A 56055-nucleotide genomic window follows, 5' to 3' on the forward strand; every position below is an offset into this window, starting at 1 on the left:
TATAAGGTCTACAGATATGACGGTATGGCTGGTGGTGTCAATCCTTGCGCTGATGCTCAGCCCGCTGGCCTGGCTGCGCCAGTCGCGCAAGCAGGGTGAGCAGATGAGCCTGCGCCTTGAAGGCCGGCGCATGGGCCTGGCCATGCAGCTGGCGCCGCAGCAGTGGCCGCACTGGCTGGAAAAGGAGCCGCCCAGCCCTTGTCCGCAATACCACCGGGCGCGGCGCAAGGGCCGCGAAGACTGCTGGTGCTACTGGCAGATCACCCCTGGCGTGTGGTGGAACCAGTGGCGCGAGCCCTGCGAGGACCCGCGCCTGGCCGAGGTCTTTGCCCGCCTGCCGGAAACCGTCTACAAGGTCGAGGCCGACCGGCGCATGATCGCCCTGTACTGGAGCGAGCGGGGCGATAAATCTGTTTTGCAGGATATTGCCCAGGCCCTCGATACCCTCGCCTGAACCTGGCCAACGCAAAACGGCGCGCAGGAGCAACCATGCTCTTGCGCGCCGTTTTGCGTTCTGCAGCGCAGAAAAAGGCCAGGCAGGCCGGAAACACTTTCATGCAGCCCCAGTGTAGCCATCGTTGGCGGATGCGTTTAGAAAAAACGCCGTCCGCGGTCGGTGATGGTCTATCGCTGACATGAATGGTCGGCGATCACTGTCATCAGTTTTCGTACCCGGCGGGTAGAAGATGACTGGAAAGTCGCGTTTTCACGGTGTTCGCGAGCATTTGACAACGCCGTTCATTTCGGAGAATGTGTGCACACCCAAGTCAAACGGGCGTATGAATTGAGCGTTTGTATGTCAGACGGCTCTTACAGAATCCCGATTAGCGCGTCGACGGGTGTGCCTGGGGCGAGGGACCGGTAGACCGGCTCTTGCACCAGCGTTCGACGTGTACTGTTCAGCTTCCATATCGTGGAGATCAGTTGATGATTTACGAAGGTAAAGCCATCACGGTTAAGGCTCTTGAAAGCGGCATCGTCGAACTGAAGTTCGACCTCAAGGGTGAGTCCGTCAACAAGTTCAACCGTCTCACTCTGAACGAGCTGCGTCAGGCCGTGGACGTGATCAAGGGCGATGCCTCGATCAAGGGCGTGATCGTCAGCAGTGGCAAGGACGTGTTCATCGTCGGCGCCGACATCACCGAATTCGTCGACAACTTCAAGCTGCCCGAGGCCGAACTGGTCGCCGGCAACCTGGAAGCCAACCGCATTTTCAATGACTTCGAAGACCTGCAGGTGCCGACCGTTGTCGCCATCAACGGCATCGCCCTGGGTGGCGGCCTGGAGATGTGCCTGGCCGCCGACTACCGGGTCATGTCCAGCAGCGCCAAGATCGGCCTGCCGGAAGTCAAGCTGGGCATCTACCCAGGCTTCGGCGGCACCGTGCGCCTGCCGCGCCTGATCGGCTCGGACAACGCCATCGAATGGATCGCCTCGGGCAAGGAAAACCGTGCCGAGGACGCCCTGAAGGTCGGCGCCGTCGACGCCGTGGTCGCCCCCGAGCTGTTGCAGGCCGGTGCCCTGGACCTGATCAAGCGCGCCATCAGCGGCGAGCTGGACCACAAGGCCAAGCGCCAGCCCAAGCTGGAAAAGCTCAAGCTCAATGCCATCGAACAGATGATGGCGTTCGAGACCGCCAAGGGCTTCGTCGCCGGCCAGGCCGGCCCGAACTACCCAGCGCCGGTCGAGGCCATCAAGACCATCCAGAAGGCTGCCAACTTCGGCCGTGACAAGGCCCTGGAAGTCGAAGCCGCAGGCTTCGCCAAGCTGGCCAAGACCTCGGTCGCCGAGAGCCTGATCGGCCTGTTCCTGAACGACCAGGAGCTCAAGCGCAAGGCCAAGGCCCACGACGAGATCGCCCACGACGTGAAGCAGGCCGCCGTGCTCGGCGCCGGCATCATGGGTGGCGGCATCGCCTACCAGTCGGCGGTCAAGGGCACGCCGATCCTGATGAAGGACATCCGCGAGGAAGCCATCCAGCTGGGCCTGAACGAGGCCTCCAAGCTGCTCGGCAAGCGCGTCGAGAAGGGTCGCCTGACCCCGGCGAAGATGGCCGAGGCACTGAATGCCATTCGCCCGACCCTGTCCTACGGCGATTTCGCCAACGTCGACATCGTCGTCGAGGCCGTGGTCGAGAACCCGAAGGTCAAGCAAGCGGTACTGGCTGAAGTGGAAGGCCAGGTGAAGGAAGATGCCATCCTGGCCTCCAACACCTCGACCATCTCCATCAACTTGCTGGCCAAGGCACTCAAGCGTCCGGAAAACTTCGTCGGCATGCACTTCTTCAATCCGGTGCACATGATGCCGCTGGTCGAAGTCATCCGCGGCGAGAAGTCCAGTGAAGTGGCTGTCGCCACCACCGTGGCCTACGCCAAGAAGATGGGCAAGAACCCGATCGTGGTCAACGACTGCCCGGGCTTCCTGGTCAACCGCGTGCTGTTCCCGTACTTCGGCGGCTTCGCCAAGCTGGTCAGCGCCGGCGTCGACTTCGTGCGCATCGACAAGGTCATGGAAAAGTTCGGCTGGCCAATGGGCCCGGCCTACCTGATGGACGTGGTCGGCATCGACACCGGCCACCACGGCCGCGACGTGATGGCCGAAGGCTTCCCGGACCGCATGAAGGACGACCGTCGCTCCGCCGTCGACGCCCTCTACGAGGCCAACCGCCTGGGCCAGAAGAACGGCAAGGGCTTCTATGCCTACGAGACCGACAAGCGCGGCAAGCCGAAGAAGGTCGCCGACGCCAGCGTGCTCGACGTGCTCAAGCCGGTCATCTTCGAACAGCGTGAAGTCAGCGACGAGGACATCATCAACTGGATGATGGTGCCACTGTGCCTGGAGACCGTGCGTTGCCTGGAAGACGGCATCGTCGAGACTGCCGCCGAAGCCGACATGGGCCTGGTCTACGGCATCGGTTTCCCTCCCTTCCGTGGTGGCGCGCTGCGCTACATCGATTCGATCGGGGTCGCCGAGTTCGTCGCACTGGCCGACAAGTACGCCGACCTGGGGCCGCTGTACCACCCCACTGCGAAGCTGCGCGAAATGGCCAAGAACGGCCAGCGCTTCTTCAACTGAGCGCCCAACGAGCTAGAGCGAGAATATTGATATGAGCCTGAATCCAAGAGACGTGGTGATTGTCGACTTCGGTCGCACGCCGATGGGCCGTTCCAAGGGTGGCATGCACCGCAACACCCGTGCCGAGGACATGTCCGCGCACCTGATCAGCAAGCTGCTGGAGCGCAACGACAAGGTCGATCCGAAGGAAGTCGAGGACGTGATCTGGGGCTGCGTCAACCAGACCCTGGAGCAGGGCTGGAACATCGCCCGCATGGCCTCGCTGATGACCCAGATCCCGCACACCTCCGCCGCCCAGACCGTCAGCCGCCTGTGCGGTTCGTCCATGAGCGCGCTGCACACCGCCGCCCAGGCGATCATGACCGGCAACGGTGATGTGTTCGTCATCGGCGGTGTCGAGCACATGGGCCACGTCAGCATGATGCACGGTGTCGACCCGAACCCGCATATGTCGCTTCATGCGGCAAAAGCCTCGGGCATGATGGGCCTGACTGCCGAGATGCTGGGCAAGATGCACGGGATCACCCGTGAGCAGCAGGATGCCTTCGGCATGCGCTCGCATCAGCTCGCCCACAAGGCGACGCTCGAAGGCAAGTTCAAGGACGAAATCATCCCGATGCAGGGCTATGACGAAAACGGCTTCCTCAAAGTCTTCGACTACGATGAAACCATTCGCCCGGACACTACGCTGGAAAGCCTGGCGGCCCTCAAGCCAGCTTTCAATCCGAAAGGTGGTACGGTAACGGCGGGCACTTCGTCGCAGATCACCGATGGCGCATCGTGCATGATCGTCATGTCCGGGCAGCGTGCCATGGACCTGGGGATCCAGCCATTGGCGGTGATTCGCTCCATGGCGGTTGCTGGCGTAGACCCTGCAATCATGGGCTACGGCCCGGTCCCGTCGACGCAGAAAGCCCTCAAGCGCGCTGGTCTGACCATCGCCGACATCGACTTCTTCGAGCTCAACGAAGCTTTCGCCGCACAGGCCCTGCCGGTGCTGAAAGATCTGAAAGTGCTCGACAAGATGAATGAGAAGGTTAACCTGCACGGCGGCGCCATCGCCCTGGGCCACCCGTTCGGTTGCTCGGGGGCGCGGATTTCCGGCACCCTGCTCAACGTCATGAAGCAGAATGGCGGTACCCTGGGCGTCGCCACCATGTGTGTCGGCCTGGGCCAAGGCATCACCACTGTCTTCGAACGCGTCTGATCGCGTTGCAGGACAGCAGCCGGGGCCATGTGCCCCGGCTTTTGTTTTTTACAGGATTTGTTCAAGAGGGCGAGTGACATGCAGATACAACCTGGTGTGTACCGGCATTACAAAGGCCCTGAATACCGCGTGTTCAGCGCGGCGCGGCATTCCGAAAGCGAAGAGTGGATGGTCTTCTACCAGTGCCTGTATGGTGACTACAGCTTCTGGGTCAGGCCACTTTCGATGTTCCAGGAGTCCGTCGAGGTTGACGGCGAGCAGGTGCCACGCTTTGCTTTGGTCAAGGCCGAAGAGGGGCTGGGCGAGCGGCTTGGCAAGGCGCACGAGTGATCGACCACGCTTGACCTCGCTCTTTTGCCACTATATATAGCGGTGCCGCGTCCGGCACCTGACGCGTTTTTCATCTTCAGATTCAGGAATACTCCGATCCATGGGCAAATCGCTGGTCATTGTGGAATCCCCGGCCAAGGCCAAGACCATCAACAAGTACCTGGGCAGCCAGTACGTGGTGAAGTCGAGTATCGGCCACATCCGTGACCTTCCCACCAGCGGTTCCGCCAGTGCGAGCAAGGAACCGGCGGCCAAGCGCGGCAAGGCCGCGGCCGAGGCTCCGGCCTTGTCGCCGAAGGAAAAGGCACGCCGCACCCTGGTCGCGCGCATGGGCGTCGACCCGGAGGCAGGCTGGAAGGCCAAGTACGAGATCCTTCCCGGCAAGGAGAAGGTGATCGAGGAGCTGCGCCGCCTGGCCAAGGATGCCGACACCATCTACCTCGCAACCGACTTGGATCGCGAGGGGGAAGCCATTGCCTGGCACCTGCGCGAAGCCATCGGTGGTGACGACAGCCGCTACAAGCGCGTGGTGTTCAACGAGATCACCAAAAAGGCTATCCAGGAAGCCTTCTCCCAGCCGGGCGAGCTCGATATCGACCGGGTCAACGCCCAGCAGGCGCGGCGCTTCCTCGACCGCGTGGTCGGCTACATGGTCTCGCCGCTGTTGTGGGCCAAGATCGCCCGCGGCCTGTCTGCCGGCCGTGTGCAGTCGGTGGCGGTGAAGCTGGTGGTCGAGCGTGAGCGCGAGATCCGCGCGTTCAACCCGGAAGAGTACTGGGAAGTCCACGCCGACCTGGGCACCGCCAAGAACGCCAAGGTGCGTTTCGAAGTGGCCCGCGAGAAGGGCGAGGCCTTCAAGCCGCTCAACGAAGCCCAGGCCATGGCTGCTCTGGAGAAGCTCAAGGCCTCCAGCTACAGCGTGAGCAAGCGCGAGGACCGGCCGACCAGCAGCAAGCCTTCGGCCCCGTTCATCACTTCCACCCTGCAGCAGGCCGCGAGCAACCGCCTGGGCTACGGGGTGAAGAAGACCATGATGATGGCCCAGCGTCTGTACGAAGCCGGCTACATCACCTACATGCGTACCGACTCGACCAACCTGTCGACCGACGCCGTCGAGATGGCACGCAGCTACATCGAGAAAGAATTCGGCAAGCAGTACCTGCCCGCCGCGCCGATCGTCTACGGCAGCAAGGAAGGCGCCCAGGAGGCGCACGAGGCGATTCGCCCGTCGGACGTGAACACCCATCCGACCAAGCTCAGCGGCATGGAGCGTGACGCCGAGCGCCTGTACGAGTTGATCTGGCGCCAGTTCCTGGCCTGCCAGATGCCGCCGGCGCAATACCTGTCCACCAGCGTCACCGTGGTGGCCGGCGAGTTCGAGCTGCGTGCCAAGGGCCGCATCCTCAAGTTCGACGGTTACACCCGTGTCCTGCCGCAGCAGAGCAAGCCGGGCGAAGACGACGTGCTGCCGGAAATGGCCCAGGGCGAGGCGCTCAAGCTTATCCAGCTCGACCCCAGCCAGCACTTCACCAAGCCGCCGGCGCGCTTCACCGAAGCCAGCCTGGTCAAGGAAATGGAAAAGCGCGGCATCGGCCGTCCGTCGACCTACGCGGCGATCATCTCGACCATCCAGGATCGCGGTTATGTGACGCTGCACAACCGCCGGTTCTACTCCGAGAAGATGGGCGACATCGTCACCGAGCGCCTGTCCGAGAGCTTCGCCAACCTGATGGACTACGGCTTCACCGCCGGCATGGAAGAGAACCTCGACGATGTGGCCCAGGGCGAGCGTGACTGGAAGAACGTCCTCGACGAGTTCTATGGCGACTTCAGCAAGAAGCTGCAGACCGCCGAGTCTAGCGAGCACGGCATGCGCGCCAACCAGCCGACCCTGACCAACATCGCCTGCAAGGAATGCGGCCGGCCGATGATGATCCGTACCGCCTCCACCGGCGTGTTCCTCGGCTGCTCGGGTTACAGCCTGCCGCCGAAGGAGCGCTGCAAGGCCACGGTCAACCTGGTGCCGGGCGACGAGATCGCCGCCGACGACGAGGGCGAATCCGAGTCGCTGGTGCTGCGCGGCAAGCACCGCTGCCCGATCTGCTCGACGGCGATGGACGCCTACCTGCTCGACGAGAAGCGCAAGCTGCACATCTGTGGCAACAACCCGGACTGCGCCGGCTACGAGATCGAGGAAGGCAGCTACCGGATCAAGGGCTACGAAGGCCCGAGCCTGGAGTGCGACAAGTGCGGCAGCGAGATGCAGCTCAAGACCGGCCGTTTCGGCAAGTTCTTCGGTTGCACCAACGCCACCTGCAAGAACACCCGCAAGCTGCTCAAGAGCGGCGAGGCGGCGCCGCCGAAGATGGACAAGGTGGACATGCCGGAGCTCAAGTGCGAGAAGGTCGACGACACCTACGTGCTGCGCGACGGTGCCTCGGGCCTGTTCCTGGCTGCCAGCCAGTTCCCGAAAAACCGCGAAACCCGCGCGCCGCTGGTGCTGGAGATCGTGCCGCACAAGCACGAGATCGATCCGAAGTACCACTTCCTCTGCGAAGCGCCGCAGAAGGACCCGGACGGTCGCCCGACGGTGATTCGCTACAGCCGCAAGACCAAGGAGCAGTACGTGCAATCCGAAGTCGACGGCAAGCCGACCGGCTGGAAGGCGTTCTACGACGGCAAGGCGTGGAAGGTCGAAGACAAGCGCTGATCTGAGTCTCAGGCTCATCGCGGGGCAAGCCCGCTCCCACAGGTGTTCTGCAACCTCGTGGGAGCGGGCTTGCCCCGCGATCGTTTGTGCTTGCGGTAAAGTCGGCCAATCCCGGAAACTGGGGTATCGCCTTGCAGCCTTCAGGAGTCAGTCGAAATGGCCCAGGAACTCTACACCCGCACCAACCAGAAACTGTTCTTCGCCGGCCTTGCCCTGGAATCCATGGCCAAGGCCGCCGACAGCCAGGCCATGAACGCCCAGGGCCTGCTCCAGGCCGAGCGCGAATCGGCGCTGTTCCACCTGTATGGCGCGCTGCTGGGGCTGTGTCACGAGATCGCCGGCTTCTACCGTCTGCCCCAAGCCTCGACGTCACGGGCCGAACTGCTGTTCAGTGACGAGGTGCTGCAGAGCGTGGCGATCCCGGAAATGGCCGAGCTACTTGAGCTGGCTCGCCAGCCGGAAACCTGGCTGGCGCGCCTGCTGGCCGCTTATGCTGATTTGTTCCGACCGCCGGTCGCGAAGAAAGCCGTGAAGGGCGACGTCACCCAGCCGCTGATCCAGGCCGTCAATCTGGACGAGCCCGAGCCGGCCGAGCTATCCCGGGAGGAGCTTGAAGCCTGGCGACAGAACCTGAAAAGCCTGGTGAGACGATTCCGCGAAGCGCTGAGTGAGTGCTGACCGCCGCCATGGCTGGTACACTGATGGTCTTTCGTGAAAAGCAGGCCCTTTATGTCAACGTCCTTTCTAGAAATTGTCGAGTTGCCTGATGGCCGGATCGAGCTGCGCCGTGCCGAGGATGAAGGCTCCCTGGTGACCTTGGATTTCTCCGAGGATGCCAAGGCATTCCTGCAAGGACAGCATGTGGAAGTGGCCAAGGCCATGCTCAGTGTCGGCGTGCAGATGGCCGGCCGCCTCGTCGAGGGTGAGCTTGAGCGTGAAGAAGGGCCGCGCGTCCTTCACTGAGGCAGGTTACAGGCTCAGGGTTTCAAGTGTTTGACAGGCAAAGCCTGAACATCAGCCGAGGCGGATGTTCAGGCTTTGTGCGTTTCCGCTGGCGGCGGCGCGCTGAAGCTGTTGCCGGGCGCTGCCGTTGAGGGTGCCCAGCCAGCTGACCACGGTGTGGCTGTGGCCCAGGCGCAAGGCTTCGCAGGCCAGTTGCAGGGCGGTCTGGTTGCCGCCAGGTTGCAGCAGCAGGATGCGTTCACGGTTCAGGCCGGCATCGCGCAGCCAGGCCTGGGTGAGGCTGCCGGGCGGGGCGATGAGCGTCAGCCAGCGGCTGTCGTCTTCTTCGCTGAGTTCGCGCAGGATCGGCGCCAGCAGGCTCTGGCAATGCCCGGGCGCGCCGCGCAGGGCCAGTTCGCTGAACAGCTCTGGCTGGCTGCTCTTGCGCGCCACCGGGGCGGGCTTGAGGCCGGGCAGCACCGGCTGGGCGAGAAAGGCCTCGAACAGCGGCAGCTGGGCTTGCTGGGGTGCATGGGTGAACGGCTGCATGACGCCTCCTGGTTCAGCGGCGCAGGACGCCGACGCTCAAGCCCTCGATCACCAGTTCCTGTTCCTTCAGGTCAACTTCGATGGGGGCGAATTCGGGGTTTTCGGCGAGCAGCCAGACCTTGCTGCCTTCGCGCTTGAAGCGCTTGACGGTCACTTCGTCGCCGATGCGGGCCACCACCACCTGGCCATTGCGGGCTTCGCGGGTGGTGTGCACGGCCAGCAGGTCGCCGTCGAAGATGCCGATGTCCTTCATGCTCATGCCGTGTACGCGCAACAGGTAGTCGGCGCGGGGATGGAAGAAGGTCGGGTTGATGTTGCAGGATTCCTCGATGTGCTGCTCGGCGAGGATCGGCGCGCCGGCGGCGACCCGGCCGATGATGGGCAGGCCGCTGTCCTCGTGCTTTGGCTCAAGGCCGGGAATGCGGATGCCGCGGGAAGCGCCAGGAGTCATCTCGATGGCGCCCTTGCGGGCCAGGGCCTTCAGGTGTTCCTCGGCGGCGTTGGGCGACTTGAAGCCCAGCTCCTGGGCGATCTCGGCGCGGGTCGGCGGAAAGCCGTTGTCTTCGAGGCAGCGCTTGATGAAGGCCAGAATCTCGGCTTGGCGTGGCGTCAGTTTCAGCATGGGCGAGGGCTCTGTCTTTTTATACAGTGACTGGAATTATATACAGTGGCTCGCGGCCTGCAACCCACCCGGACCAAGAAAGATCGAAACGCCGACGCATCTTGTCGCTTGCAGCCTGACTCTTGGCGCTTTTAAATGGCGACCGACCGGTCACCCAGCCTTGACATCGGCAGGCCTGAAACGTATGTTTCAAACAACTGTTTGTCAGGCGGAGTAGTCATGGCCCAATCGGAAACCGTTGAACGCATCCTCGATGCGGCGGAGCAGCTGTTCGCGGAGCGTGGGTTCGCGGAAACCTCATTGCGGCTGATCACCAGCAAGGCCGGGGTCAACCTGGCGGCGGTGAACTACCATTTCGGTTCGAAGAAGGCCCTGATCCAGGCGGTGTTCTCGCGCTTCCTGGGGCCGTTCTGCGCGAGCCTTGAGCGTGAGCTGGAGCGCCGTCAGGCGCGTCCCGAGCAGAAAGCCTCGCTCGAGGAACTGCTGGAGATGCTGGTGGAGCAGGCCCTGGCCGTGCAGCCGCGCAGCAACAACGACCTGTCGATCTTCATGCGCCTGCTGGGCCTGGCTTTCAGCCAGAGCCAGGGGCACCTGCGGCGTTATCTGGAAGACATGTACGGCAAGGTGTTCCGCCGCTACATGCTGCTGGTCAACGAGGCCGCGCCACGCATCCCGCCGCTGGAGCTGTTCTGGCGCGTGCACTTCATGCTCGGCGCCGCGGCGTTCAGCATGTCGGGGATCAAGGCCCTGCGGGCCATCGCCGAGACCGATTTCGGCATCAACACCTCGATCGAGCAGGTCATGCGCCTGATGGTGCCGTTCCTGGCCGCCGGCATGCGCGCCGACAGCGGCGTCACCGACGAGGCCATGGCCACGGCGCAGCTGCGTCCGCGCAGCAAGTCCGCCACCCCCGCCAAGGCCTGAGTACTGGGCGGGGCAGGGCGCTTGCGCTAAGCTAGCGCGCATGCCTGACCTTGTCTCCCGCCGCATTTTCCGCCAGCACGGCCGCTTCGCCACTGAACCATCGGGCACTTCGTTGTCCGATGTTTGCGTGCGCCTGCGCCACGGCCAAGCGCCCCTGGACCTCCCATGAAGGATTCCCTATGACTGCCAGCCTGCAAGGCTCCCTGATGGTGGATATCGCCGGTAAATGGCTGACCGCCGAAGACCGCCATCTGCTGCGCCAGCCCGAAGTGGCCGGCCTGATCATCTTCGCCCGCAACATCGACAGCCCGCGCCAGGTGCGCGAGCTGTGCGCGTCGATCCGCGCGATTCGCCCCGAGCTGATCCTCGCCGTGGACCAGGAAGGCGGGCGGGTCCAGCGCCTGCGCCAGGGCTTCGTGCGCCTGCCGGCCATGCGTGCGATCGCCGACAACACCAATGCCGAGTACCTGGCCGAGCAGTGCGGCTGGCTGATGGCCACCGAGGTGCTGGCGGTGGGCCTGGACCTGAGCTTCGCCCCGGTGCTGGACCTCGATCACCAGCGCAGCGCCGTGGTCGGCAGCCGCGCCTTTGAAGGCAATCCGCAGCGTGCCACCGAGCTGGCCGGTGCGTTCATCCGCGGCATGAACGCCGCGGGCATGGCCGCCTGCGGCAAGCATTTCCCCGGCCACGGCTGGGCCGAAGCCGACTCCCATGTGGCGATCCCGGTCGACGAACGTAGCCTCGAGCAGCTGCGCGCTACCGACCTGGTGCCGTTCACCCAGCTGGGTGGCCAGTTGGCGGCGGTGATGCCGGCCCATGTGATCTATCCGCAGGTCGACAACCAGCCGGCCGGCTTCTCCCGGCGCTGGCTGCAGGACATCCTGCGCGGCGAGCTGGGCTTCGACGGGGTGATCTTCAGCGACGACCTGTCCATGGCCGGCGCCCATGTGGTGGGCGATGCCGCCAGTCGTATCGAGGCGGCCCTGAGCGCCGGCTGCGACATGGGCCTGGTGTGCAACGACCGGGCGGCGGCGGAGCTGGCGTTGAGCGCGGCGCAACGGATGAAGGTCAAGCCGTCGCCGCGAATCGCGCGGATGCGCGGGCAGGGCTTTGCGCGTACCGATTACCGCCAGCAGCCGCGTTGGCTGGAGGCGTTGGGGGCGTTGAAGGAAGCCCAGCTGGTCGACTGACCGCGTTGGCTTCTTCGCGGGTAAACCCCCACCGGCATGGCGGGTGGCTTGAGGGCTGCGCGGTCGCTGTAGGAGCGGCTTCAGCCGCGAACACCGGCATAGCCGGTGCCAGGCAGCGCGTCGCCTGCTTCGCGGGTAAACCCGCTCCCACAGGGATCGCGGCAGATTCTAAAAATTGAGCAAGACAGTTGCTCCCACAGGCAAGGCGTCACCCTCAAGGAATACGCCGATCCTGTGGGAGCGGGTTTACCCGCGAAGAGGCCAGCACGGGAAAAGCCTGGCTTAACGCCCGCGCTTACCCGGCAACGGCGCGAACAGCGCCTCGATCTCGTCATCCCCCAGCCGCCATTGCCCGGCCTGCCCGCCATCGAGCAGCCCGGCCGCCAGCGCCGCCTTCTCCTGCTGCAACTGCTGGATCTTCTCCTCCACCGTCCCCCGGGTGATCAGCTTGAACACGAACACCGGCTTGTCCTGACCGATGCGGTAGGCGCGGTCGGTGGCCTGGTTCTCGCTGGCCGGGTTCCACCACGGGTCGTAGTGGATCACGGTGTCGGCGGCGGTCAGGTTCAGCCCGGTGCCACCGGCCTTGAGGCTGATCAGGAACACCTCGCTGTCGCCGTTCTGGAACTGTTGCACCGGCGCGCGGCGGTCGCGGGTGTCGCCGGTCAGCAGGCTGTAGCGGATGCCGCGCTTTTCCAGCTCGAACTCGATCAGTGCCAGCATCGAGGTGAACTGCGAGAACAGCAGCACCTTGCGCCCCTCGCTGAGCAGCTCCTCGAGCATCTCCAGCAGGCTGCCCAGCTTGCCCTTGTCGGCGAACGTGCCCTTGGCCTCGGTGCCCTTGACCAGGCGCAGGTCGCAGCATACCTGGCGCAGCTTGAGCAGGGCATCGAGGATGACGATCTGGCTGCGGGCGGCGCCGTTGCGGGCGATTTCGTCGCGGACCTTCTTGTCCATCGCCACCCGCACCGCCTCGTAGGTGTCGCGCTGGGCGTCGCTGAGCTCGACCCAGTGGATCATCTCGGTCTTGGCCGGCAGCTCGGTGGCCACCTGCTCCTTGGTGCGGCGCAGCAGGAACGGGCGGATACGGCTGGCCAGGTGGCCCATGCGCTCGGCGTCGCCGTGGCGCTCGATCGGGGTGCGGTAGTCCTGGGTGAAGCGCTTGCTCTCGCCCAGCCAGCCGGGCATCAGGAAGTGGAAGATCGACCACAGTTCGCCGAGGTTGTTCTCCATCGGCGTGCCGGTCAGGCACAGCCGCTGGTTGGCCTGCAGCTCACGCACGGCCTGGGCGGCCTTGCTGGTGCTGCTCTTGATGTTCTGCGCCTCGTCCAGCACCAGCAGGTGCCAGGGCTGGGCCTTGAGGTGTTCCAGATCGCGAGGGACGAGGGCGTAGGTGGTCAGCACCAGGTCGTAGTCGGCCAGCTTGGCGAAGTGCTTGTTGCGGCTGGGGCCGTGCAGGGCCAGGACGCGCAGGTCGGGGGCGAAGCGCCGGGCCTCGTCGAGCCAGTTGGGCACCAGGCTGGTGGGCATCACCGCCAGCGCCGGGTGGGCCAGGCGCCCGGCTTCCTTCTCCAGCAGCAGGTGGGCCAGGGTCTGCAGGGTCTTGCCCAGGCCCATGTCGTCACCGAGGATGCCGCCGGTGCCCATTTCGCGCAGGGCCTGCAGCCAGTTCAGGCCTTGCTGCTGGTAGGGGCGCAGGGTGGCGTTCAGGCCCTTGGGCGGCGCCACCTGCAGGTCGCGGGCGTCGCGCAGGCGCCGGCCCAGGTCGCGCACATGACTCCCTCCCTCCCACTGCAACGGCAGGTGGTCGATGTCGTTCAGGCGCGCGGCGTCGGCGCGCTCCAGGCGCAGGCTCGGGCCGCTGGCGTCGTTGTGCAGGTACAGCTCGCCCAGGGTGCCCATCACTGCCTTGATCCGCCCGTAGGGCAGGGCGACCCGCAGCGCCGGGCTGTCGTGGCGGGCGCGGTTGAGGTCGATCAGCAGGTGTTCGTCGTCACTGCGCCGTGCCAGTTCGCTGGGGCGCAGCAGCTCGGGGCTGGCGCGCAGCAGTTGCAGGACGATGGGCAGCAGGCTGTGGCGCTGGCCATCGACGACGATGCCCAGCTCCAGGTCGAACCACTCATGGCCCGGCGCTTCGTCGATGGTGGCGTACCAGTCGTCGACCTCGTGCAGGTTGAAGGCGAAGTCGCGGTGCACATCGATGGCCCAGCCGGCCTCGCGCAGGCGCGGCAGGCCCTCGCGGGCGAAGCGCAGCCAGGCTTCGTCGTCGGGCAGCTGGTACATCTCGCCGGCGCTGTCGGGCAGGGCCTTGCTCTGGCGGGTGGCGGGCTTGAAGCCATGCTCGCGCAATGCCTTGCGCAGGGCCTGCTCGGCCTGGGGCTGGCGGCGGATGCGTTGGCTGGTGCTGCCCACCAGACGGCTCAGCGGCTTGTCGTCGCCGCCACTGGCGCGCAGGCCGTCGTAGTCGAACGCCAGTGCGGCGCGGTGCTGCATCTGCCGTTGCATGCGCCCGGTCTTGGGTGTGTAGGCGCTGAACTCGAGGCTGCCGAGGGTCAGGTGCGGGGTCGGCGCGATGTCGTCGAGCTGCTCCTGCTGCACGGTGGTGGGCGTCGGCAGGTGATGGTTGAGGGCGTTGAGCTTGTGGCTGAGGGGCACGATGAGGTGTTCCGGTACATCGGGAGCAAGGGACAGCTGCAGGGCAGTGTGCGGATCCAGGTCGTGGGAAACGCTGCCGACCTCATGGGTGTCGAGGTCGAAGTAGTACAGCGGCACCAGCGGCAGCACGCAATTGAGCGGTTCCTCGCCGTTGTACCACATGCCCCTGTAGTCGCCGTTGCCCAGGCGTACCCAGCGGAAGTCCGCCTGACGAGGCGCGCCCTGAGTCAGCAGGGGCAGGTCTTCGATGAACATCAGGCGCCCGGTGTCCAGCGCCCGCTGCAGCAACTCGCCGCCCTCGAGCCCCTTGAGCGCATAGCCGCGCTCGTGGCCGTAGGGCGCGGTCTGCGCCGAGAGCTGGCGAAGGATGCGCAGGTCCTCTTCCTTGACGAACTTCGGGGGCTCGTAGAGCAGTTCGTACAGCGACTGGATGCGGCTGTAGCGAATGCCGTGCTCTTCGCGGGTGCCCTTGCGCACACGCAATGCGCAACTGCTGTGGTCGTCGTTGAGCGCCAGCTGGTAGCAGACCATGCGGCCCCGTTTGTCTTCGGCGTCGCCCTGTCGGGATGTGGGCGGCTCCAGCCCCTGCAGCCAGTGCTGCAGGTGATGGGGCAACTGGTCGCCGTTGGCCGCGCCGTGTCCGTGGCTGTTGGCCAGGGTATAGAGCGCTGCGGCGCAGTGCTTGCAGTTGGTGCCCACCGGACAGGAGCAGTCGCCGCGCACATGGCATTGCCCGGAGGGGCCGGCAGTGATGATGATCCGCTGGCGGTAGATGTTGCCGCCGCTGCCGTGGCAGGTGGACTCGATGCGCGAGTCGCCGTGGGACTGGATCTGCACCAGGCCCTGTTCGGCGTAGCGTTCGCCACGTTGCAGGGTGGCCGCTGAAAAATCGCGCTTCCAGCTCGGATTCTCGGCTGCCAGCTTCTGCACATCGGCGTTCACGGTTTCACTGCTCCATCATTTCCGGATCCGGCAGCGGGATCTTGCGCATGCCGGCCGGCGAAACCCTGAGCAGCAGCGCCAGGTGCCCGCCATCGAAGAAGGTCAGCTGGCCGGCCTTCATGTTGCTGTTGCTCTGCTTGAGCTGTTCGCTCTGCATCACGCTGCCGTTGCCGTCGAGCTGGTTGACCCAGAAGTTGGCATCGACGGCGATGAAGCGATCTTCCCTGATGCTCAGGTTGCCTTCGATGGGGAAGTGCCCAAACTGCTCGTCACCGGCGCTCACGGCGACGGTATCACCGTCCTGCTGCCAGGCCTTGTGCAGCAGCACGGTGTAGTCGGCGGTGGCCTGCAGGCGGGTGACTTCGTCACCCAGGCCGGTCGGGCGCTCGGCGCCTTTTTCCAGGCGTGGCGCGCCGGCGCTCCAGTCTTCCGGGGCGAATGGGCTGGTGATCGCCGGCACGGCGTTCTGCCGCACCAGGATCATTTCCACCTGGTAGGGGCCTGCGGCGAAGGCAGCCGGCGCGAGCAGGGCCAGCAGCAGGGTCAGGCAACGGATGGCACGCATGAAGCTTCCTTATGGATTTTGTGGAGTGAGGCGCTCGAACAGCGCTTCCAGGGTGTTGAAACGTTCTTCGGGGCGTTCCATCGGCACCAGGAAGCGGAACTGGGTCGCGCCTTCGAACTTGTAGCGTTTGGGCTGGCCCTGGATCAGCTTGATCAGGGTCAGCGGGTCGACCGGTGTCTCGGCCTCGAACTCGAGCTTGCCGCCGTTGGGGCCGGCGTCGACTTTCTTGATGCCGAGCTTTTCCGCCTGCAGCTTGAGCAGGGTCAGGCGCATCAGGTTCTTGGTCGGCTCTGGCAGCAGGCCGAAGCGGTCGATCATTTCCACCTGCAGGTCCTTGAGGCCCTCTTCGTCGGCCGCCGAGGCGATGCGCTTGTAGAGGATCAGGCGCGCATGCACGTCGGGCAGGTAGTCCTCGGGGATCAGCGCCGGCAGGCGCAGGTTGATCTCCGGGCCGCCGCCGAGCGGCTGCTCGAGGTTCGGCTGGGCGCCCTTGCGGATGGCCTTGACCGCGCGCTCGAGCATTTCCATGTACAGGGTGAAGCCGACCGCCTGGATCTGCCCGCTCTGGCCTTCGCCGAGCAGCTCGCCGGCACCACGGATCTCCAGGTCGTTGGTGGCCAGGACAAAGCCGGCGCCCAGGTCCTGGGTGTTGGCGATGGCCTCCAGGCGCTTTTCGGCATCGGCGCTGATCTGCTGGCGCGGTGGCGTCAGCAGGTAGGCGTAGGCCTGGTGGTGGCTACGGCCGACCCGGCCGCGCAGCTGGTGCAGCTGGGCCAGGCCGAACTTGTCTGCGCGCTCGATGACGATGGTGTTGGCGCTGGGCACGTCGATGCCGGTCTCGATGATGGTCGAGGCGATCAGCACGTTGAAGCGCTTGTGGTAGAAGTCGCTCATCACCTGCTCGAGTTCGCGCTCGCGCATCTGCCCGTGGCCGATGCCGATGCGCGCCTCGGGCACCAGTTCGGCCAGTTCCGCAGCGCACTTCTCGATGGTCTTGACGTCGTTGTGCAGGTAGTACACCTGGCCGCCGCGCAGCAGTTCGCGCAGCAGCGCTTCCTTGATCGTGCTCTTGTTCTGCTCCATGACGAAGGTGCGCACCGACAGGCGCCTGGCCGGCGGGGTGGCGATGATCGACAGGTCGCGCATGCCCGACACCGCCATGTTCAGCGTGCGCGGAATCGGCGTTGCGGTCAGGGTGAGGATGTCCACCTCGCTGCGCAGGGCCTTGAGCTGCTCTTTCTGGCGCACGCCGAAGCGGTGCTCCTCGTCGATGATGGCCAGGCCCAGGTCCTTGAAGCGCACATCGTCCTGCAGCAGCTTGTGGGTGCCGATGAGAATGTCGATCTTGCCCTCGGCCAGGTCCGCCGCGGCGCTGGCGACTTCCTTGGCCGACTTGAAGCGGCTCATCACCTCGACCTTCACCGGCCAGTCGGCGAAGCGGTCGCGGAAGCTGTTGTAGTGCTGCTGGGCGAGCAGGGTGGTGGGTACCAGCAATGCGACCTGGCGTCCGCCGTGCACGGCGATGAAGGCGGCGCGCATGGCCACCTCGGTCTTGCCGAAGCCGACGTCGCCACACACCAGGCGGTCCATCGGCTGGCCGGCGAGCATGTCGGCGCGTACCGCCTCGATGGCGGCCTGCTGGTCGGGGGTTTCCTCGAACGGGAAACCGGCGCTGAAGGTGGCGTAGTCGGCGGCCGGGTCGGCGAAGGCGTAGCCTTTGCGCGCGGCGCGGCGGGCATAGATGTCGAGCAGCTCGGCGGCAACATCGCGCACCTGTTCGGCAGCCTTGCGCTTGGCTTTCTGCCAGGCTTCGGAGCCCAGCCGGTGCAGTGGCGCCAGGGCGTCGTCGCTGCCGGTGTAGCGGGCGATCAGGTGCAGGTTGGCCACCGGCACGTAGAGCTTGGCGCCCTCGGCGTATTCGAGGGTGAGGAACTCGGCGGCCTGGCCGTCGATCTCCAGGGTTGCCAGGCCCAGGTAGCGGCCCACGCCGTGGTCGATGTGCACCACCGGGGCGCCTTCGCGCAGCTCGGTGAGGTTCTTGATCACCGCGTCGTTTGCCGCCTCGCCGCGTTTCTCGCGGCGCCGGCGCTGCATCACGCGCTGGCCGAACAGCGGGCTTTCGGCGACCAGGGCCAGGCTGGGGTCGTCCAGCAGCAGGCCGTCGTCCAGCGGCGCGATGGTGATCGCCAGGCGTTCGCCGCCGCTGACGAAGTCGGCCCAGCCGTCGACGGTGTGGGGGCGCAGCTTCAGGCGTTCGAGCAGCTCCAGCAGCACTTCGCGCCGGCCCGCCGATTCCGCCGTGAACAGCACGCGGCCGGGGAACTGGTCGAGGAAGTTCGACAGCTCCGCCAGCGGCTGGTTGGCCTTGGCCTCGATCGCCAGGTTGGGCAGGGCGCGGGCCGGGAAGCGCTCGCGGCCAACGCCGGGCTCGACGTCGTCGGCACCGATCACCACCCGTGGCCATTGCTTGAGGCGGGCGAAGCAGTCCTCCACCGGCATGAACAGCTCCGCCGGCGGCAGCAGTGGCCGGCTGAGGTCGCCGCGGCGTTCTTCATAGCGCCCGCGCACGTCGTTCCAGAAGTGCTCGGCGGCCTGCTCCACGCCCGGCAGGGAGAACACCTGGGTGTCGGCCGGCAGGTAGTCGAACAGGGTGGCGGTCTCTTCGAAGAACAGCGGCAGGTAGTACTCGATACCGGCGGGAATGATGCCGCTGGTGAGGTCCTGGAAGATCGCGCTGCGGCGGAAGTCCACGTCGAAGCGTTCGCGGAAGCGCGCCTTGAAGCGCGTAACCTCGTCCTTCTGCATGGGGAACTCACGCGCCGGCAACAGGCGGATCGAGTCGACCTTGTCGATCGAGCGCTGCGACTCCGGGTCGAAGGTGCGCAGGGTCTCGATCTCGTCGTCGAACAGGTCGATGCGGTACGGCTGCTTGCTGCCCATGGGGAACAGGTCGATCAGCGCGCCGCGCACGGCGAACTCGCCATGCTCGTAGACCGTGTCGACGCAGCGGTAGCCGCTGGCTTCCAGGCGCGTGCGCATCTGCTCGACGTCGATCTTCTGGCCGACGTCCAGCACCAGGCTGCTGCCCAGCAGGAAGCGCGTGGGGGCCAGGCGGTGCAGGGCGGTGGTGATCGGCACGACGAGGATGCCGTGGTCCAGCTCCGGCAGCCGGTAGAGGCTGGCGATGCGCTGGGAGATGATGTCCTGGTGCGGCGAGAACAGGTCGTAGGGCAGGGTTTCCCAATCGGGGAACGGCAGCACCGGCAGCGCCGGCGCGAAGAAGCGCAGCTCCTGCTCGAGGCGGTCGGCCGCCTGGCTGTCGGCGGTCAGCAGCAAGGTGAAGCGACCGGCGGTACTGGCCGCCTCGGCGATGGCCAGGCTCAAGGCGGCGCCGGGCAGGTTGCCCCAGGTTTGTTTGCCGGCCGTGGCCGACATTTGCGGTAGGCGCAGAACTGACACGGGAGATCGGACTCCAAGCGTTGCGGCAAAGAGGTCGATTGTACCGGTGACGGGGCTCGCTGTCAGGCTCGCGAGGGCATGACGACGGGGTCTGGCGTCGGCGACAGGCGCTCATTGCCCGATACGCCGAGGGGCGTCATAATGTAGCCCCTTTTTTGTTCCCCTACATGTGGAAGGTTACCGTGACTCAGAAGCCCGACCAGTGTCTTGGTGAGTGGATCGATCGTGAAGCCCTGGCTGAAGCGATGATCCCGCTTATCGGTCAGCTCTACCGCAACAACAACGTGGTGAGCTCGATCTATGGCCGCAGCCTGATCAACCGTTCGGTTATCTCGATCCTCAAAGCCCACCGCTTTGCTCGTCACCGTCAGACCGACGAGACCGAGCTGTCCGTCCACGAGACGTTCCCCCTGCTCAAGGCCATGAGCGAGCTGAAGCTGGGCGCCGCCTCGGTGGACCTGGGCAAGCTGGCCAACAAGTTCAAGGTCGAAGGCAACGGCCGCAGCGCCGAGCAGTTCGTCCGTGACGAACTGGCCGACGTCGTGGGTCAGCAGAACGCTTCCGCACGCAAGGGCACCGACGTCGTCCTGTACGGTTTCGGCCGTATCGGCCGCCTGCTGGCGCGCATCCTCATCGAGAAGACCGGTGGCGGCGACGGCCTGCGCCTGCGCGCCATCGTCGTGCGCAAGGGCGCCGAGAACGACCTGGTCAAGCGCGCCAGCCTGCTGCGCCGCGACTCGGTGCACGGTCCGTTCGACGGCACCATCGTCATCGATGAAGCCAACAACACCATCACCGCCAATGGCAACCTGATCCAGGTGATCTACGCCAAGAGCCCGAGCGAAGTCGACTACACCCAGTACGGCATCCACGATGCGCTGATCGTCGACAACACCGGCGTATGGCGTGACGCCGACGGCCTCGGCCAGCACCTGGCCTGCCCGGGCGCCGCCCGCGTGATCCTCACCGCACCTGGCAAGGGCGCGCTGAAGAACATCGTGCACGGCATCAACCACGGCGACATCAGCGCCGACGACAAGATCATCTCGGCGGCGTCCTGCACCACCAACGCCATCGTGCCGGTGCTCAAGGCCATCAACGACCAGTACGGCATCGTCAACGGCCACGTCGAAACCGTTCACTCGTTCACCAACGACCAGAACCTGATCGACAACTTCCACAAGGGCAGCCGTCGTGGCCGCGCCGCGCCGCTGAACATGGTCATCACCGAGACCGGTGCCGCCACCGCCGCCGCCAAGGCACTGCCAGTGCTCAAGGGCAAGCTGACCGGCAACGCCATTCGTGTGCCGACGCCGAACGTGTCGATGGCCATTCTCAACCTGAACCTCGAGAAGGCCACCAACCGCGAAGAGCTGAACGAGTACCTGCGCCAGACCGCCATGCACTCGGAGCTGCACAAGCAGATCGACTACGTCAGCTCCCAGGAAGTGGTATCGACCGACTTCGTTGGTTCGCGCCACGCCGGTGTGGTCGACGCCGAGGCGACCATCTGCAACGACAACCGCGTTGTCCTGTACGTGTGGTACGACAACGAGTTCGGTTACAGCTGCCAGGTGGTACGCGTGATGGAAGACATGGCCGGTGTGAACCCGCCAGCGTTTCCACGCTGATCCGCTTGTAATGCGTTGAGAAAACGGGAACCTTCGGGTTCCCGTTTTTTTTGCTCCCCGCATCAGCGCGGTCTCTTTGTAGGAGCGGCCTTGTGCCGCGAAAGGGCTGCGTAGCAGCCCCGGCAATTGTGGCAGTGACGCTGAAAACCTGGGGCCGCCTTGCGGCCCTTTCGCGGCACAAGGCCGCTCCTGCAAAGAGACCGCTCAACCGAGAGATCCATATTGCGCACAGTTCTTCTGTTCTGCCTGTTGTTGCTGTCAGCCTGCAATCAAGGCCCCACCCTCGAGCGCTTCGGCGGCCCGACCATGGGCAGCAGCTACAGCATCCAGTACGTGCGCCAACCCGGCGACCCGGCGCCCGAGCAGGTCCAGGCCGAGGTCGAGGCCATCCTCCAGGCCATCGACGCCCGCTACTCCACCTACCGCGGCGACTCCACCGTCAGCCGTTTCAACCAGCTTGCGGCCAACCAGTGCCTGCCCATCGACGCCGACCTGTTCGAGCTGGCCAGCTTCGGCCAGCACTTGGCCGAGCAGAGCCAAGGCGCCTTCGATCTCACCGTCGAGCCGCTGCTCGACCTCTGGGGCTTCGGCCCCCAGGCCCGCGAGATGCAGGTGCCCGACCCGCAGACGCTGGCCCGAGCGCGTGAGCGCGTGGGCTATCGGCACCTGCGCATCGAGGGTGACGCCCTGTGCAAGGACGCTCCCATCGAGCTGGATTTCAACAGTATCGCCGCCGGCCACGCCGTCGACCTGATCGCTAAGCGCCTGCGCGCCATGGGCATCGAGGCGTTTCTCGCCGAAGCCACTGGCGAGCTCAAGGCCGTGGGCCGCAAGCCCGATGGCAGTGCCTGGCGGGTGGCCCTGGAGCTGCCGCGCGAGGACCGCCAGATCGCCCGCCAGGTCATCGGCGTGGAGGACATGGCCGTGTCGACCTCGGGTGACTATCGGCATTATTTCGAGGACAATGGCCGGCGCTATTCGCACACCTTCGATGCCCGTCTCGGGCGCCCGGTCGAGCACGACCTGGCGGCGGTGACGGTGCTCGACGCCTCGGCGCTGCAGGCCGACGGCTACTCGACTCTGTTGCTGATCCTCGGGCCGCAGCAAGGCTGGGATTTCGCTATCGCCCACGGCATCGCCGCGGTGCTGGTGACCAGAGTCGAGGGTGGTTTCGTCTCCCGTTCCACGCCGGCCTTCGAGCGGGTGGTGAAAGGCGAGTGAAAGGCAAGCCACGGATGATCAATGCCAGGGAAACGGTGAAACGACATGTAGTGCAGGCAATAATGGCCTACGACGCGACCAAGGGTTAATGTGCGCGGCGTTCACGCTTGATTAGACTGCACCCGAATTTTCTCATGGCGCCCCGGCGACATGATCGCGCCCCGCGGCCATCCGGCCGGCGGGCCAGTTCTGAAGGAGTACGCATGGCTGTCTACAACTACGACGTAGTGGTGCTGGGTTCCGGCCCGGCCGGAGAAGGCGCGGCAATGAACGCCGCCAAAGCAGGGCGCAAGGTGGCCATGGTCGACAGCCGTCGCCAGGTCGGCGGCAACTGCACCCACCTGGGCACCATCCCGTCCAAGGCGCTGCGTCACTCCGTGCGGCAGATCATGCAGTTCAACACCAACCCGATGTTCCGTGCCATCGGCGAGCCGCGCTGGTTCTCCTTCCCCGACGTGCTCAAGAGCGCCGAGAAGGTCATCAGCAAGCAGGTCGCCTCGCGCACCGGCTACTACGCGCGCAACCGCGTCGATGTGTTCGTCGGCACCGGCAGCTTCGCCGACGAGCAGACCGTCGAAGTGGTCTGCCCCAACGGCGTGGTCGAGAAGCTCAACGCCAAGCACATCATCATCGCCACCGGCTCGCGTCCGTACCGTCCGGCCGACATCGACTTCCACCACCCGCGCGTCTACGACAGCGACACCATCCTCAGCCTGAGCCACACCCCGCGCAAGCTGATCGTCTACGGCGCCGGGGTGATCGGTTGCGAATACGCCTCGATCTTCAGCGGCCTGGGTGTGCTGGTCGAACTGGTCGACAACCGTGGCCAGCTGCTGAGCTTCCTTGACTCGGAAATCTCCCAGGCGCTGAGCTACCACTTCAGCAACAACAACATCACCGTGCGCCACAACGAGGAATACGACCGCGTCGAAGGCCTGGACAACGGGGTGATCCTGCACCTGAAGTCGGGCAAGAAGATCAAGGCCGACGCATTGCTGTGGTGCAACGGCCGTACCGGCAACACCGACAAGCTGGGCCTGGAGAACATCGGCATCAAGGTCAACAGCCGTGGCCAGATCGAGGTCGACGAGACCTACCGCACCAGCGTGCCGAACATCTACGGCGCCGGTGACGTGATCGGCTGGCCGAGCCTGGCCAGCGCCGCCCACGACCAGGGCCGCTCGGCCGCCGGCAGCATCGTCGACAACGGCAGCTGGCGCTTCGTCAACGACGTGCCGACCGGCATCTACACCATTCCGGAGATCAGCTCGATCGGCAAGAACGAGCAGGAACTGACCCAGGCCAAGGTGCCCTACGAAGTGGGCAAGGCCTTCTTCAAGAGCATGGCCCGCGCACAGATCGCCGGCGAGCCGCAAGGCATGCTGAAGATCCTGTTCCACCGCGAGACCCTGGAAGTCCTCGGCGTGCACTGCTTCGGCTACCAGGCCTCGGAGATCGTCCACATCGGCCAGGCGGTGATGAACCAGCCGGGCGAGCAGAACAACCTGAAGTACTTCGTCAACACCACCTTCAACTACCCGACCATGGCCGAGGCCTATCGGGTAGCTGCCTATGATGGTCTGAACCGGCTTTTTTGAGCGGCTCCGACCGGTGGCCTGAGCCGGTCGGGGAGACCGATTTCAGCCCTACCCGAGGGTGGTCCTGGCCAAACCGGGAAAGTCTGTAATCAGGCTGTCCACGCCAAAGTCGGCGAGCCGGCGCATCAGCGCCGGTTCGTTGACCGTCCATACCGACACGTGCAGACCCTGGCGCTGCGCCTTGATCAGGCGCTCTGGGGTGCACAGCGTCCAGTTCAGCGCCAGCATCTCGCAGTCGTAGTTCTGCGCGACCTTCAGCGGGTCGAGCCAGGCGTACTCGGCAACCAGTCCGCGCTTGATGTCGGGCACCAGTTCCAGGGCGGCGCCCAGCACTTCTCGTGAGCTCGAGGTGATGGTCACCTTGTCCAGCAGGCCATGCTGCTGGGCCAGTTCGCGGATTGCCAGCACGGTGCTGGCGGCGCGGGTGCGCGAGGCGCTCTTGACCTCCAGCTGCCAGTGCTCGAAGGCGCATTTTTCGAACAGCTCTTCAAGGCGCGGGATAGGGCAGGGCTGCACATGGCCCGGGCCGCCCTTGCGCGCGTCGTAGGTCACCAGGTCTGCCGCCGTGTGTTCGACCACCTTGCCGCGTCGACCGGTGGTGCGCTTGAGGGTCGGGTCGTGGATCACCATCAGCTCGTTGTCGGCCGACAGGTGCAGGTCGAGTTCGCAGCGGTCCACGCCATGGGACAGGCACTGGCGAAAGCTCTGCAGGGTATTCTCGGGCGCTTCGCCCTTGGCGCCGCGGTGGCCATAGATTAAGGTCACGTTCGTTCCTTCAAATCAGAGAAAAGGGCTTCAGGAAGCGGGGTCGTTCTGTTCCAGCGCCTGGCGGCGTTGCTGTTGCTGGCGCTGCAGGATGTAGCGGGCCAGCAGCTGGCGCTGGGCGTCGGTCATGTCGATGAACTCGGTGCCTACCTCGTAGTCGCCATCCGGGCGCGGGTCGCAGTGGGTGACCCGGCCGCGCAGCAGCAGGCCATGGGCGCGGGGCATCAGCACCATCTTTACCTTGACCCGGGTGCCCGGGGCGATCTTCTGCGCCTGGGCGAACTCGATGCCGCCTTCGGAGATGATCACCGGTTGCGGCTCGCCGATCTCGCCGATCAGGCTCTGGGCGACCACCGCGCTGAGCAGGTCGAGGCGTTTGTTCTGGGCGCGCAGGAAGGCGGCCAGGGTACGGTCCTTCTCGCTCAACTGGCGCAGCAGGTGCTGCGATTCGAAGTCCGAAAGGTGCAGCTCGCTGAGCAGGTTGAACAGCTCTGAATCATCCTGCAACAGTTCTGTCTCAAGGGCTTCGGCCGCGCTGAGGGGGTTGATTTGAAGTGCGATCCGATCTTCGATGCGGTAGTATTCGCGGCGATCTTCTTCGTCTAATGTCGTCATGGCGAACCCAAGGTTACGGCGGTGGTCCGAGTGTAAAGCCGCCGCAGGCGCCTCGCCACAAGGACGTTCCCTTTCATCCGAACAAGCCCCGACATGTTCAGACCTCTATTCGTATTCATTGGTACGCGCTACACCCGTGCCAAGCGCCGCAATCACTTCGTCTCGTTCATTTCGCTCACCTCGATGATCGGCCTCGCCCTGGGCGTGGTGGTGATGATCGTGGTGCTCTCGGTGATGAACGGGTTCGACCACGAGATGCGTACCCGTGTGCTGGGGATGATCCCCCACGCCACGCTGGAGACCGGCCAGCCGATTGACGACTGGCAGGCCCTCGCTTCTAAAGTAAAGCAGAATCCGCAGGTGCTGGCGGTCGCGCCGTTCACCCAGATGCAGGGCCTGCTGACCCATGAAGGCAAGGTGCAGAAGGTGCTGCTCAACGGCATCGACCCGGCCCGCGAGCGCGAGGTGTCGATCATCGACAAGTTCGTCCTCGACGGCAGCCTCGACAAGCTGGCGCCGGGCGAGTGGGGCATCATGATCGGCGACAAGGCCGCGCAGAAGCTGGGCGTGGGCATCGGCGACAAGCTGACCTTCGTCGCCCCCGAGGTCAGCGTCACCCCGGCGGGGATGTTCCCGCGCATGAAGCGCTTCACCGTGGTCGGCACCTTCCATGTCGGCGCCGGCGAGATCGACGGCTACCTGGGCCTGACCAACATCGCCGACCTGTCGCGCCTGCACCGCTGGAAGGCCGACCAGGTCCAGGGCGTGCGCCTGAAGTTCGACGACCTGTTCCAGGCCCCGCGAGCCGCCTGGGCCATCGCCCAGCAGCTGGGCGAGCAGGAGTTCTACCCGCGTGACTGGACCCGCACCCACGGCAACCTGTACCAGGCGATCCGCATGGAGAAATCCATGATCGGCCTGCTGTTGCTGCTGATCGTCGCGGTGGCGGCGTTCAACATCATTTCCACCTTGGTGATGGTGGTCAACGACAAGCGCGGCGACATCGCCATCCTGCGCACCCTGGGCGCCACGCCCGGGCAGATCATGGCCATCTTCATGGTCCAGGGCACGGTGATCGGCGTGGTCGGCACGCTGATCGGCGCGGTGCTGGGCATCCTCGGCGCGCTCAACGTGAGCGCGGCCATCGCCGGCATCGAGACCCTGATCGGGCACAAGTTCCTCAATGCCGACGTGTACTTCATCGATTACCTGCCATCGCAGATCCAGGCCCAGGACGTGTATATGGTCTGTGGCGCGGCGCTGGTCCTGAGTTTCTTCGCCACCCTGTATCCGGCCTGGCGCGCCTCGCGCACCCAGCCGGCAGAGGCGCTACGTTATGAGTGAGTCGCGCATGAGTGATAAAGCCGTGTTGAGCTGCCGCAACCTGGGCAAGAGCTACGAGGAAGGCCCGGAGTCGGTTCAGGTCCTGTCGGGGTTGAACCTCGAGCTGCACCCGGGCGAGCGGGTGGCCATCGTCGGCAGCTCGGGCTCGGGCAAGAGTACCTTGCTCAACCTGCTCGGCGGCCTCGACACGCCGACCCAGGGCAGCGTCTGGTTGGCCGGCGAGGAGCTGTCGGCGCTGGGTGAGCGGGCCCGTGGCCTGCTGCGCAACCGCGCCCTGGGCTTCGTCTACCAGTTCCACCACCTGCTGGCGGAGTTCACCGCCCTGGAAAACGCCTGCATGCCGCTGCTGATCGGCAAGACACCGATCGCCGAGGCCCGCGAGCGTGCCGAGGCGCTGCTCAAGCGCGTCGGCCTGGGGCACCGGTTGAATCACAAGCCGGCCGAATTGTCCGGTGGCGAGCGCCAGCGCGTGGCGATCGCCCGCGCCCTGGTCAACCGCCCGGGCCTGGTGATGCTCGACGAGCCCACCGGCAACCTCGACCACCACACGGCCATGGGTATCCAGGAACTGATGCGAGAGCTGTCCACGCATTCGCAGACCGCCTTCCTGGTGGTGACCCACGACCTCAACCTGGCGCGCCAGATGGACCGCGTGCTGAGCCTGGAAGACGGGCGCCTGGTGGCGATCTGAATCGCCTGCGCGGGGCGCCCCGAGGCGTCCCGGTTCACACTTAGATTGGGTATCCCTGTTCATGTTCAGACCCTTGTCCTTGTTCATCGGTGCTCGCTACACCCGTGCCAAGCGTCGCAACCACTTCATCTCGTTCATTTCCATGACCTCGATGATCGGGCTGTCGCTTGGCGTGCTGGCGATGATCACGGTGCTGTCGGTGATGAACGGTTTCCAGCGCGAGATGAGTTCGCGCGTGTTGGGCCTGGTGCCCCATGCCGCGATCCTTGGCGCGCAACCGCTGGATGACTGGCGCAAGGTCGCCAGCGCCGCCGAAGGCAACCCGGCGGTGATGGCCGCGGCGCCGATCACCGAGATGGAGGGCATGCTCTCGTACAAGGGGGCGATGCAGCCGATCCAGGTTGCCGGCATCGACCCGGCCGAGGAGGGCAAGGTCTCCATTGTCACCCAGCATATTGTCCAGGGCAGCCTGCAGGCGCTGGTGCCCGGTGAGTACGGCGTGGTGATCGGTGAATTGACCGCCCGGCGTTTTCGCCTGAACACCGGCGACAAGCTGACCCTGATCGTTCCGGAAATCAGCAAGGAGCCAGGCGGCATCACCCCGCGCATGCAGCGCCTGACCGTGGTCGGCATCTTCAAGGTCGGCGCCGAGCTGGATGGCTCCCAGGCCTATATCCATGTCGCCGACGCCGGCGAGATGCAGCGCTGGGCGCCGGGCCAGGTGCAGGGCGTGCGCCTGAAACTGCACGACCTGTACGCCGCGCCGCAGGTGTCCAAGGCCATCGCTGCGGGGCTGGGCGACGGCTACCGCGCCGATGACTGGTCGCACACCCAGGGCAGCCTGTTCAGCGCGATGAAGATGGAAAAGACCATGATCGGCCTGCTGCTGATGATGATCATCGCCGTGGCCGCCTTCAACATCATCGCCACCCTGGTGATGGTGGTGAACGACAAGGGCGCGGATATCGCCATCCTGCGCACCATCGGCGCGACGCCGGCGCAGATCATGGGCACGTTCATGGTCCAGGGCAGTCTGATCGGCATCGTCGGCACGCTGATCGGCGGCGTGCTCGGGGTGATCCTGGCGCTGAATGTCAGTGCGGTGGTCGGCTGGGTCGAGCGGGTCAGCGGGCAGCACATCTTCACCTCCGACATCTACTTCATCAGCAGCCTGCCGTCGGAACTGCAGTGGGGCGACGTGGCGATCATCTGCGTGGCCGGGCTGGTGATGAGCTTCCTGGCGACCATCTACCCTGCGTACCGCGCCTCGCAGATCGAGCCGGCGATGGCGTTGCGTTACGAGTAAGCGCTATCGCGGGGCAAGCCCGCTCCCACGCCGGTCTTTGATGCCTGCAAGTATGAGGTCTGGCGTGGGAGCGGGCTTGCCCCGCGATGCTCGTACACGAACCATGAAACATCCGGTACCGCTTCCCTTCGCTGTCGATTGCATTGGCCATCTACCTTGAGAATTTTACTTCAAGGAGATCGACATGGATCGTCCCGCTTCCCACCGCCTGCGCCACGGCAGGTGTTCCGAGCCTAGCCGGGTCTACTTGCTGACCAGCACGACCAGGGACCGCTTTCCATTTTTTGAAGATTTCCAGGCTGCTCGTTGCTTGCCTTTCCATTTCAATCAGGCTGAGCAGGAGGGGTCTTTGTGCAGCCTCGCATGGGTGGTCATGCCTGATCACTTTCACTGGCTGATCAAGTTGGGAGATGACACGCTCGCTACGATTATGCGGCGATTCAAGTCGCGCAGCCGATGTTCGCTGTTCAAGCTTGGAAAACTGAAAGGACCATTATGGCAGCCGGGCTATCACGACAGGGCGCTGAGGCGGGAGGAAGATCTTCGCGAATTTGCCAGGTATGTGGTGGCTAATCCCTTGAGGGCAGGTTTGGTCAGGCGGCTTGGGGATTATCCTCATTGGGATGCTATCTGGCTATAGTCCATCGCGGGGCAAGCCCGCTCCCACGCCAGACCTCCTGTTTCCAGGCATCATAATCTGGCTCCCACGGCAGACCTCATATTTCCAGCCATCATAATATGGCGTGGGAGCGGGCTTGCCCCGCGATGAGGGCTACGCAGGCAACTCGATCACGAACCGCGTCCACCCACCTTCGCACTCCGCCCGAATCTTCCCGCCGTGGGCCTGCACGATCGAGCGGGTGATGGCCAGCCCCAGTCCCGCATGCTCGCTGCTGCCCTCCTGGCGCGCCGGGTCTGCCCGATAGAAACGGTCGAACAGCCGCTCCAGCAGTTGCGGGGCGATCGCCGGCCCACTGTTGGCCACCTCGATGCGCAACCCCGGCGCAAGGCTCACACGGATCTCGCCACCCGCCGGGGTAAAGCGCAGGGCGTTGTCCAGCAGGTTCGACAAGGCCCGGCGCAGCATGTGCCGGTCGCCTTCGACATGCGCCTGACCCTCGCGTGACAGCCTGACCTCGGCTTCCTCGGCCAGCGGCGCGTAATACTCCAGCAGCGCATCGATCTCGGTCGCCAGGTCCAGCGCCTGGCTATTGGGCATCAGCAGGCCGTGGTCGGCCTTGGCCAGGTAGAGCATGTCGTTGACCAGCTGGGCCATCCACTGCAGTTCCTCGAGATTGCCATGCAGGGCCTCGCGGTAGTCCTCGAGGCTGCGCGGGCGGGTGAGGGTGACCTGGGTATGGGTCAGCAGGTTGGACAGTGGTGTGCGCAATTCGTGGGCGATATCGGCGGAGAATGCCGACAGGCGCTGGAAGGCGTCGTCCAGGCGCTGCAGCATGGCGTTGACCGTGCCGGCCAGCTCGGCCAGCTCCTCGGGCATTTCGGCGACCGGCAGGCGGGTGGTCAGTGAGCGCGCGTTGACGCTGGCGGCGACCTTGCCCATCCGCCGCAGCGGCTTCAGGCCACGGCGCACGGCCCAGGCACCCAGCAGCGCGGTGACCAGCGCGCTGAGGCCGACCGTGAGCCAGATCAGGCGCTGCATGCCTTGCAGGAAGTGCTGGTGATGGGTGATGTCGAGGAACAGGGTCAGCTGCGGCGAGGCGGGCCGGGTTTCGTCCAGCGGCAGGCTCAGCCCGCGGTAGTCGATGCCCTGGGTATGCAGGGTGGCCAGGCCGGGCTGATTCGGGGCGTCCGGCAGGTCGCTGCGGCTGGCGAACCAGGTGGTGCCGTCGACCGCGCGCACGCGCAAGGCCAGGTCGGACTGATGGCTCAACTCGTTGAGCAGCCCCGGCAGGCGCGTGGCCAGTTGCTCGGAACTGGTGACGCCGTCAAGCAGGCTGCGCATCAGCGACAGACGGCCGCTGAGCAGCTGCTGGTCGAGCTCGACGAAGTGCTGCTCGCTGGCGCGGCTGAACAGCAGGCCGGCGCCCAGCGAAACACTGGCGGTGCAGGCGGCGAACAGCAGCGCCAGGCGGCTGCCGAGGGACAGGCGGCGCATCAGTCCTGGCGCTCCTCGAGCACGTAGCCCATGCCGCGCACGGTATGGATCAGCTTGGTGGTGTGAAGGTCGTCGATCTTCAGGCGCAGGCGGCGGATGGCCACCTCGATGACGTTGGTGTCGCTGTCGAAGTTCATGTCCCACACCTGCGAGGCGATCAGCGACTTGGGCAGCACCTCGCCCTGGCGGCGCAGCAGCAGTTCGAGCAGGGCGAATTCCTTGGCGGTCAGGTCGACGCGCTGGCCGGCCCGCTCGGCGCGGCGGCGGATCAGGTCAAGGCGCAGGTCGGCCAGGCTCAGGCAGGTGTCCTGGCTGGCGCTGGCGCCTCGGCGCAGCAGGCTGCGCACCCGGGCCAGCAGCTCGGAGAAGGCGAACGGCTTGACCAGGTAGTCGTCGGCACCCAGCTCCAGGCCGTGGACACGGTCCTCGACGGCATCGCGGGCGGTGAGGAACAGCACCGGCGTGTCCAGCCCGGCCTGGCGCACGGCCTGGAGGATCTGCCAGCCGTTGCGCCCCGGCAGCATCACATCGAGGATCAGCAGGTCGTGGTCGCCGGTCAGGGCCAGGTGCTGGCCGGTGTCGCCGTCGTTGGCCAGCTCAGTGGCGAAGCCGGCTTCGCTCAGGCCCTGGCTCAGGTACTGGCCGGTCTTGGCCTGGTCTTCGACGATCAGCAGTTTCATGTGTTTACCAACGGTTAGGGCCAACGTGATGCCGAAATGATACGTGACGATCCGGCGGCCTGCCCAAGCTGACAAAGTTGTAATCTTCCCGTCAGCCAGCTGCCAGCCAGCCTTTTCGAGAATGGCCTCATTCTCCCAGAACGACCCGGAGTCACCCATGAAACACCTGTTCATCGCCGCCGCCCTCGCACTGGTCAGCCTGCCGAGCTTCGCCGACAGCGGCAAACCCTTCGCCTTCGGCGAGCCGGCCGAGGCGGCCAAGGCCACCCGCACCGTCGAGGTGGTGCTCAAGGACATCGCCTTCGAACCCAAGAACATCAAGGTCAAGGCCGGCGAGACCGTGCGCTTCGTGCTGGTCAACCAAGGCAAGCTGCCCCACGAGTTCAACCTGGGCGACAAGGCCATGCATGCCGAGCACCAGAAGGAAATGATCGCCATGCAGGGCAAGATGTTCACCGCCGGCATGAACCACGAAGGCATGGACCATGGCCAGATGGATCACGGCCAGATGGGCGCTGGCCACGGCCATGACGGCGGCAATACCGTGCTGGTGCAGCCCGGCCAGCGCGCCGAGCTGACCTGGACCTTCCGCAAGTCGGCGCCCATCGAGTTCGCCTGCAACGTGCCGGGCCACTATCAGGCAGGCATGGTCGGCCCGCTGACCATCGAGTGACAACGGCTCCAAGGCGGGGTGCAAAACCGGTAGACTAGGGGCAATTTCGAACCTTCAGGTCAGTTTCCATGCATCCCGCCGCCGAACACTCCCCGCTGGGCAAGTCCAGCGAATACATCGCCACCTACACCCCCTCGCTGCTGTTCCCGATTCCCCGCCTGGCCAAATGGGCCGAGCTGGGTGTGAGCGGCGATGCGCTGCCGTGGCAGGGCGTGGACTTCTGGAACTGCTTCGAGCTGTCCTGGCTGCTGCCTTCGGGCAAGCCGGTGGTGGCCATCGGTGAGTTCGCCATCCCGTGCGATTCGCCGAACATCATCGAGTCCAAGTCCTTCAAGCTGTACCTCAACTCGCTGAACCAGACGGTGTTCGAGTCGGTGGAGGCGTTGCAGGCGTGCCTGGTGCAGGACCTGTCCGCCGCAGCCGGCAAGCCGGTCGCGGTCAAGGTCAGCACCCTGGCCGAGGTCGAGGGGCAGGGCGTGACCGCGCTGCCGGGCCTGTGCATCGATGCGCTGGATGTGAACATCAGCAACTACGAGCAGCCGCAACCGGAGCTGCTGCGTTGCGCGTCGGAGCGCGTGGTGGAAGAGACGGTGCACAGCCACCTGCTCAAATCCAACTGCCCGGTCACCGGCCAGCCGGACTGGGGTAGCGTGGTGGTGGAGTACAAGGGCCAGGCGCTGGATCATGCCAGCCTGCTGACCTACCTGATCAGCTTCCGCCAGCATGCCGACTTCCACGAACAATGCGTGGAGCGGATCTACCTGGACCTGAAAAACCTGCTCAAGCCTGAGCACCTGACGGTGTATGCGCGGTATGTGCGTCGTGGCGGGCTGGATATCAACCCGTACCGCAGCACCGGGGCGATCAGCCCGCAGAATCTGCGACTGGTGCGTCAGTAATGTAATGGGGCCGCGTTTGCGGCCCCATTCGGTTCAGATCCCCATGCTGTGCAGCGAGTTGACGATGCTGCGCAGGGTCGCCGTGAGGTCGGGGTGATCGGCTTCGAAGCGTTCGATGGCGAGGTTCACGCCATCGACGAGGTTGTTGTCGGGCGTGGCTTCTTCAAGCTTGAGCTGGGCTTCGATCTGCCTCGCCTCCTCATGCAGACTGGCCAGCTCTTCTTCCGAAAGCGGCACATTGCGATCCAGTTGCTCGCGCAGGCTATTAAGGCGCTCTTGCAGTTCGCGGGCAGGCATTGTTCGTTCTCCATCAATGGCTTGGCAAACCATGGACCTCGGCGAAGCGGCAAAGGTTCTGGCCTGCCTTCTAGCGTAATCCACCTGCCGCAGCTTTGCATGACCCGCATCAACGGGGATGTATCAGGGTTTCTCGCCCTTGTGCCGGCGCTGGGCGATGTCCGCCAGGCACGTGTCGAGGGATTCCAGGTGATCGATCACCGAGTGCACGCCCAGCCCGAACAGCGCCAGGGTGGCCTTGCCACGGGTGCGCTCCTGTTCCTGCCGGGTCATGGCCTGCCATTGGCTGGAGCCCAGGTCGCAGGCCGCCAGGCCCACTGTCCACAGGCCGGCGTTGAGCCCAGCCTGCAACAGCCGCGGCTCGCCGCTGACCAGCACGCAGCCGTCCAGGCGCTGGCTGTCGAGGCTCATCAGCGCCTGCCAGCAGGCGTTGGGCGCCGGCCACTTGCAGCCATTGACCAAGTGGCCTGGCAGCCAGTCGGGCAGCACGCTGCTCAGGCGCTTGCCCTGGGCGACGCTGAGTTCGTCGAGCCAGATGCACGGCACGGCCTGTGAGCGCAGGTGGTGAAGGGAGTCCAGGGCACCGGGGGCGGGCAGGGTGCCGCCGTCGGTTGCCTGGACCAGACAGCCGCGCAGTCCGAACAGCACGGCGGTGAAGGCGGGTGCGTCTTGCATGGCAACGTCCCTAAATACCCCGCAAGCTACCCGGCGATTGTGACCAAGGGATGACGACTACAGTTGTTCACAAAATCTTGACAGAGATATGTAAAACTACCGCTCAGCCAGCAAGCCAGTATACTTGCGCCCTATCGGGCAGCGCGCCAAAGGCCGTTGCCGCCGTGAAATCCGATGGAGAAACATCTATGCGTAGGATCGGTGCCGGAGTGATCGAGCGAGTCACCCAGGCCTGTGTCTGCGCCAGCTTGCTGCTGGCGCCCGTGGCAGCCACCCAGGCGGCCACCGAGGAGGACCCGTGGGAGTCGGTCAACCGACCGATCTTCAGGTTCAACGATGTCCTCGACACCTATGCCCTCAAGCCGCTGGCCCAGGGTTACCAGTTCGTCACCCCGCAGTTCCTCGAGGATGGCATCCATAACGTCTTCCGCAATCTGGGCGACGTTACCAACCTGGCCAACAATGTGCTGCAGCTCAAGCCCCATGCGGCGGGTGTCGACACGGCGCGGCTGATCGTCAACACCACCTTCGGCCTGGGCGGCTTCTTCGATGTCGGCACCAAGATGGGCCTGCAGCGCAACGACGAGGACTTCGGCCAGACCCTCGGCTACTGGGGCGTGCCCAGCGGGCCGTACGTGGTCATTCCGTTCCTTGGCCCGAGCACCGTGCGTGACGGCCTGGCCAAGTACCCGGACACCTACACCGAACCCTACCGCTACATCGACCATGTGCCGACTCGCAACTCGCTCATGGCAGTGGACGTGATCGACACCCGCGCCAGCCTGCTGTCGGCAGAGAAACTGATCCAGGGCGACAAGTACATCTTCCTGCGCAACGCCTACCTGCAGAACCGCGAGTTCAAGGTCAAGGACGGCCAGGTCGAAGACGACTTCTGATCGACCGGCTCACGCAAAAGGCGACCTTCGGGTCGCCTTTTTCGTAACAGTTCAATGCATGGCCAGGATGCGCAGGCCGAATTTCTGCGCGCCGCCGGGCTGGTCGGCGATCCACACCACTTCGGTGCTGGCGTGCAAGCCGGCGAGGGCGGCGTGGTCGGAGTCGATGCGCACCTCGAGCTGGTCGCCCACCTTGAAACGCTGCGGTGCCTGGACCTGCATGCCGCTGCTGGAGAGGTCGATGCACACGGCGCTGATCACCTGGCCGGCGTGCAGCAGGCTGACCTCGGTTTCAATGCGCATGCGTATGAAATCGCGTTTTTCGCTGTAATCCACGGGAGGCTGGGACATGCTTGCATCCTTTCGTCAGGTTGCGCCGATGTGCTTTCTTATAACGCCGGGTGATTTGCCCTGTAAAGTGCGCGGAAGTCTTCCTTGCCATGCTTGAAACGCCAGGCGGATGGGAGTACCGTCAGCGCCTTACAGGGCACCTCGCTATTTGCCGGACCAGTCTTCTTGTCCTACAACTCAAATAGAGAGTGGCTAGAGAGCATTCCAGTAGCCGTCTGTCGGTCCTTCACAGCCGCTACGCCAACCCAAATCTGGCGCCGTTCGCCCACATGCAGAAACCCAGTGCAACGCTGCTGATCATCGATGACGACGAGGTGGTCCGTGCCAGTCTCGCCGCCTATCTGGAAGACAGCGGCTTCAGCGTCCTCCAGGCCGGCAACGGCCAGCAGGGCCTCCAGGTCTTCGAAGCACACCAGCCCGACCTCGTGATCTGCGATCTGCGCATGCCGCAGATGGGCGGCCTCGAACTGATCCGCCGGATCAGCGAGCGCGCGCCGCAGTTGCCGGTGATCGTGGTGTCCGGTGCCGGCGTCATGAGCGACGCGGTCGAAGCCCTGCGCCTGGGCGCAGCGGACTACCTGATCAAGCCCCTGGAAGACCTGGCCGTGCTCGAGCACTCGGTGCGCCGCGCCCTCGACCGCTCGCGCCTGGTGCTGGAAAACCAGCGCTACCGGGAGAAGCTCGAAGCCGCCAACCGCGAGCTGGAGGCCAGCCTGCACCTGCTGCAGGAGGACCAGACCGCCGGTCGCCAGGTGCAGATGAACATGCTCCCGGAAAACCCCTGGGTGGCCGGCGAGTTCGCCTTTGAGCACCAGATCATCCCGTCGCTGTACCTGTCGGGCGATTTCGCCGACTACTTCCGCGTGGATGACCGGCGCATCGCCTTCTACCTGGCGGACGTCTCCGGCCACGGTGCCTCGTCGGCATTCGTCACGGTGCTGCTCAAGTTCATGACCACGCGCCTGCTGTTCGAATTCAAGCGTGGCGGCAAGATGCGCGAGTTCAAGCCTTCACAGGTGCTCAGCCACATCAACCGCGGGCTGATCAACTGCAAGCTGGGCAAGCATGTGACCATGGTCGGTGGCGTCATCGACGAGGACACCGGCCTGCTCACCTACAGCGTCGGCGGCCACTTGCCGCTGCCGGTGCTGTACACCCCGGGCCAGGCCCGCTACCTGGAAGGCCGCGGCCTGCCGGTGGGGTTGTTCGACGAGGCCAGTTACCAGGACCAGGTGCTGGAGCTGCCACCGCAGTTCAGCCTCACCCTGATGTCCGATGGCATTCTGGACCTTTTGCCCGGGGACACACTCAAAGATAAGGAAGCGGCCTTGCCGGAAATCGTCAAGGCGGCGGGTGGTAGCCTGGAGGGGCTGCGCCAACGATTCGAATTGGCTACGCTTGGGGAGATGCCGGATGATATCGCCCTATTGGTGTTGAGCAGGAACCTTGAATGAGTACTGGTAGAATCCAGTTCGCCGAACAAAGCGGGACCTTCGTTCTGAAATTTGTCGGTGAAGTGCGCCTGACCCTGTGTTCGGCGCTGGATGCGACGATCGAGAAGATCTTCACCGCGCTGAACTTCTCGGCCATCGTCATCGACCTGACCGAAACCGAGAGCATCGACAGCACCACCCTCGGCCTGCTGGCCAAGCTGTCGATCCTGTCCCGGCAGAAAGTCGGCCTGCTGCCGACCGTGGTCACCACCAACCCGGACATTTCCCGCCTGCTGCAGTCCATGGGCTTCGACCAGGTGTTCAACATCGTCGACCGCCCGGTGCCGTGCCCGGAGTGCCTGACCGACCTGCCGTCCCAGGACCAGGACGAGAGCGTGGTGCGTTCCAAGGTGCTGGAGGCGCACAAGATCCTCATGGGCTTGAACGACTCCAACCGTGAAGCCTTCCATGACCTGGTGAGCGCGCTCGAGCGGTCCTGATTCAAGTGCTGCGCCGGCTTCTTCGCGGGTAAACCCGCTCCCACAGAGCATACGGTGCCTGTGGGAGCGGGTTTACCCGCGAAGAAGCCGGCGCGGTATCAAGCGTCTATTCAATCCCGCCTGATGAATTCGGTCGCCGCCGTGCCATCGGCATTGAGCTGCAACACCCGCTCCGGCCGCCCCTGGCCATCGAAGAACACCTGCCCCAACCCCGCGCTGTTCCACAACCGCTCCCCGGCCTTGCTACGGCTGGGCGTCCGCGGCACCACCTCCATTTCCCGGCGCTTGGTAAACCAGTTGAGCGGCGAGCGCGGCGAGTACAGCCAGCGGTTGAGCCGGTCGAGCACATCCAGCAGGCGCCGGGGAAACTCGTTCTTGATCCCGCTGCTGGTCACCTGCCACAGGTGCGGGCTGCGCTGGCGGTGGCGGATCAGCACTTCGTAGACGAACGAGTAGTGCACGTCGCCCGACAGCACCACGTAGTGCCCCGGCGTGCGCGAATGGCGGAAGATGTTGAGGATCACCTGCGCCGCGCCGCGATGGGCCATCCAGTTCTCCGCATCCACCAGCAGCGGGTAGCCCAGGGCGCTGAACACCCGCTGCACGGTCTCGATCAGCTTGACCCCGAAGATCGGCGCCGGCGAGACGATGATCGCCGAAGGATGGTCGAGCAGCGCCTGCTGCAGTTCGCTCAGCGCCTCCCAATCGAGCAGGCCGGAAGGCTTGCCCAGGCTGCTTTCGCTGCGCCAGCGGCGGGTGCGGGTGTCCAGCACCAGCAGCGGTGGATCGCTGAGCAGCGCGTACTGCCAGCCCTGGAAGCGCAGCAGCTCGCCGATCAGCTCGTCCCGGGCCTCGTTCAGTTGCCGGCATTGCCCGACCAGCGCCGCGCAACCGTCCGGGTCGTTGCCCCAGCCCTGGCACAGCAGATAGCCGAGCAGGGCGTTGCCGATGATGCGCCGCGAGAACGGGTGGCCGTAGGCGGTCTGTTCCCATTGCGCCGACAGGTTCCAGTCGTCGGTGATGTCGTGGTCGTCGAAGATCATCAGGCAGGGCAGGTGGGCCAGCACCCGCGCTACCTGGCCGAGGCCGTCGCGGAAGGCCTCGATCAGCGGCAGTTCGCGCTGATAACGGGCCTGGCGCTGGTCGGTCAGGCCCTCTGGCATGTCCATCCGCACCAGCGTCCACGGCAGCGGCGACCAGACCAGCAGGTACATGGCCATGACCTCGGCGAAGGTCACCAGGTGGTTGTCGGCGTTGCTGGACGAAAAGATCGGCTTGCGCTTGCCGCCGAAGAAGCGTTCGCGCAGGGTCTCGTTGCCTTCCTGGGCTGGCAGCAGGTCGGCGCGGTGGTAGTAGCAGGCCGGGTGGCGATAGAGCGCGGCGCCGCTGTCGACCAGGGCGCCATCGAGCGCCTCGTCGAACAGACCCAGGTGTTCGATCAGTTCGTGGATGGCGCGCAGCATGGGGCCGGCGACATCGTCGGCATAGACCTGATCGCCGCTCATCAGCAGCACGGCGGGGCGCTCTTCTGGGCGCGGATCGGCGGCAAGCAGGCGGTCGGCGCACAGCAGACCGTCGGCGGCCGGGTGATGGGGCTTGCGGCAGGAGCCGTGGAGCAACTGGTCGAGGCGCTCGCGCAGCACGAAGCTCGGGCGGCTGGCGCCGGGGTAGAGCAGGTGCGGGGCCCAGTCGGCGATGCCCTGGCCGTTGGCCAGGCGCAGGTCGTAGTCGAGCGCCACGTTGCTGGGCAGTGGGTGGTCGAAGTGGATGTCCAGCAGATGGATGAAGGCGTGCACACCGACCGCGATCACCTCGCAGCGCGTGGTGACGCCGATGCCGGCCTGGTCGAGGAGGAATTCGGGTTGCAGCGGTTGCGAGCCGACCAGCCAGATGGCCAGGCGTTGCGGTTCCAGGCGGCGGAGGATGGGGCCGGCGAGGACGAGGGGGAGCGAAGCGGTGGCGGGCATGGATGGCTCAGGTTCGTGTGATGCTGATGGCCCTATCGCGGGGCAAGCCCGCTCCCACAGGGAATGGGGGATGCGGTGTTTTCATTGTGGGAGCGGGCTTGCCCCGCGATGGCGTCATCGGCCACCCCAACGAAAACGGGCGGGAAATGCTCTGCATTAACCGCCCGTCGATCAAGCCGAAGATGTATCAGGCTTTGTCAGCCAGCCATCAGCGCTTCCAGCTTTTCCTGGTCGCGGGCGAACTGGCGGATGCCTTCGGCCAGCTTCTCGGTGGCCATGGCGTCTTCGTTCATCGCCCAGCGGAACTGGCTTTCGTTCAACTGCTGCTTGGCTTCGCCGGCATTGCCCGGCTTGAGCAGGCGTGGCAGTTCGCCCTGGTCGTCCGACAGTTGCTGCAGCAGTTCGGGGCTGATGGTCAGGCGGTCGCAGCCGGCCAGTTGCTCGATCTGGCCGATGTTGCGGAAGCTCGCGCCCATGACCACGGTGTCGTAGCCGTTGCTCTTGTAGTAGTCGTAGATGCGGGTGACCGACTGCACGCCCGGATCCTCGGCGCCGACGTATTCCTTGCCGGTGCTTTTCTTGTACCAGTCGTAGATGCGCCCCACGAACGGCGAGATCAGGAACACCCCGGCATCGGCGCAGGCCTGGGCCTGGGCGAAGGAGAACAGCAGGGTGAGGTTGGTTTGGATGCCTTCCTTCTCCAGCTTCTCGGCGGCGCGGATGCCTTCCCAGGTGGAGGCCAGCTTGATCAGCACGCGGTCTTTCGGCACACCGGCTGCTTCGTACAGCTCGATCAGCTGACGGGCCTTTTTCAGCAGCGCCGGCTCGTCGAACGACAGTCGCGCGTCCACCTCGGTGGAGATGCGCCCCGGAATGACCTTGAGAATGCCCGAGCCCACCGACACGGCGAATTTATCGCAGGCCAGGTCGACATTGCCCTTGGCATCGGCCTTGACCTGCTTGAGCAGGTCGGCGTAACCCGGGATGGCGGCGGCCTTGAGCAGCAGCGAAGGGTTGGTGGTGGCGTCGACCGGCTTGAGGCGGGTGATGGCGTCCAGGTCGCCGGTGTCGGCGACGACGGTGGTGAACTGCTTGAGTTGTTCCAGCTTGGAGGTCATGGGCGTGCTCTGTCCTGTGCAATGACTCGACATTACCCGAGCCCCGACAGCCACTCAAGGCCCGTCGCAGGCGTATCGGGAAACCCTTCGAAGCAGCGCGCTCCCATGTGTAGGAGCGGGCTTGCCCCGCGAAGGGCTGCAAAGCAGCCCCGGCCAACGCCAGGGCCGCGGTAAAAGGCTAACCCTTCGAGTCCCAACCCCGCCCCAGGTTCCCTCAACGCCCCTGCAACAGCTCGGCGGCCTGGTCCAGCACCTTCAGCGGTTCGCTGGTCTTGTGAATGTCCGCCGACAGCAACTGCCGGAAGCGCCGCGCCCCCGGGAAGCCCTGGCCGAGCCCGAGGATATGCCGGGTGATGTGATGCATCGCGCCGCCGCTTTGTATGTGCCCGACGATATACGGACGCAGCTTTTCCATCGCATCGGCCCGGCTGACCACCGGCGCCGCGCTGCCGAACAGCTGCTGGTCGACCTCGGCCAGCAGGTACGGGTTGTGGTACGCCTCGCGCCCGAGCATCACGCCATCGAAGGTCTGCAGATGCGTGCGGCACTCGTCGAGGGTCTTGATGCCGCCGTTGAGCACCAGCTCCAGATCCGGGAAGTCGGCCTTCAGCTGCGCCGCCACGTCATAGCGCAGCGGCGGGATCTCGCGGTTCTCCTTGGGCGACAGGCCTTCGAGGATGGCGATGCGCGCATGCACGGTGAAGCTGCGGCACCCGGCGTCGCGCACCTGGCCGACGAAGTCGCACAGCTCGGCGTAGCTGTCGCGGCCGTTGATGCCGATGCGGTGCTTGACCGTGACCGGAATGCCGACCGCGTCCTGCATGGCCTTGACGCAATTGGCCACCAGCGCCGGATGGCCCATCAGGCAGGCGCCGATCATGTTGTTCTGCACCCGGTCGCTGGGGCAGCCGACGTTGAGGTTGACCTCGTCATAGCCGGCCTCCTCGGCCAGGCGCGCGCAGGCGGCCAGGTCCGCCGGCACGCTGCCGCCCAACTGCAGGGCCAGCGGGTGCTCGGATTGGTCATGGCGCAGGAAACGCTGGGCGTCGTTGTGCAGCAGGGCGCCGGTGGTGACCATTTCGGTGTAGAGCAGGGCGTGCTGGGAGAGCAGGCGCAGGAAGAATCTACAGTGTCTATCTGTCCAGTCCATCATGGGCGCTACGGAGAAGCGGCGAGATGGCTCGGGGCGCAAGGTCAGGAGGCTTGAGGCGGATTCTTGGGGCATCTGGGGATTTGATTCGCGAAAACTGGCGGGCCGGTAGCTGGTGTCGGTGGTGCCACTCGGCATGAAGTGTCCATAGTCTACCAAGCGCGAGGGCTTTCGTCCGGAGTGTCATTACCAATCTGATGGAGAGGCAGTCGAACATTCTGAGGTGTACGAATCGTCGCACTTGTCTTTAGGCGTCGCTATTGCGACGATTGATGTGTTGTGCGACTATTCGTTTCGCCTTCGGAATTGGTCCGTAGGCATGGATCCATAAGGGAGGTCAGTGCCATGAGCGAGGCATTCGAAAATAAAGGCGCGCTGGCGCGCAAGGCGCGCATGGTGTTCGGGGCAACTACTGCCGAGGCTGCGCAGATGGTGCATGTCGCGAAGCGTACTTGGGAGGTATGGGAGTCTGGTCAGCGGGAGATGCCGGATGCGGAGCTGGAACTGTTCATCCACAAGATCACGAACGGTGTCACGCCTTCCGAGGATCGTGAGCTGGTTGTGGTCGTGGCTGACGGTCAGATGCCCCACGATGTGATCTCGAGCGATACGTTCCTCAATCTGACACTGAATGTGGACGGGACGGCCGAGATCAGTTCCATGGCCGTCAGCCGTGCCACTGGGCGCCAGTATATTCACCGTACGACTTTCACGATCGAGCCTCACAACACACACGTTGTTGCTTTTGCTAATCGGCATCGTAAGTGGGGCTAATTGAGCGTAGAGGCGCTCTAGAAACGTTAAGTATCACTGGCCGTTACAGACCCTATCAATCGGTCTGTAACGGCCTTTCTCCAAAGTGTTTGCACTAAGCTGACAGAGTTGCACTTAGTGCCCCATCCCCAACTCCGCATCATCCATCAGCGCCTTGGCCAATGCGCTCAGGTAATACGCCGCCCAAAGCATCTGCGGCTTCTCCTCCATGATCCCGCTGATGGTCAGGTCGCGCACGCAGCCCATCAGTTCCGAGGCCTGATCCCGTGCATGCTGGCAAGGGATCCCGGGTTCGATGAAAAACAGCGGGTCGGTCTGGCCTTCGCCCTGGTAGAACTTGGTCTTGCCCACGGTAGTGTGGGGCGTGGTGGTGTCTGTGGTCATCATTGAATCTCCCTGAATTGTTCCGCTGCCTGGTCTATCGCTATCGCGGGGCAAGCCCGCTCCCACGTCGGTACGCAATGGCGTGGGAGCGGGCTTGCCCCGCGATGACGTCAACTCAGGCGCCACATACCTTGTGATCTAGTGCAACGGACGCGGCTGCGCGTTCGGCATCTGTACCTGGATCAATGCCGACTCCAGCAACACGCGCAGTGCCTCCATCTCATGCATGGAAGCCAGCATCAGAATTGAGGCGGGTGACTTGGGCTGCAGCAGAACGGCCTGATGCGCCACGCTTTGCGCGCACAGGGCGTATTCGGTGGCCTGGATGAGGGTGTCTTCGAGGGAGTGGTGGTTGTGGGGTGGGTCGGGGACGATCTTCAACATCACGATTTTTCTCCATGATGCGGTCACCTGCCTGCTGTCAAACAGAAGGGTGGCAGCTGTACGTGGGTTGACAGACCGGCGAAAATCGTAAAATTCCGGCGCACGCAAGCGTGCCCGCACATACAGCCGCCATAAACGGCAAGCCATACACGATTATTCGTCACAGCCTGTCAAAGCTGTGTCGTTGATATTCAACGACAGCCCGAGACTAGAGCTCTGCCCAAGAGGTCGCAACGGAAAAAACGCGGCAGGAGTATGTTTGGGAAATGGACTACAAGGAAGGGGCAAAATCTGATTGTTGGCGGCTTGAATCGACTATTTTCAGGCTGGTTCGCTCTGCAGCTGAGCTTGATTTCTGGGGAGAGCTTGAGCCGGCTGTTTGAGATGGACTGGGATGCCCGAGGGTTTCGAGTGTCTCCGGTCACCGTGACTGGAACTCGTTGAGTCGTTATGCCCACTTGCGCGGACGTGGCGATCAGTATAAAGGGTGGGCTTGGACCAGCAAAATTTTAGCATCGCATGTCACGTTGGGTGCGAGAGTCGGTGGAGAGTGAAATGACTAAGAAAGGAATCGAGGGGAAGTCAGATCGGTCTAAAGGCGTGGTGCGATCTTTTATTGAATCTATGCCTGCTGCAGATTATGTGGAAATGGCCGTTGATGCTTTTGTGGGTTCAGAGGCGTTAAAGGATGTTCCGGTTGTTGGAAGTTTGATGGGGGTCTTGGAGTTTAGAAGTAGGTTTAAGCGTAGAAGATTTCTTAAGCGAGTTGAAAAATTCTATTCTGAAGTTTCCGATCTTTCTTCGGAGGAACTCAAGGATTTCGATGAGTCATTTGAAAGCTCAGAGCAATCAGAAGAATTCGTAACGGATTTAATAGAGCTAATAGATCGTTTGGAAAACGAGCAGAAAGCTTTGATGCTGGCCGGCGCATTCAAACGCTTGGTAAGGCAGGATATCGATAAGTCAACCTTTACTGACATGAGTAGGGTGTTCGATAAGGTTTATAATATCGATTTGTTTCACTTCATGCATGGTTATAAAAATCCTCATACGTTTGAGGATTCACTTGGGGATGTATTGGTTAGCGTTAGGGTGTGCAAGAGGAAGATTGAAAATTCCACTCGTCAAACTATGATGCTTGATCCTAGTCGAGTTGATTCTTTTATCAAGGTTTCCTATGAAGTGACTGGCTTCGGTAGGTTGGTTTTAGAAACCTTGCATGAAGTGTATGCGGAAAAAATAGATCCTGAGCATTTGATAAGGACGGAACCGGGGCAGTAGGTGCAGTTGCGGGCACCTAGGGAGGTCGAACTGACGATGGACAACCAAACCGTAAATTAGGTAGCGTTGTCGCACTTGTAGCGACTTCCTCAAAGCCACGCAAGAAATTAGGGGCGACAGGGAGTGTTATCCCACACACCTTAACAATCGCTAGTAGTTGTGAGTCATTCGCAAAAATGGAGCAGCAATGTTTTTCGAAAAAGAAGACAATAACAAGGTTCTGGGTGAGTTTTTACGTAAGTCCGGAATTGCCAATACTGATAACGAAGCAAGAGCCGCAAGGCTGTCCATATCACGAGAGATAATCGGATATATCTACAAAAAGCCAGATGGATGGGATCAACGCTGCACCTTCAACATCAAGTATATAGGCGAACAATATCTTCGAGTGCTAAGCAATTTCGACCATCAAAAGCTAACAGATATTGACTCTATCTATTCAATGTCATATAGATTTCTATGTGAGTTCGACTTCCTAGTAGGCTCCGGTAAAGAGCTTAGCATGGAACTGCGGTCGATCAAGAATAAAATTGAGCATGACAATGCTGAAATGGACGAGGACGTTAGATCTCAAATAATTTACGCGGCATACATAATGCCAGCCAATATAGCCAAGGAATTCATTAATGACGCAAATGTTGGCGTCTTCAGGGACTTCGAGCAGAGGAAAATTGAGGCTGAAAACCTTAAAGCCAAGTGGGATGAGGAAATCGAACAAAAAAAGGCCATAGCAGATGCACTGAAAGATAAGCTCGACGAATATAAAATTGGATTTAATTTTGTCGGATTATACAAAGGATTTTCTGAGCTTTCCGAGAAAAAAATCAAAGAGTCACGCTGGTTATTTTGGTCCTTATTAGGAATGGGATCTCTAATCTTGCTCCCTCTAATTGCTGAAATCATATTTGCCACAAGTGAAATTTACGACGGAAAGTCTTTCGCCGCCAATCATTTAATCATATTGATACCATTGATCTCTATTGAGTTGATTTTAATTTACTTCTTCAGAATAATTTTGATTAATCATAAGTCTGTAAAGGGTCAAATCATGCAGCTTGAATTAAGGCAGACACTTTGCCAATTTATTCAAAGCTACGCTGGTTACTCCACGGAAATCAAAAAGCAAGACTCCGGGGCATTGGAGAAATTTGAAAGCCTAATATTCAGTGGAATTCTCTCTGACCCTGAAAAGCTGCCTAGCACTTTTGATGGGCTTGAGCAAATAGGTAATTTAATCAAAAGCGTAAAAAACTCATAACAAACCATTCGCGTCACTTACTTGAAATCGCGTTCCGAGCGCCCTTCAAAACACATAGCATGGAGTAGCTTAGTAAGCGCTCCATGAACCCCACCTAACCCAAGATGGGCAGAGCCCTCAGCTATGTATTTGAGGTGTGCAGTTCCATGGCAACAGCGCTTCGTAGTCTTCCACTGAGGACGCCTGTGGCAGGCTTTTCGCTTCGTCGAAGAGCGGCAATTGGGGCGTCGCCGCATCGCTTGTCTGCTCGGTCTTGCGCCCGAACAGGCGCTGGCGCAACAGCGCAACTTCCTCTTCGAGATGAACGATCTTGCCTGTCGGACGCGCGCTCGTTGATCATCTGCTCAAGCAGTTGCTTGAGTAGAACAGGATCGTCAGGGAGGGTTTCGGGCATGGAAATCATGCCGCGGATTATACCGAATCAGGCGACGAAACGAGGGGTCAAAACCTGATGCGGACGGTTACGCCAGAGGTCGAAGCCATCGAGTAGCCAGTTCAGTTCCTGGACGGTCAGGACAATGGCTTCGTCAGTGACATCGGGCGAGGTTTTGAAACGTTCGGACTCCAAGCGTTTGAGCCAGAGGCAGAAGCCGTTGCGCTCCCAATACAGGATCTTCACGCGGTTGCGCGGCTTGTTGAGGAAAACGAAAAGCACCGGGTCGAACACCGCCACCTTGATATCGAGTTCGACCAGCGCGGCCAGGCCATCGATGGATTTTCAAAAGTCGACGGGCTTGGGGTAGAGGTACACTTTTTCGACTTTGGCGTCGGGTCGCATCATTGTCGGCGAGCTCCAGAAAGAAATCGGGAGCACAGCATCGGGGATCAGGTAAGCGCTTTGAATGTGGGGTTCATGGAGCGCTTACGATCGATCAGCTATGGCGAGTCCGGTAGAACGGCAGTCCAGATCATGGGGCAAATGGGCAAACTGAGCGCCATTCCATGCCACTCTATGCCCTTTGGATTCTTCACCGGCAGGTACAGAAAAGCGCCCAAGCCCTTTGCGTATGGGGCTTGAGCGCATTTTCTCGTCAATACTCCAGCACAATCGGTGTTTGTCGGTTTAAACCTTCTGCATGCCGTTTGAAGAGCCGGAGCAGGTGGATGGCCTCGAGCAGATGGTAGGCTTCTATATCGAAAGGTGCGGGGATTTTTTGTGCTCAGGTAAGTCGTTCAGGGCGCAGTTTCGACCGCCAGCTGGGCAGTCCAGCAGTGGCGGCATACCTTAGCAGTTACAGAAAACTAGTGCGCTTAGAAGTTGATGACTCCTTAGACTTTCAGATGCTGATGTGCGCTGCGATACTTTTTTACGAACGCGTCCGTTGTGGTGGAGTAATGATCGGCAAAAACTTTATACCTGGCAGCTTGTACAATTCCACGGTTGAATCGTCTGGTTTCACTAGCGCTCTGCTTGAAGACCTCAATATTCTTTGTCCCGAGGGGCGTACATACCAATGCTAAGTCTTTTCTTAAACTCAGCATTAGTTCTGAGTGTGGATGTGCCGGCCCCATCCCTTGACTTCCAGCTATGACTATTGGGTTGTCTGAAGTCATGAACGACACATTTTCTGAGGCAATGTAAAATTGCCAATTTTTTTTGAGTAGGCTATTTCCGATCATTTCGGCCATCTGAACCATTGGTCTAAGTGATACCCAATCTTTCGCTTTGGCCGAGATTCCGTATTTGCTAATTATCTCAGAGAACTCGCCATCGTTGTTGGCGACTTCTGATAATGCGAATTGTGCTACCCGCGTAAATATATCGTTAATGCCGTTTCGAAAGCTAGGGACTCTCGTGAGGCCGAGTGCAATGAAGAACGCTAGCTTAGCTTTGTCGTTGGGGCTGATTGTTATAGGGTGGCCTGGTCTTGGTTGAATGCTCTTAATAAGCGGAGGAATGTCATTGTCCACCGTGTGAGCTAACAGTTTTTCGATTGAGTCGATATCCCGTTCGCCAGAAGAAGTTTCTTGCGAGTAGTAATAGTCTTCATAGGCTTGTGATTTTACGGACTTTTCTTGTGGTTTTCGACCGTCACGCTTGTCATATACCCATACGAAAGGGGTGTTTTCCTGGGATGCAAATCCTTTTAGAAATCCTTGTGGGACATAGTGTTGTCTGACTGTAGTCATCGGGAAATCCTTACCGGTAAGGGTGGGAGTCGGACTGAAAAAGCAGCTCTTCTATGTTGAATCTTGTTCTAAGAAGTTCCCGCAGTTTTTGCTTTGCGTCAGAAAGTTTGTCTCGATGCTGGGTAAGATTTTCCATAAATTTTTCGGCTGTATCATTGTCCTCCCATGTTAGCACCGTTGGATGCGGATCATCACTTTCAATCCAGATATCAGGCCAGTAGTAAGTTTCTCCTTCGCGAAGTGCGAGGATGGCTTCTTTGTATTTTTCGTTTAATATGGCCTCGGTTGTGGTTCTTTTTGGCATTTTTATAATCATTTTGGTTTCGCTTATTGTTCGGTCCCAAGTAATACTTTCTGACATTTCTCTAAGGAAGTCGAACTTGCTAGCATATAGTGCGTCACAACAAGTCGCCAGGGCGGGATCAATGATTTGCAGTCCCCCGCGCAGTTCGTGACTCAAATCGATAAACATGTTGCTAGCAAGCTCGACGTCCTGTCGGTGGTTGTTGAGCGCATTTACTACGGTGAATGCTACACCTGTTTTGGTTGTGCGGTAATCCTTTGCGCAATCCAGTATAGACTCCGTCACATCCTCAAGCGCCTGCAGGCAGTAATACAGTTTAGTAAGTGAGCGACACGCTTTTTTTCTGTCGTTTGGCGATAGTTTTCCAAGGGCTGATAGAGATTTCGCTACGATAAATCCCACGATTCTGCTAAGCATGATTTCTGCGGTAATCATTAATCGCTCTCTCTGTATGGTATTTACTGTTCAGCACTTGTAGTGATCCTTGCGGTCGATGTCCTAGTGGCTATCGTGCATGGGGAAGTGCTGGATTATCAATCTTCGTTCAGGCGTAGGAAGTGTGGGTGCTCGCCATAGTCAAATGTTGGATCTATCTCGGTGATTCGCTCCACGATTTTAGTGTGATCAGCTTCGGCTCGACCTCGGTGATATGTTTGATTGTTTGCTTTGATTTGCTGCAGTAAAAAATTAAGTGCTTCGATGTCGAATGTTTTGAGGTTGGGCTGAATGGAACTTTGGAATCTAGAGTCTGCCGTGTTGTAGCTTCTGCTAACGCCATAATAAGCTCCCATGAGTTTGCAGCAGCTCCTGTGCCACTCTAAAGAGTCTTCAAAGGTAAGTATTACAGACCAAAGCTCTGAGTCAATCGTCGGGTACTCATCACTGGTGATCCAAGCCAAAAGGTCGTTGAAGTGCGCTTCCAGATTGTCTTGAATGAACCACCCTAGAATTCTACTATTTGCGTCGTTCTCTATGTGGTGAGAGATTTTTAGTCTGGCGGCTTCTGAAAGATATTGATAGAGCTCAGGGTTTTTGGCTAGATAGAAAGCTATATAAGTTAAGGGTAAGCCGTTAGAGGCAATGTTTCCATAAAACTCGGGGTCATCTTGAATTGTTGCGGGGATATGTGCAATTTGACGTGAGCTTATGCATTCAAGAACATGCAGGTGGAGCTTCCTATTTTTTTTGCAGTCCTCGTTTTCTAGTTTGAATGTGAATTTCCAAAAGGTTCGAAATAAAGCTATTTGGGCGTCAGGCTTCAAGCGGCGAAGGTACCTGCTGTCAATATATTGATTGACCTTCTCCCGAGTATTGAGCGCTTCAGCGGCTTCTGATAGATCGGTTAGGAGCTCATTGATTATTTTGCTGGTGTAGAAAGGGGGTTTTATTAGTAGCCCCTCTAGGGTGTTTCGCAACAAGGCTCTTGTGGTGTCTTTGTTGGGCGAGTGCAGTTCTCTATCCCTGTTAAGAATTGGGTGTGCAGAAAGATGTCGTTGCTTCTGCAAGGTTCTTAGGTTTTCGATTTCGGGTGCATCTAGTAGCTCTGTTCTTCTGAAGACTTCTTCAAATAAAGTGATTTCCCAGGTTGATGATGTTGGTTGAGCTTCTTGAGTCGCGTTCATTTCCTCAAGGATTAGCCTGGCGATGTTGTCGTTATAGATGTCTACGAGATGCTGAAGTTTGTAAACTATGTCGCATACTGCTACCGACCAAAGCATAACTACTGCAGATCGGTAATTTTCGTTTTGATATGATGAAACCACTTCTTCGAAGTACTTTCTTGTTTTCGGAGAGTGGATGTCTTTTGAAATACTCTCTATTGAAAAGCTGCTCATCACCACCTCATGCTGGAAGGAGTTGTAGAGCTTCGCGCAGGGTCATGACGTGCGGGTCAGCTCTAAAGGGCAGATTGCCATCAGAAGCATTGAATTTGAAGATAGAAAAACCACGCACTAGCTTTGCTTGGTACAGATTTGGTACCGGATGAAGTAGTACCATCTGAAGGCGGCGTATTCTCTGGGGCTGAGGAAGATTATGCCCAATCCATCATCGGCGTCACGGAGAAGCGGCGGGATGGCTCTGGGCTCAGGGTTGCGGGTGTGGCGGCTTGAGAGTCTGGGACACGAACTCAGCGAAGCCAGACGGCGGGGCGCTGGCTGGCGATGGAAAGAGCGAATGGCCGCCAGTTTACCAAGCATGACGGGATTCGTCCGGTTTGAGCGGCGATCAGGTGCTGGCCGGTTCGAAGGTGAACAGCGTTGCAAGCATCACCCTCCTGGGAGCGGACTGGCTCCGCGAACGCGCCAGACCAGACAACCCATGGCGGAAGCATTGGCCCATCGTGCCGATCGGATTGCCCCGGGCGCGCGATTGGCGTTCCCGGGATCTCGTACAGTAGCAATGGCTGGACGATAGTTCGAATAAAGCGATCAACCGCTATCGCATACATTTCTATCGTGAAAGCCAAATGACCGAATGTTTTCAGCAGACGCTGAAAAGTAATGGATATCAGCCTGTTGTAGAAAGTGCTATTCCAGTGCTTACTTTAGTATGAGTGTTACTTAAGTTTTAATTGAGGGGTGAATAGCTTTTAGCCACTACTCACTAATTCCCAATGATTCTAAGCCCTCCGTAGCACATTTTTTTGTGATGGCTAAGCTCGTAGTCGCGCAACGGATGTTAGGGACGTACGCGCGTCTATCATGCTGCATCTACTAAAGGACTATCCCATGGAAAGCTTCGCTATCGCAGCCTCACAAATAAACTGGAACGGTGGCCAACGGATTACTTTGACTCCGGGTGATACGGCTACCTGCACGACGTTGCGCCCTGGCCAGATTTACGGGATTTTCATCTATAACTCTGCAGGTAGTGACAACAATGCCACTGTCAATGTGGTATGGAGCAATAGCCAACCCCCTGCAGGCATTACTGTTCCAGGTACCACTGCCAATGCCGGCTTGGCTTCGCTGGGTTTTGTTTCGGGTACCGATACCCAGACCATCTCGGTTTCGCTGCCCAGTAACAGTGGCATCGCACAGGTCGAGCTGTGGCTGGGCAGTACCAGCATGCCGACCAATACAAGCGGGCTGAACAATAACCAGCTGCAGGCGAATGGTGAGCAGTATCCGTTCAATAAATATAACCGCTATTATGCAGTGCCTCCGTCAAAGTGGATGAACCTGACCATCGTTAGCAAAATTACTCAGTTTATCTCGTGCCAGTTCCGGGAGGCGGCTGCTACTGTATTTGTTGTTAATGAAACCTCCAATGGCCTGCTGTCTGGTCAAGTCACCAATATTGGGCCTACTGCTTCGGAAAAAGGCGCTGTCACCATCGTTGCAACTCAGATTCAAAGTGTCAGCAATAACTTGCAAGGCGACGGCACGCAGTGGGTCTGGATGGACGCTGATAGTCAACAAGACTCTACGAGCGCCAGTATTTCTCTGCAATCACTTTAAAAGGGCGGTCAGCTATAATAAAAGAGCCGTGCACTGCGCGGCTCTTTTATTTTGAAATGGTAACTTTTCTGGCGTGCCATCAACGCTTGATTGCATCCATTCGTTGTTGCCAGTTCGCTGCTTTGCTCCAGAGGGCTTACCTGTGGCAAGGTAAGCCCAAGTCCTCTCCCGCTTCAGTGGCTCATGCCCAGTTCCGCATCATCCATCAGCGCCTTGGCCAACGCGCTCAGGTAGTACGCCGCCCATCAGTTCCGCGGCCTGGTCGCGGGCGTGCTGGCAGGGGATGCCGGGTTCGATACAGAACAGCGGGTCGGTCTGGCCTTCGCCCTGGTAGAACTTGGTCTTGCCGACGGTGGTGGGGGTGTCGTCTGTAATCATGATTCTCTCCCTGAGATGGTCGGTGCCTGTGCGGGCCTCTTCGCGGGTAAACCCGCTCCCACAGGTACAGCGCTGGCTCCAAGGCACAGGTGATCCTGTGGGAGCGGGTTTACCCGCGAAAGGGCCCGACCAGGCAACACATGCCTTGCGGTCCATCTGCTGGTACTCGAATAATCGTCGCGTCAGGATAGTCATTTCCGAATGAACGGCATCGATGGATGTTCACCGGCTCATCGAGCCCCGTTCACAAGTGAATCGCGAGTAATGAAACCATGTTTGACCACTACCTGAAACGATGGGGGCTGACCCTCGACGGGGACGCGTTCGTTTCGTTGAACGGCCATCTTCTCCCGGTTCGCCAGGGCGATACACCCGCCATGCTGAAAATCGCGCAATCACCCGAAGAGCAGGCCGGCAACCAGCTCATGGCCTGGTGGGGCGGTGATGGTGCGGCCCCGGTGCTGGCTCACGATGGCGAGGCGTTGTTGATGACGCGGGCGCAAGGCTCGGCATCCTTGGCGCAGATGGTTGCCGATGGCCGGGATGACGAGGCCACGCGCATCCTCTGCGCGGTGGTAGCCCGCCTACACGCCCCACGCGCTGAGCCAATGCCTGCGCTGGTTCCGCTGGCGCAATGGTTCGAAGCGTTGTGGAGTGCGGCGGCGACTCACGGTGGGGTGCTGGAACACAGTGCCAGGGCGGCGAGGGCGCTTTTGGCCGAGCCGCAGGAGGTGGTGGTGCTGCACGGCGATATCCATCACGGCAACGTGCTGGATTTCGGGCCAGCTGGATGGCTCGCCATCGATCCCAAGGGTTTGTACGGCGAGCGAGGCTTCGATTACGCCAACATCCTCTGCAACCCCGACGATGCAAGCGCGCTGGCACCGGGGGTCTTTGCACGTCGGATAGCGATCATCTCGGGCGCTGCCAGTATTGATCGGCGCAGGCTTTTGCAATGGGTGCTGGCATGGGCAGGGTTGTCGGCGACCTGGATGATCGAGGACGGTATCGAGCCGGACAGCAGGCTTGAGATGTCCAAGCTGGCAGCTTCGGCGCTCGACTGCGGCGTCCAGATTTCTGATTGAGCCGGTGCCTCACAAAATAAACGAGTTGCTATGCTGCTGGCGGTCCGGGCATACGGATTCGCCAGCGCCGGATGGTATTGCCAATACAAGGAGGTTCACATGCAAGTCACATTACCCTTGAGTGTCAGCGACTGGAAATACAAGACGGCCAGCGGTGGCGGGCTGACGGTGATGTTCGCCGCCGCCAGCGGTGGTCTGCTCACCCTGACCGATCCCGACAAGGCCGAACAGCAGTTTCGCTACGGCTCGCTCGGGGTCGGCGTGGGCGCCGGCGCGCGCCTGCCGCGAGTGGGCAAGATCAACTTGCTGGTACGCGGCAAGAGCGTCGGCGCGGTGGGCGCGAACGAAGACTTCCCGGCGATCGGTACGGTGCTGGTGGCAGACTCGGTCGCTGGCCGTGGCCTGGTCCGCGACGATTTCAAAGGTGGATGCGTGTTCCTCGAAGGCGGGCTGGGCCTGGTCGGTGGTGGCAGCGGGTCGGGCGTCTTGTTCGGCCTGGACCCCAAGTTGCTGATCCTGAGCACCGCCGCAGTGGGGGCGGGCGGTGCGCTCCTGCCACAGGACACCCTGCCGCGTCTTCTGCGCTCGGCCAAGGGTGTGATCTTCTCCGCCGGGTTCAACATCGGGGTGCAGGCTGGTGGCGGCTTGACGTTGACCTTGGGCGGGCTGTTCTGATCGAGAGCAGCGTGAGGGGGCGATACGTCCCCACGCACCCGATCGCGCCCAGCTGGCGCTGATCCCATCAAGGAAGATAAAAACAATGAAAACAGTGCTCGGCTTCTTGCTCTCCATCTGTTTCAGCCTACCGGCGTTTGCCGGCGAAACACCCATCGGTTTCCGCACCGCTACCCTGGCGGACAAGCAAAATAACCGCCCGCTGGAGCTGGCGGTCTGGTACCCGGCTACAACCACCGCCACACCGCAATTGATCGGTGATACACCTGTGTTCCTCGGCGATCCTGCCGTGCGCGATGCGCCTCCGGCCAAAGGCGCGCACCCCATGGTGGTGTTGTCCCACGGCTACCGCGGCAACTGGGGAAACCAGTCTTGGCTGGCCAGCGCGCTGGTTCAGCAGGGTTACATCGTGGCGGCGGTCAACCATCCCGGCACCACCACCCGCGATCGCGACCCTGAAGCCGCGGCACAGTTGTGGCAGCGTCCCATCGACCTGCAACGGGCCATCGATGCGGTGATGGCTCAGCCGGCAAAGTTCGGCGCGGTGGCGGTGGGCAAGATCGCGGTGGCAGGTCATTCGTTGGGCGGCTGGACAGCCTTGGAAATCGCCGGTGCCCGGTTCGACGCCGAGCGCTTTGCCCAGGACTGCGTCGCCCATCCGCAGCTGGCCAGTTGCAACGTATACAAACAGATCAACCCCGGCCGCAGCCCGGCATCGAAAGCCCGATTGGACGACGATCTGCGTGACAAGCGTGTCACCGCCATCGTGACCCTGGATCTGGGCCTGTCACGGGGCATGACCAATGACAGCCTGGCGGCATTGCCGGTACCGACGTTGGTAATCGCGGCGGGCGCGCCCTCCGAAGACCTTCCGGCACAGTTGGAGTCCGCCGACCTGGCCAAACGCTTGCCTCAGGCGACGAGTCGTTATGTCGAGATCGAGGACGCCAGCCACTTCAGCTTCTTGTCCATGTGCAAACCCGGCGCATTGGCGTTGCTGGAAGAGGACGCGCCCGGTGATGGCATCATTTGCCGGGATGGCGATAACGCTCGGCCACGGGCGCTGATCCAGCAGCAGATTGCCTTGCAGATCACCGAGTTTCTGGCGCAGTCGTTTCATAACTGACGACGATCCATCATGGGCGGATCAATGGTTGCGCAGCTGATGCAGGCAATCGATCCGTTCATGAACGGCTATCCAGCAATGTGAGCGTACCTGCCACCATTCCCAATCCCGTCCTCACTCAGTACACTTGCGACAAATTCTTATTCGCACCTGGTAATCTTTTGGGGGAGGGCGTGATGTCCACCGTTGTTCCCGCCGGCACTGTCCACTGCGGCCTGGAAACACTCTACCGCGAGCACAGCACCTGGCTCCACGGCTGGCTGCGCCAACGCCTGAACAGCTCCGCCGATGCCGCCGACCTGGCCCAGGACACCTTCATCCGCGTGCTGCTGGCGCGCACCGCCGGCACCCTCAACCAGCCCCGTCACTACCTGGCCACCATCGCCCGGGGCCTGGTCATCGACCTCTATCGCCGCCGCAGCCTGGAAACCGCCTACCTCGAAGCCCTGGCGCTGCAGCCGGAGAACTACGCACCTTCCGCCGAAACCCACGCCGCCATCCTCGATACCCTGATGGCCATCGACCGGATGCTCGACGGCCTCGGCCCGCGCACCCGGGCGATCTTCCTTGCCGTGCAGCTGGACGGATTGAGCTACGAAAAGGCCGCCGAACGCCTCGGCGTTTCGGTGAGCACCGTGCGCAAGCACCTCGCTCGCGGGCTGATGCATTGCCTGCTGGTCGAGGGTGCATGAAGGCCATTCTTGCCGAGGCCGTGGACTGGTACGTGCGCTTGCACGACAGCAACGTCGACGCCGCCACCCGCGCCTCCTGGCAAGCCTGGCGCGCCGCCGACCCTCGCCATGCCGCCGCCTGGGCGCGGCTGGAGGAGCTGCAAGGCCGCCTGGGCAACGTGCCCAGTGGCGCCGCGCAGACCCTGGAAATCGCCCGACGGGATCGGCGCCATGCCGTGAAGGCCCTGGTGCTGTTGCTCGGTGCCGGTGTGGTGGGTTGGCAGGGTTACCGGCGCTCGCCGTGGAGCACCGATTACTCGACCCGGACCGGCGAGCGGCGCCGAGTGACCCTGGCCGATGGCACGCGCCTGGACCTCAATACCAACAGCCACGTCGATATCCGCTTCGACGCTGGCCAGCGGCTGATCCACCTGCGCCAAGGCGAGATCCTGGTGGAGACCGCCAAGGACCCGCGTCCGCTCAGCGTGCGCACCGCCGAAGGTGTGATCCGTGCCCTCGGCACCCGCTTCAGCGTGCGTCAGGACGCGGGTACGAGCCACGTGGCGGTGGCTGCCCATGCCGTGGAAGTGCGGCCAGCGCAAGCGTCGCAAGTGGTGCGTATCGATGCCGGGTATGGGCTGAGCTTCGGCGCCGACGGTGTCGGGCCGCTGCGTCCCCTGGCCCCCGGCGGCCAGGCATGGGCGCAGGGCATGCTGGTCAGCGTTGATTGGCGCCTGGACGATGTGGTCCGTGAGCTGGCGCGCTATCGGCCTGGTTATCTCGGGTGTGCGGGGGAGGTTGCCGGATTGCGCCTGTCGGGTGCGTTCAATCTTGATGACACCGATGTTGCCTTGGCCAGCCTGGAAGACGCGTTGCCGGTTCGGGCGCGGCGCGTGACGCGCTATTGGGTGCGGCTGGAGCCGCTTGGGGTGGGGTAGGGCGACTGCATTTCATTGGCCCTCCCTTGAAATACATTTCGTAGGAGGATTCGAGGCGTGGGAGCGGGCTTGCCCCGCGATGCGATGGCGGCCTTGACGCCCTCATCGCG

51 protein-coding genes and 3 pseudogenes are annotated in these 56055 nt (G+C 62.1%); 31 read left to right on the top strand and 23 right to left on the bottom strand.

The window, feature by feature from the left end:
* The first annotated feature begins 16 nt into the window (after positions 1-16).
* The 7 genes from LU671_RS14830 to LU671_RS14860 all read left to right on the top strand — a co-directional run bounded on the left by LU671_RS14830 (position 17) and on the right by LU671_RS14860 (position 8285).
* Positions 17-454 carry a hypothetical protein gene (locus LU671_RS14830; protein WP_203647461.1) on the top strand — a complete coding sequence of 146 codons (438 nt, stop codon included), beginning with the start codon at positions 17-19 and terminating at the stop codon, positions 452-454.
* 473 nt (positions 455-927) lie between these two features.
* Positions 928-3075 (top strand): fatty acid oxidation complex subunit alpha FadB, encoded by a 2148-nt coding sequence (fadB, locus tag LU671_RS14835; RefSeq protein WP_050704828.1) that lies wholly within the window; start codon positions 928-930, stop codon positions 3073-3075.
* Between the two features lie 31 nt (positions 3076-3106).
* Positions 3107-4282, top strand: coding sequence for an acetyl-CoA C-acyltransferase FadA (fadA, locus tag LU671_RS14840; RefSeq protein WP_232856043.1), 1176 nt, complete (start codon positions 3107-3109; stop codon positions 4280-4282).
* 78 nt (positions 4283-4360) lie between these two features.
* A complete protein-coding gene (locus LU671_RS14845) occupies positions 4361-4612 on the top strand; it encodes a DUF1653 domain-containing protein (RefSeq protein WP_050704830.1) in 252 nt (83 codons plus the stop codon).
* A 100-nt stretch (positions 4613-4712) separates the two neighbouring features.
* Positions 4713-7322, top strand: a complete 2610-nt coding sequence (topA, locus tag LU671_RS14850) for a type I DNA topoisomerase (protein ID WP_203647459.1) — start codon at positions 4713-4715, stop codon at positions 7320-7322.
* Between the two features lie 156 nt (positions 7323-7478).
* The gene (locus LU671_RS14855; RefSeq protein ID WP_232856044.1) at positions 7479-8000 is read left to right on the top strand and encodes a DUF6586 family protein; all 522 of its coding nucleotides are present in this window, start codon (positions 7479-7481) and stop codon (positions 7998-8000) included.
* A gap of 51 nt (positions 8001-8051) precedes the next feature.
* Positions 8052-8285: a hypothetical protein gene (locus tag LU671_RS14860; protein ID WP_203647457.1), complete on the top strand. Its 234-nt coding sequence runs from the start codon at positions 8052-8054 to the stop codon at positions 8283-8285.
* Between the two features lie 51 nt (positions 8286-8336).
* Here the strand turns inward: LU671_RS14860 and sulA are convergent, their stop codons facing one another.
* Together sulA and lexA are read right to left on the bottom strand one after the other, a co-directional pair.
* A complete protein-coding gene (gene sulA / locus LU671_RS14865; RefSeq protein WP_232856045.1) occupies positions 8337-8813 on the bottom strand; it encodes an SOS-induced cell division inhibitor SulA in 477 nt (158 codons plus the stop codon).
* 13 nt (positions 8814-8826) lie between these two features.
* Positions 8827-9435 (bottom strand): transcriptional repressor LexA, encoded by a 609-nt coding sequence (gene lexA / locus LU671_RS14870; RefSeq protein ID WP_232856046.1) that lies wholly within the window; start codon positions 9433-9435, stop codon positions 8827-8829.
* A gap of 219 nt (positions 9436-9654) precedes the next feature.
* On the opposite strand from lexA, the gene LU671_RS14875 reads away from it, so the two are divergent.
* Both LU671_RS14875 and nagZ read left to right on the top strand, forming a co-directional pair.
* Entirely contained in the window at positions 9655-10359 is a 705-nt protein-coding gene (locus tag LU671_RS14875) for a TetR/AcrR family transcriptional regulator (RefSeq protein WP_203647455.1), read from the top strand.
* Between the two features lie 191 nt (positions 10360-10550).
* Positions 10551-11549: a beta-N-acetylhexosaminidase gene (gene nagZ, locus LU671_RS14880; RefSeq protein WP_203652683.1), complete on the top strand. Its 999-nt coding sequence runs from the start codon at positions 10551-10553 to the stop codon at positions 11547-11549.
* A gap of 282 nt (positions 11550-11831) precedes the next feature.
* Here the strand turns inward: nagZ and LU671_RS14885 are convergent, their stop codons facing one another.
* From LU671_RS14885 to mfd, 3 genes are all read right to left on the bottom strand, one after another.
* Complete coding sequence (locus LU671_RS14885; protein ID WP_442964132.1) at positions 11832-14735, bottom strand: DEAD/DEAH box helicase; 2904 nt, start codon at positions 14733-14735, stop codon at positions 11832-11834.
* A gap of 415 nt (positions 14736-15150) precedes the next feature.
* Positions 15151-15711 carry a CsiV family protein gene (locus LU671_RS14890; protein ID WP_186713687.1) on the bottom strand — a complete coding sequence of 187 codons (561 nt, stop codon included), beginning with the start codon at positions 15709-15711 and terminating at the stop codon, positions 15151-15153.
* Between the two features lie 9 nt (positions 15712-15720).
* Positions 15721-19170 carry a transcription-repair coupling factor gene (gene mfd / locus LU671_RS14895; RefSeq protein WP_232856048.1) on the bottom strand — a complete coding sequence of 1150 codons (3450 nt, stop codon included), beginning with the start codon at positions 19168-19170 and terminating at the stop codon, positions 15721-15723.
* A gap of 167 nt (positions 19171-19337) precedes the next feature.
* On the opposite strand from mfd, the gene LU671_RS14900 reads away from it, so the two are divergent.
* The 3 genes from LU671_RS14900 to sthA all read left to right on the top strand — a co-directional run bounded on the left by LU671_RS14900 (position 19338) and on the right by sthA (position 23620).
* Positions 19338-20801 (top strand): glyceraldehyde-3-phosphate dehydrogenase, encoded by a 1464-nt coding sequence (locus LU671_RS14900; RefSeq protein WP_110738521.1) that lies wholly within the window; start codon positions 19338-19340, stop codon positions 20799-20801.
* 222 nt (positions 20802-21023) lie between these two features.
* Positions 21024-22022, top strand: a complete 999-nt coding sequence (locus tag LU671_RS14905) for an FAD:protein FMN transferase (RefSeq protein WP_232856049.1) — start codon at positions 21024-21026, stop codon at positions 22020-22022.
* 203 nt (positions 22023-22225) lie between these two features.
* Positions 22226-23620, top strand: coding sequence for a Si-specific NAD(P)(+) transhydrogenase (gene sthA, locus LU671_RS14910; RefSeq protein WP_023631920.1), 1395 nt, complete (start codon positions 22226-22228; stop codon positions 23618-23620).
* A gap of 48 nt (positions 23621-23668) precedes the next feature.
* Here sthA and LU671_RS14915 read toward each other — a convergent pair whose 3' ends face one another.
* Complete coding sequence (locus LU671_RS14915; RefSeq protein ID WP_203647451.1) at positions 23669-24385, bottom strand: glycerophosphodiester phosphodiesterase; 717 nt, start codon at positions 24383-24385, stop codon at positions 23669-23671.
* 30 nt (positions 24386-24415) lie between these two features.
* The gene (locus LU671_RS14920; RefSeq protein ID WP_232856050.1) at positions 24416-25000 is read right to left on the bottom strand and encodes a PilZ domain-containing protein; all 585 of its coding nucleotides are present in this window, start codon (positions 24998-25000) and stop codon (positions 24416-24418) included.
* 93 nt (positions 25001-25093) lie between these two features.
* Here LU671_RS14920 and LU671_RS14925 point away from each other — a divergent pair, with 93 nt between their 5' ends.
* From LU671_RS14925 to LU671_RS14940, 4 genes are all read left to right on the top strand, one after another.
* Positions 25094-26344, top strand: coding sequence for a lipoprotein-releasing ABC transporter permease subunit (locus LU671_RS14925; protein ID WP_186733461.1), 1251 nt, complete (start codon positions 25094-25096; stop codon positions 26342-26344).
* Positions 26345-26351: 7 nt separating this feature from the next.
* Entirely contained in the window at positions 26352-27035 is a 684-nt protein-coding gene (gene lolD, locus LU671_RS14930) for a lipoprotein-releasing ABC transporter ATP-binding protein LolD (protein WP_177330835.1), read from the top strand.
* 61 nt (positions 27036-27096) lie between these two features.
* Positions 27097-28341, top strand: a complete 1245-nt coding sequence (locus tag LU671_RS14935) for a lipoprotein-releasing ABC transporter permease subunit (RefSeq protein WP_110738516.1) — start codon at positions 27097-27099, stop codon at positions 28339-28341.
* A gap of 184 nt (positions 28342-28525) precedes the next feature.
* Complete coding sequence (locus tag LU671_RS14940) at positions 28526-28981, top strand: REP-associated tyrosine transposase (protein ID WP_050704852.1); 456 nt, start codon at positions 28526-28528, stop codon at positions 28979-28981.
* 132 nt (positions 28982-29113) lie between these two features.
* On the opposite strand, the gene LU671_RS14945 is transcribed toward LU671_RS14940, so the two are convergent.
* Together LU671_RS14945 and LU671_RS14950 are read right to left on the bottom strand one after the other, a co-directional pair.
* On the bottom strand, positions 29114-30457 hold the full coding sequence (locus LU671_RS14945) for a heavy metal sensor histidine kinase (RefSeq protein WP_269806737.1): 1344 nt from the start codon (positions 30455-30457) through the stop codon (positions 29114-29116).
* Complete coding sequence (locus LU671_RS14950; RefSeq protein WP_232856051.1) at positions 30457-31137, bottom strand: heavy metal response regulator transcription factor; 681 nt, start codon at positions 31135-31137, stop codon at positions 30457-30459. The genes LU671_RS14945 and LU671_RS14950 overlap by 1 nt, the downstream gene beginning before the upstream one ends.
* Positions 31138-31294: 157 nt before the next feature.
* Between LU671_RS14950 and LU671_RS14955 the strand changes: the two genes are divergently transcribed.
* Together LU671_RS14955 and queF are read left to right on the top strand one after the other, a co-directional pair.
* A complete protein-coding gene (locus LU671_RS14955; protein WP_232856052.1) occupies positions 31295-31810 on the top strand; it encodes a cupredoxin domain-containing protein in 516 nt (171 codons plus the stop codon).
* A gap of 68 nt (positions 31811-31878) precedes the next feature.
* Entirely contained in the window at positions 31879-32709 is an 831-nt protein-coding gene (gene queF, locus LU671_RS14960) for an NADPH-dependent 7-cyano-7-deazaguanine reductase QueF (RefSeq protein ID WP_232856053.1), read from the top strand.
* A gap of 33 nt (positions 32710-32742) precedes the next feature.
* On the opposite strand, the gene LU671_RS14965 is transcribed toward queF, so the two are convergent.
* Positions 32743-33006 (bottom strand): DUF4404 family protein, encoded by a 264-nt coding sequence (locus LU671_RS14965; protein WP_203647444.1) that lies wholly within the window; start codon positions 33004-33006, stop codon positions 32743-32745.
* Positions 33007-33129: 123 nt separating this feature from the next.
* Positions 33130-33681, bottom strand: coding sequence for a phosphonoacetaldehyde phosphonohydrolase-related protein (locus tag LU671_RS14970; RefSeq protein WP_203647443.1), 552 nt, complete (start codon positions 33679-33681; stop codon positions 33130-33132).
* 188 nt (positions 33682-33869) lie between these two features.
* On the opposite strand from LU671_RS14970, the gene LU671_RS14975 reads away from it, so the two are divergent.
* Complete coding sequence (locus tag LU671_RS14975; protein WP_203647442.1) at positions 33870-34577, top strand: MlaA family lipoprotein; 708 nt, start codon at positions 33870-33872, stop codon at positions 34575-34577.
* Between the two features lie 51 nt (positions 34578-34628).
* Here the strand turns inward: LU671_RS14975 and LU671_RS14980 are convergent, their stop codons facing one another.
* Positions 34629-34928 (bottom strand): PilZ domain-containing protein, encoded by a 300-nt coding sequence (locus LU671_RS14980; protein WP_050704859.1) that lies wholly within the window; start codon positions 34926-34928, stop codon positions 34629-34631.
* Positions 34929-35197: 269 nt separating this feature from the next.
* Between LU671_RS14980 and rssB the strand changes: the two genes are divergently transcribed.
* Both rssB and rssC read left to right on the top strand, forming a co-directional pair.
* Positions 35198-36382 carry a two-component system response regulator RssB gene (rssB, locus tag LU671_RS14985; protein ID WP_028692716.1) on the top strand — a complete coding sequence of 395 codons (1185 nt, stop codon included), beginning with the start codon at positions 35198-35200 and terminating at the stop codon, positions 36380-36382.
* The gene (rssC, locus tag LU671_RS14990) at positions 36379-36861 is read left to right on the top strand and encodes an anti-sigma factor antagonist RssC (RefSeq protein WP_023631332.1); all 483 of its coding nucleotides are present in this window, start codon (positions 36379-36381) and stop codon (positions 36859-36861) included. The genes rssB and rssC overlap by 4 nt, the downstream gene beginning before the upstream one ends.
* A gap of 110 nt (positions 36862-36971) precedes the next feature.
* Here rssC and LU671_RS14995 read toward each other — a convergent pair whose 3' ends face one another.
* The 3 genes from LU671_RS14995 to dusA all read right to left on the bottom strand — a co-directional run bounded on the left by LU671_RS14995 (position 36972) and on the right by dusA (position 41171).
* Positions 36972-38828 (bottom strand): alkaline phosphatase D family protein, encoded by a 1857-nt coding sequence (locus LU671_RS14995; protein ID WP_232856054.1) that lies wholly within the window; start codon positions 38826-38828, stop codon positions 36972-36974.
* Positions 38829-39025: 197 nt separating this feature from the next.
* Positions 39026-39946, bottom strand: a complete 921-nt coding sequence (tal, locus tag LU671_RS15000) for a transaldolase (protein WP_232856055.1) — start codon at positions 39944-39946, stop codon at positions 39026-39028.
* A gap of 214 nt (positions 39947-40160) precedes the next feature.
* Positions 40161-41171 (bottom strand): tRNA dihydrouridine(20/20a) synthase DusA, encoded by a 1011-nt coding sequence (gene dusA / locus LU671_RS15005; RefSeq protein WP_232856056.1) that lies wholly within the window; start codon positions 41169-41171, stop codon positions 40161-40163.
* A gap of 270 nt (positions 41172-41441) precedes the next feature.
* Between dusA and LU671_RS15010 the strand changes: the two genes are divergently transcribed.
* A complete protein-coding gene (locus LU671_RS15010; RefSeq protein ID WP_232856057.1) occupies positions 41442-41870 on the top strand; it encodes a hypothetical protein in 429 nt (142 codons plus the stop codon).
* A gap of 114 nt (positions 41871-41984) precedes the next feature.
* On the opposite strand, the gene LU671_RS15015 is transcribed toward LU671_RS15010, so the two are convergent.
* Together LU671_RS15015 and LU671_RS15020 are read right to left on the bottom strand one after the other, a co-directional pair.
* Complete coding sequence (locus LU671_RS15015) at positions 41985-42254, bottom strand: DUF3077 domain-containing protein (protein WP_232856072.1); 270 nt, start codon at positions 42252-42254, stop codon at positions 41985-41987.
* Between the two features lie 138 nt (positions 42255-42392).
* Positions 42393-42638 carry a hypothetical protein gene (locus LU671_RS15020; RefSeq protein ID WP_207851539.1) on the bottom strand — a complete coding sequence of 82 codons (246 nt, stop codon included), beginning with the start codon at positions 42636-42638 and terminating at the stop codon, positions 42393-42395.
* A gap of 360 nt (positions 42639-42998) precedes the next feature.
* Between LU671_RS15020 and LU671_RS15025 the strand changes: the two are divergent.
* The 3 genes and pseudogenes from LU671_RS15025 to LU671_RS15035 all read left to right on the top strand — a co-directional run.
* Positions 42999-43192, top strand: a pseudogene (locus tag LU671_RS15025) (site-specific integrase); the annotation flags it as partial.
* A 1-nt stretch (position 43193) separates the two neighbouring features.
* On the top strand, positions 43194-43919 hold the full coding sequence (locus tag LU671_RS15030; protein WP_232856058.1) for a hypothetical protein: 726 nt from the start codon (positions 43194-43196) through the stop codon (positions 43917-43919).
* Positions 43920-44106: 187 nt separating this feature from the next.
* Positions 44107-45177: a hypothetical protein gene (locus LU671_RS15035; protein WP_232856059.1), complete on the top strand. Its 1071-nt coding sequence runs from the start codon at positions 44107-44109 to the stop codon at positions 45175-45177.
* A 147-nt stretch (positions 45178-45324) separates the two neighbouring features.
* Here the strand turns inward: LU671_RS15035 and LU671_RS15040 are convergent.
* From LU671_RS15040 to LU671_RS15060, 5 genes and pseudogenes are all read right to left on the bottom strand, one after another.
* Positions 45325-45580, bottom strand: a pseudogene (locus tag LU671_RS15040) (transposase domain-containing protein); the annotation flags it as partial.
* Positions 45581-45598: 18 nt separating this feature from the next.
* Positions 45599-45850: an IS66 family insertion sequence element accessory protein TnpB gene (gene tnpB / locus LU671_RS15045; protein ID WP_232856060.1), complete on the bottom strand. Its 252-nt coding sequence runs from the start codon at positions 45848-45850 to the stop codon at positions 45599-45601.
* A gap of 596 nt (positions 45851-46446) precedes the next feature.
* Positions 46447-47307 carry a DUF4238 domain-containing protein gene (locus LU671_RS15050; protein ID WP_232856061.1) on the bottom strand — a complete coding sequence of 287 codons (861 nt, stop codon included), beginning with the start codon at positions 47305-47307 and terminating at the stop codon, positions 46447-46449.
* Positions 47308-47317: 10 nt separating this feature from the next.
* Positions 47318-48046, bottom strand: a complete 729-nt coding sequence (locus LU671_RS15055) for a hypothetical protein (protein ID WP_232856062.1) — start codon at positions 48044-48046, stop codon at positions 47318-47320.
* 98 nt (positions 48047-48144) lie between these two features.
* Entirely contained in the window at positions 48145-49446 is a 1302-nt protein-coding gene (locus LU671_RS15060; RefSeq protein ID WP_232856063.1) for a hypothetical protein, read from the bottom strand.
* Between the two features lie 894 nt (positions 49447-50340).
* Between LU671_RS15060 and LU671_RS15065 the strand changes: the two genes are divergently transcribed.
* Complete coding sequence (locus LU671_RS15065) at positions 50341-51072, top strand: hypothetical protein (RefSeq protein ID WP_203647434.1); 732 nt, start codon at positions 50341-50343, stop codon at positions 51070-51072.
* Between the two features lie 173 nt (positions 51073-51245).
* On the opposite strand, the pseudogene LU671_RS15070 reads toward LU671_RS15065, so the two are convergent.
* A pseudogene (locus LU671_RS15070) lies at positions 51246-51450 on the bottom strand (DUF3077 domain-containing protein).
* 272 nt (positions 51451-51722) lie between these two features.
* Between LU671_RS15070 and LU671_RS15075 the strand changes: the two are divergent.
* From LU671_RS15075 to LU671_RS15095, 5 genes are all read left to right on the top strand, one after another.
* Complete coding sequence (locus tag LU671_RS15075; protein WP_232856064.1) at positions 51723-52535, top strand: aminoglycoside phosphotransferase family protein; 813 nt, start codon at positions 51723-51725, stop codon at positions 52533-52535.
* Positions 52536-52634: 99 nt separating this feature from the next.
* A complete protein-coding gene (locus tag LU671_RS15080) occupies positions 52635-53210 on the top strand; it encodes a hypothetical protein (RefSeq protein WP_110738503.1) in 576 nt (191 codons plus the stop codon).
* 85 nt (positions 53211-53295) lie between these two features.
* A complete protein-coding gene (locus LU671_RS15085; RefSeq protein WP_232856065.1) occupies positions 53296-54336 on the top strand; it encodes an alpha/beta hydrolase family protein in 1041 nt (346 codons plus the stop codon).
* Between the two features lie 176 nt (positions 54337-54512).
* The gene (locus LU671_RS15090; RefSeq protein WP_050704877.1) at positions 54513-55028 is read left to right on the top strand and encodes a sigma-70 family RNA polymerase sigma factor; all 516 of its coding nucleotides are present in this window, start codon (positions 54513-54515) and stop codon (positions 55026-55028) included.
* Positions 55025-55945 carry a FecR domain-containing protein gene (locus LU671_RS15095; protein WP_269806738.1) on the top strand — a complete coding sequence of 307 codons (921 nt, stop codon included), beginning with the start codon at positions 55025-55027 and terminating at the stop codon, positions 55943-55945. Before LU671_RS15090 ends, LU671_RS15095 begins: the two co-directional genes overlap by 4 nt.
* Positions 55946-56055: the final 110 nt, after the last annotated feature.

Origin of the sequence: Pseudomonas sp. NMI760_13, from assembly GCF_021283245.1 — a bacterium.
Lineage (GTDB): Bacteria > Pseudomonadota > Gammaproteobacteria > Pseudomonadales > Pseudomonadaceae > Aquipseudomonas > Aquipseudomonas peradeniyensis.

Coding starts and splice junctions, on each gene's coding strand:
- LU671_RS14830 (WP_203647461.1), top strand. CDS start 17: ATGACGGTATGGCTGGTGGTGTCAATCCTTGCGCTGATGCTCAGCCCG.
- fadB (WP_050704828.1), top strand. CDS start 928: ATGATTTACGAAGGTAAAGCCATCACGGTTAAGGCTCTTGAAAGCGGC.
- fadA (WP_232856043.1), top strand. CDS start 3,107: ATGAGCCTGAATCCAAGAGACGTGGTGATTGTCGACTTCGGTCGCACG.
- LU671_RS14845 (WP_050704830.1), top strand. CDS start 4,361: ATGCAGATACAACCTGGTGTGTACCGGCATTACAAAGGCCCTGAATAC.
- topA (WP_203647459.1), top strand. CDS start 4,713: ATGGGCAAATCGCTGGTCATTGTGGAATCCCCGGCCAAGGCCAAGACC.
- LU671_RS14855 (WP_232856044.1), top strand. CDS start 7,479: ATGGCCCAGGAACTCTACACCCGCACCAACCAGAAACTGTTCTTCGCC.
- LU671_RS14860 (WP_203647457.1), top strand. CDS start 8,052: ATGTCAACGTCCTTTCTAGAAATTGTCGAGTTGCCTGATGGCCGGATC.
- sulA (WP_232856045.1), bottom strand. CDS start 8,813: ATGCAGCCGTTCACCCATGCACCCCAGCAAGCCCAGCTGCCGCTGTTC.
- lexA (WP_232856046.1), bottom strand. CDS start 9,435: ATGCTGAAACTGACGCCACGCCAAGCCGAGATTCTGGCCTTCATCAAG.
- LU671_RS14875 (WP_203647455.1), top strand. CDS start 9,655: ATGGCCCAATCGGAAACCGTTGAACGCATCCTCGATGCGGCGGAGCAG.
- LU671_RS14885 (WP_442964132.1), bottom strand. CDS start 14,735: ATGGTCTGCTACCAGCTGGCGCTCAACGACGACCACAGCAGTTGCGCA.
- LU671_RS14890 (WP_186713687.1), bottom strand. CDS start 15,711: ATGCGTGCCATCCGTTGCCTGACCCTGCTGCTGGCCCTGCTCGCGCCG.
- LU671_RS14900 (WP_110738521.1), top strand. CDS start 19,338: ATGTGGAAGGTTACCGTGACTCAGAAGCCCGACCAGTGTCTTGGTGAG.
- sthA (WP_023631920.1), top strand. CDS start 22,226: ATGGCTGTCTACAACTACGACGTAGTGGTGCTGGGTTCCGGCCCGGCC.
- LU671_RS14920 (WP_232856050.1), bottom strand. CDS start 25,000: ATGACGACATTAGACGAAGAAGATCGCCGCGAATACTACCGCATCGAA.
- LU671_RS14925 (WP_186733461.1), top strand. CDS start 25,094: ATGTTCAGACCTCTATTCGTATTCATTGGTACGCGCTACACCCGTGCC.
- lolD (WP_177330835.1), top strand. CDS start 26,352: ATGAGTGATAAAGCCGTGTTGAGCTGCCGCAACCTGGGCAAGAGCTAC.
- LU671_RS14935 (WP_110738516.1), top strand. CDS start 27,097: ATGTTCAGACCCTTGTCCTTGTTCATCGGTGCTCGCTACACCCGTGCC.
- LU671_RS14940 (WP_050704852.1), top strand. CDS start 28,526: ATGGATCGTCCCGCTTCCCACCGCCTGCGCCACGGCAGGTGTTCCGAG.
- LU671_RS14945 (WP_269806737.1), bottom strand. CDS start 30,457: ATGCGCCGCCTGTCCCTCGGCAGCCGCCTGGCGCTGCTGTTCGCCGCC.
- LU671_RS14950 (WP_232856051.1), bottom strand. CDS start 31,137: ATGAAACTGCTGATCGTCGAAGACCAGGCCAAGACCGGCCAGTACCTG.
- LU671_RS14955 (WP_232856052.1), top strand. CDS start 31,295: ATGAAACACCTGTTCATCGCCGCCGCCCTCGCACTGGTCAGCCTGCCG.
- queF (WP_232856053.1), top strand. CDS start 31,879: ATGCATCCCGCCGCCGAACACTCCCCGCTGGGCAAGTCCAGCGAATAC.
- LU671_RS14965 (WP_203647444.1), bottom strand. CDS start 33,006: ATGCCTGCCCGCGAACTGCAAGAGCGCCTTAATAGCCTGCGCGAGCAA.
- LU671_RS14970 (WP_203647443.1), bottom strand. CDS start 33,681: ATGCAAGACGCACCCGCCTTCACCGCCGTGCTGTTCGGACTGCGCGGC.
- LU671_RS14975 (WP_203647442.1), top strand. CDS start 33,870: ATGCGTAGGATCGGTGCCGGAGTGATCGAGCGAGTCACCCAGGCCTGT.
- LU671_RS14980 (WP_050704859.1), bottom strand. CDS start 34,928: ATGTCCCAGCCTCCCGTGGATTACAGCGAAAAACGCGATTTCATACGC.
- rssB (WP_028692716.1), top strand. CDS start 35,198: ATGCAGAAACCCAGTGCAACGCTGCTGATCATCGATGACGACGAGGTG.
- rssC (WP_023631332.1), top strand. CDS start 36,379: ATGAGTACTGGTAGAATCCAGTTCGCCGAACAAAGCGGGACCTTCGTT.
- LU671_RS14995 (WP_232856054.1), bottom strand. CDS start 38,828: ATGCCCGCCACCGCTTCGCTCCCCCTCGTCCTCGCCGGCCCCATCCTC.
- tal (WP_232856055.1), bottom strand. CDS start 39,946: ATGACCTCCAAGCTGGAACAACTCAAGCAGTTCACCACCGTCGTCGCC.
- dusA (WP_232856056.1), bottom strand. CDS start 41,171: ATGCCCCAAGAATCCGCCTCAAGCCTCCTGACCTTGCGCCCCGAGCCA.
- LU671_RS15010 (WP_232856057.1), top strand. CDS start 41,442: ATGAGCGAGGCATTCGAAAATAAAGGCGCGCTGGCGCGCAAGGCGCGC.
- LU671_RS15015 (WP_232856072.1), bottom strand. CDS start 42,254: ATGACCACAGACACCACCACGCCCCACACTACCGTGGGCAAGACCAAG.
- LU671_RS15020 (WP_207851539.1), bottom strand. CDS start 42,638: ATGTTGAAGATCGTCCCCGACCCACCCCACAACCACCACTCCCTCGAA.
- LU671_RS15030 (WP_232856058.1), top strand. CDS start 43,194: ATGACTAAGAAAGGAATCGAGGGGAAGTCAGATCGGTCTAAAGGCGTG.
- LU671_RS15035 (WP_232856059.1), top strand. CDS start 44,107: ATGTTTTTCGAAAAAGAAGACAATAACAAGGTTCTGGGTGAGTTTTTA.
- LU671_RS15050 (WP_232856061.1), bottom strand. CDS start 47,307: ATGACTACAGTCAGACAACACTATGTCCCACAAGGATTTCTAAAAGGA.
- LU671_RS15055 (WP_232856062.1), bottom strand. CDS start 48,046: ATGATTACCGCAGAAATCATGCTTAGCAGAATCGTGGGATTTATCGTA.
- LU671_RS15060 (WP_232856063.1), bottom strand. CDS start 49,446: ATGAGCAGCTTTTCAATAGAGAGTATTTCAAAAGACATCCACTCTCCG.
- LU671_RS15065 (WP_203647434.1), top strand. CDS start 50,341: ATGGAAAGCTTCGCTATCGCAGCCTCACAAATAAACTGGAACGGTGGC.
- LU671_RS15075 (WP_232856064.1), top strand. CDS start 51,723: ATGTTTGACCACTACCTGAAACGATGGGGGCTGACCCTCGACGGGGAC.
- LU671_RS15080 (WP_110738503.1), top strand. CDS start 52,635: ATGCAAGTCACATTACCCTTGAGTGTCAGCGACTGGAAATACAAGACG.
- LU671_RS15085 (WP_232856065.1), top strand. CDS start 53,296: ATGAAAACAGTGCTCGGCTTCTTGCTCTCCATCTGTTTCAGCCTACCG.
- LU671_RS15090 (WP_050704877.1), top strand. CDS start 54,513: ATGTCCACCGTTGTTCCCGCCGGCACTGTCCACTGCGGCCTGGAAACA.
- LU671_RS15095 (WP_269806738.1), top strand. CDS start 55,025: ATGAAGGCCATTCTTGCCGAGGCCGTGGACTGGTACGTGCGCTTGCAC.